Genomic DNA, 57671 nt, shown 5'->3' with positions numbered 1-57671 from the left:
AGCACCATGCCAGCAATAGAGGCCGCATTTTGCAGAGCCGAGCGGGTAACTTTGGCAGGGTCAACGATACCGGCATCAAACATGTTGACATATTCATCTTTAGCGGCATCATAACCCACATCGAAGGGTTTTTCTTTGACCCGTTCAACAATGATGGCACCATTTTGACCCGCGTTTTCCGCAATGCGACGCAGGGGAGCGCTGAGGGCACGCTCAACAATGTTGGCACCAATCAGTTCTTCACCCGTTAGGTGCTCAGCGGCCCAGTTGCTCAACTCAGGAGCCAAGTGAACCAAGGTGGTACCGCCACCGGGAACAATCCCCTCCTCAACAGCGGCTTTGGTGGCGTTAATCGCATCTTCCAGACGGAGTTTGCGATCTTTCATTTCAGTTTCGGTGGCAGCACCGACTTTAATCACCGCCACCCCACCAGCTAGTTTGGCCAACCGCTCCTGCAGTTTTTCTTTGTCGTAGCTGGAGTCGGTTTCTTCGATTTGGCGACGGATTTGCTCGCAGCGAGCCTTGACGGCTTTTTCATTGCCTTCGGCAACAATCGTGGTGTGATCTTTGGTGATTGTGATGCGGCGAGCTTTACCGAGCATATCCAGCTTGGCATTTTCCAGCTTCAGACCCGCATCTTCGGTGATCACTTGACCCGCTGTGAGGACGGCAATATCTTCGAGCATCGCTTTACGGCGATCGCCAAAGCCGGGAGCTTTCACCGCAGCGACATTCAAGACACCGCGCAGACGGTTGACCACGAGGGTGGCCAAGGCTTCTTTCTCGATGTCTTCGGCAATGATGACCAAGGGCTTACCGGCGCGAGCCACCTGTTCGAGGATCGGCACCAGATCTTGCACCAAGGTAATTTTCTTGTCGGTGATCAGCACGAAGGGTTCATCGAACACGGCTTCCATGCGCTCGGTGTCGGTGGCAAAGTAGGGGGAGATGTAGCCCTTGTCAAAGCGCATCCCCTCAGTGACCTCCAGTTCGGTGGTCATGGATTTGCCTTCTTCGAGGGAGATCACGCCTTCTTTGCCCACTTTGTCCATGGCGTCGGCAATCATCTGACCCACTTCTTCATCATTTCCCGCCGAGATGGCCGCCACTTGGGCAATGGCTTTGGAGTCTTCCACTGGACGGGCGTGTTCGGCAATTTTTTCCACCAGGAAGTGGGTGGCTTTGTCAATCCCGCGTTTTAGGGCAATGGGGTTAGCGCCAGCAGCAACGTTGCGCAGCCCCTCTTTCACCATGGCATGGGCGAGAACCGTCGCCGTCGTGGTGCCGTCACCGGCAGCATCATTGGTTTTCGAGGCGGCTTGGCGGATCAGCGCCACACCGGTGTTTTCAATGTGATCTTCAAGTTCAATTTCTTTAGCAATGGTGACACCATCATTGACAATTTGCGGCGCACCAAATTTTTTCTCCAAAACCACGTTCCGCCCTTTCGGACCAAGGGTCACGGCCACGGATTCAGCCAAGATGTCCATCCCTTTTTCAAGGGCCCGACGAGCATTTTCGTTGTAGATAATGCGCTTCGCCATATGTGTTTCCTACCTCAATCGTTCAACAGTGATGAAAAAATCGCACCGAGATGCAAGGAAGTCAGTGACCTAGCCCACAATGGCCAAGATGTCTTTTTCTGAGAGGAGAACGTAGTCTTCGCCCCCTAGTTTCACTTCGGTACCGGCATACTTGGAGTACAGCACCTTGTCACCCACTTTCACATCCATGGGCTGACGCTTGCCGTCTTCAGTGAGTTTGCCGGGACCGACGGCGGTCACTTCGCCCACTTGGGGTTTTTCACGGGCATTGTCGGGCAGGAGAATCCCCCCTGCGGTCCGTTCTTCGCTTTCGGCGACTTTGACAAAAATGCGATCGCCCAAAGGTTTCACAGTTGAAACGCTTAGAGATACGGCTGCCATAGCGTACTGTTCTCCCAATTGTAAGAGTATGGATTGATAGCACTCACTGCACGGCTCATCGCGCAGTCTCTGGGGAGTAAGAGCATCACTGGTAATTGTTTAGCACTCTCACCCTTCGAGTGCTAATGTAGCGAGAGACGGTTGGCGATCGCAACTCCTGTTGCAGTACGGTTTTCCGAACGGTACCTTAGTTCTTTAGCCCCGTGGTGGCAATACCGCGAATCAGTTGCCGCTGACCCAAAATAAACAAAATCATCACCGGTACAGTGGCAATCACCGCCGCTGCCATCATCAACGGCCAATCATTGGTGAACTGCTCCTGAAAATTGGCCAAGGAAAGCTGCACGGTGATCAGTTCTGGCTTGGTGGTAAAAACCAAGGGCTTAAACAGATCATTCCACTCGCCAATAAAGGTAAAGATAAAGAGCGTTACCAAGGCTGGTCGGCTCAGGGGCAAGAGAATATGCCAGAGAACCTGCCAGCGATTTGCCCCATCCAAGCGGGCTGCCTCCTCAAGGGCAACGGGCAATGTGAGAAAAAACTGCCGCATCAAAAAGACACCAAAGCCATTGGCCGCCGTTGGTAAGATCAACGCGCCATAGGTATTGATCAGATGAGCCGCCTTCAGGATGAGAAAAATTGGGATCACCAAAAGCTGAAATGGGATCACTAGGATTGCTAGCATCAGCAGCAGAATCGTCTGTTGCCCCGGAAACGAAAGTCGGGCAAGGGCGTAACCCGCTAGGGCTGAAGTTACCAACTGGAGCGCCGTCACCGCTAAGGCCACAAACGTTGAGTTGGCAAAAGCTAAGATAAAGTGTCCCTGCCGCCATGCCGCCTGATAGCTCTGCCAGGTCCAGCCTTGGGGCGGCAATAATTGGGTGGGTAGGGTTCCGGGTGGCCAGCCGGAGGTACAAAGCACCACTAGCAAGGGACTGAGAACCAACAATGCCCCCAGGATTAATAGGAGCGTTAAGCCTACCCTAGGAGCGACCACTGCCAGACATCCGTTTGAGCAAATCCACAAATCCTTTCACTTCTTCGCGCAAAAGGAAGCCCGCATAGGCCTCCATGCCATGCTCGCCAATGTCCAACCCCTCGATTTCCTCCTCTGGAGAAACGCGAATGCCAATGGTAAGGTTCAGGAGTAGCCACACTGCTGTACTAAAGGCAACGGTAAACCCGCCCACCGCCAGTACCCCCACCAATTGGTGCCCCAACTGGGTAAAGTCACCACTCCAGAGCAATCCCTTGAGAGGCCCCGCCCCAGCTTCGTAAAAGCGCCCCGGTCCATCGGCAAAGAGCCCCACTGCTATGGTCCCCCAGATGCCATTGACCAAGTGTACGGAAATGGCTCCCACTGGATCGTCAATTTTTAGGCGATCGAGCGTCACCACCGAAAAAATAATAATGATCCCGGCAATACTGCCGATTAACGCCGCGCTCTCAATGGTGACAAAGGCACAGGGGGCTGTGATGGCCACTAATCCTGCCAGAATCCCATTAATGATCATCGAAAGGTCGGGCTTCCCAAAGTAGAGCGTGGAAACCACCGTTGCGGTGACACCCCCAAAGGCTGCGGCCATATTTGTGGTCACAACAATGTGGGCGATCGCCTCCGGATCTGCGGTCATCGTTGACCCTGGATTAAAACCAAACCAACCAAGCCAGAGGATCAAACAACCCAAGGTGGCGATCGCAAAATTATGCCCGGGGATGGCTGCCACCGACCCATCCGGCAGAAAGCGCCCCAAACGCGGCCCTAGGAGAGCTGCCCCCATCAATGCTGCCCATCCGCCTACAGAGTGCACCACCGTAGAACCGGCAAAATCCCACATACCTAGCTGTTGCAGCCAACCGCCACCCCAGATCCAGTGACCCGTAATTGGATAGGAAATCCCCACCAGCAGCAAGCTGAAGATAAAGAAGGCATAGAACTTAATCCGCTCCGCCACTGCCCCAGAAACAATTGTGGCGGCCGTTCCCGCAAAGACCACTTGAAAGAAGAACTTAGCAAACAGGGGTACCGCTGCCCAACTGAGGGAACTATAGACCCCCCGGTAGGCTTCGGCAGTGGCCGGACTGTTATCGGCCCCCAGCAAAAAGAAACCACTGCTGCCCACCACCCCATTGCCATCCCCAAACATTAGGGCAAAGCCAATCGCCCAATAGGCGATACTCGAAAGGGCAAAGACAATCAGGTTCTTTGAGAGCAGGTTCACCGCATTCTTGGCCCGGCAAAAGCCCGTTTCCAACATGCAAAAGCCAGCATTCATGAAAAATACCAGCACGCCTGCAAAAATCACCCAGAGCGTGTTGAGCACCACCTGCACCTTTGCCGGAACCGCCGTTGAGGCGGCAGTATCCTGCCCCAGTGCGGCTGTTGCACTCAGCACACCAATCATCACCGCAAAGGTCAATCGCGTGCGGCGAGGGGGCAGATAGAGAATCGGAGTCAGGGGATGCTGAAGACGTAACCGGCGGCGCAAGATAGAACGCAGTTTCATAGGTGCAGATGTCCAATCGACAAAGAAAACCGTTGGAACCTATAAACCCCCAGCTAAAATCCCTAGAAAAATCCTAGGGTTGAGTTGCAAAGTTTGAGACAAATAAACCAATCATCCCTGAATTTACCCCTAAGTATATGTATTCCAAGATACAAAAACTTGGGTCTCTGCCTCAATTCTGCATAGGGAGCAACTTGTACCAGTTAGATATGTTGCAATTGTCCACCCTTGTGGAGTGTCCAGTGATGACCCATTCGCACCACGCCAATGCCGCTGTTGTCCGCCGCTGGGTGCTCAGTTCTTTCCTGATGGGTTTAGGGTGTGCAACCCTACAGTTGGCTCCTGTAACTGCTCAAATTGCCGTCTATGAAGGGCAGCGGGTCACGGGGGATGTCACCCTGACCCTCCCCGATGGCAGCACCTACAAAGGGGAATTGCTAAACGGTCGCTTTAATGGCCAAGGCATCCTCACGATGGCCAATGGCAACCGCTACGAGGGAGAATTTCGCAATGGCCGCTACCACGGTCAGGGGGTGCTCACCTATGCCGATGGCGGACGCTATGAGGGTGGCTTTGCCGATGGTATCTTCAATGGCAAGGGCATTCTACAACTGGCCAATGGCCAGCGCTACGAGGGGACGTTTCTCAATGGTCAATACCATGGGGAGGGGGTACTCACCTTTCCCGACGGCACTCGCTACGAGGGACAGTTTCTAGCGGGCAAGTATCATGGAACTGGAATGCTCTCCTTTGGGAATGGCACAAGCTATGCTGGACAGTTTCGCAATGGCTTATTTGACGGAGAGGGGGTGCTCACCCTGCCAGATGGCTCCCGGATTATTGCCACATGGCGCCATGGTCGTCGCGAGCCCCGCTAATCCTTTTCCATCGAGCTGGCCGTGGGTGATCCACTGACGGCAGCGCTGAGTCCCTACGCCCGCTTTGGGGTGCGCCTTGGCCTTGAACCCATCCAGGCGCTCCTGAGTGCCTTGGGGTCTCCCCAGTTACAGGTGCCCTTGATCCACGTTGCGGGGACAAATGGCAAAGGCTCGGTGTGTGCCTATTTGGATAGTGTTTTGCGGGCAGCGGGCTATCGCACGGGTCGTTATACCTCGCCCCATCTGTTGAGCTGGTGTGAGCGCATTTGTGTCGATGGTGAACCCATTGCCCCGCAGGTCTTTTTGACCCTCATTCAACAAATTGAAGCCGTCTTGCCCCAGGTGGCCTATCCCCCCAGTCAGTTTGAAGTGGTCACGGCGGCGGCATGGCTCTATTTTGCCCAGCAGGGGGTGGAGGTGGCGGTGATGGAGGTGGGCTTAGGGGGGCGCTTGGATGCCACGAATGTGTGTCAGCCCCCTTTGGTGAGTGTGATTACTTCCATTGGTTGGGATCATTGGCAGCGGTTGGGCAATACTTTGGGGGCGATTGCGGGCGAAAAGGCTGGAATTCTTAAGCAGGGTGTACCCGCTGTTGTTGGTCCTGTTCCTCCAGAGGCAAAGACGGTGATTGCCGAGCGTTTAACAGCTTTGGCTTGCCCGACCGTCTGGCCAGAACCGGCGCAGTGGTGTGTTGAGCGGGCTGGATGGGCAACTTGGGGTGGCATTGAGTATCCCTTGCCTTTGGCGGGAGAAATGCAGTTAACCAATTCCGCGATCGCGATCGCCACACTGCAATGTCTGCAAGCTCAAGGCTGGCAAATTTCCCTAACAGCGATTCAACAGGGAATGGCACAAACCCGCTGGCCGGGACGACTGCAATGGTTACACTGGCAAGGGCGAAAACTGCTCATTGATGGTGCCCACAATGCTCCTGCAGCCGCTTATCTACGGCAATATGTAGATCAATTGGGCTGGACAGAGGTGACTTGGGTAGTGGGGATGCTAGCCAATAAGGATCATGGGGGGATTCTCAAACATCTCCTGCGAGCCGGCGATCGCCTGTGGTTGGTGCCCGTCCCGGATCACGCTAGTGCTAACTTAGAGGACTTGAAGGAACTTGCCTACACCTGTTGCCCTCGGTTAGGGGAATGCCGTCTTTTTAACGATGTGGCTGAAGCCCTCGACAGGGGGGGCGATCGCTGCGTGGTCTGTGGCTCCCTTTACTTAATTGCTCGTGTTTTGGGGGCGATCGCCAGCAAAGACTCTCAGGTAACTCAACTGTAGAAAACTAGCGGTGCTCAGCGAGACAACTCATCATCTATACCGGCAAAGATGGTACGGGGTCGCTGAATGCCCAAGCTTGGGCGGCTGTATCACTCAAGGCAAGACAAAAGGAAAATCGCTGACTCATATCAGGCAATTGGAGGGTATATTGCTGTGCTTGAAAAAGATGGCTGACCAGTCCCTGAAAAACGCTTTGAAACTCTAGTGATTGCCGTCTAAAAGAGCCGATATCTATGTGGGACACTCGCTTTCAAGGAGACACCTATTTCTACGGCACAGAGCCAAACGACTTCCTCAAAGCCCATGCCCATGACTTTAGGGCCCAAGGGCAAATTCTCTCCCTCGCCGAAGGGGAAGGACGTAATGCGGTTTATCTTGCTCAACAGGGATATGCCGTCACGGCTGTGGATGCCTCCCAAGTGGGACTGGCAAAAGCACAGCGCCTTGCTCAAGAAAGGGGAGTCTCAATGACCACCTATCACTGCGATCTGCGGGATTTTGACCTGGGTGAAAACGCCTGGGATGGAATTATTGCTATTTTTTGCCATCTGCCACCAGAGCTGCGTACCCTAGTCAACCAGCGCATTGTCAAAGCCCTCAAGCCCCAAGGCCTCTATCTCAGTGAGACCTACAGCAAGAAACAACTGGGGATGGGCACAGGGGGCCCGCCCACACTGGAACTACTGCACGACCTAGAGCAAATGAAGAGAGAACTGACGGGTCTAGAGTGGCTCCACGCCCTTGAAATCCAGCGGCACATCCATGAGGGCCAAGGCCATCGCGGGCGAGGCTGGGTGATCCAACTGATTGGCCGCAAGGTCTGATTGCTCATCTCATTGCAGCCGCAAGGGCAGGGTAAAATCAAGGTAATATTGTTCTATTGCTATGCCGCCGCGACGCACCCGTAGCCAAGCCATTATTCTCGAGGCCCTTAGAGCCAGCGGCCGATCCCTCTCGGCGCAGGAGCTTTTTTTAGAACTGCGGCAACGACATACACCCCTAGGTCTGGCAACGGTTTATCGCACCCTAGATAGTCTGCGCATCAATGGTGAGGTGCAAGCACGCCCCTTGCCCAGTGGTGAACTGGTCTATAGCTTGGTGCAGCAGGATCAGCACTACCTCACTTGTTTACACTGCGGCACATCCATTGGAATTGAGCAGTGTCCTGTACAGCAACTCGAAACGGCGCTACAGGAGTCCTATCACTTCAAGGTTTTTTACCACACCCTGGAGTTTTTTGGCCTCTGCGCAAAGTGCCAAGAAATGGCGCAGCGCTAAAGCGGTATTCTGGATTAGGCAAGTCTTCGGAAAGTGGTGTGATTGAATTTGCCAACTGTGCTTGGACTCGGGCGATCGGCCAAGGCTGGGAGAATCCTTATCGCGTTCGCTATGCCAGCAATTTAGACGATGGCCCTTGGCATGGAATGCCCCTCGGTGGCTTTGGCGCTGGCTGTATTGGCCGTTCCTCCGCCGGGGACTTCAACCTCTGGCACCTTGATGGCGGAGAGCACATCTTTGGCACCCTGCCCGCCTGTCAATTTAGTCTTTTTGAGCAAGGAGAGCGGACACAAGCCTACGCCCTAGGAACTCCCCCGAGCGATGGCCGCCTCAGTACTTGGCAATGGTACCCCACTGGTAAAGGCTTCTACGCTGCCCGCTATCCCCGCAGTTGGTTTGTCTATGAGGGAGTCTTTAGCGCCCAGATCACCTGCGAACAGTTTTCACCGATTCTGCCCCACAACTACCAAGAAACCAGTTACCCTGTGGCGGTGTTTCTGTGGACATTCAGCAATCCCACAGATCAGTCCCTCACCCTGAGCCTAATGTTCTCGTGGCAAAATACCGTCGGTTGGTTTCGCAATACTACCCCTTCCTCCGCCATTGCCATCCGCGATGATGGTAGCCCTGTCTATACCTACACGCCCCGCTGGGGTCAAAGTGACGGCAATTTTAATGAACTGATTCAAACGGCGTCTTTTCAAGGTTGGCGACTGCGGCGTATGCCCCACCCCAACCCACCCCAAGAGGGGGATGGCGAATGGGCAGCATTAATTCCCACAGGCCTTGGCGAGTTTTTTGGCTGTAGTCGCTGGCAGCCAGAGGGAGATGGGGCACAACTATGGCAATCATTTTCCGTGGATGGTTCCCTACCGTTTGTTCATGACCCCACCCCAGCGGCAGTGGGAGAACAGGTGGCCGCCGCTTTTGCCCTGCGCTTTTCCTTGGCACCGGGAGCAAGAAAACAAATTCCTGTGGTCCTAGCGTGGGACTTTCCCGTGACCGAGTTTGGCAAGGGGGTGATCTATTACCGTCGTTACACGGATTTTTGCGATCGCCGAGGGACTAATGCCGTCACCCTTGCCGCCCAAGCCCTCGCCGCCTATGCCACGTGGCAAGAGCAGATTCGCACTTGGCAAGCACCGATCCTCAGCCACCCCGACTGGCCGGACTGGTTCAAGATGGCACTGTGTAATGAGCTATACGTTCTCAGTAGTGGGGGGAGCCTCTGGAGTGCGGCCAGCGATCGCGATCCTGTGGGTCAGTTTGCCGTTTTAGAATGTCTTGACTACCGCTGGTATGAAAGTCTGGATGTGCGTCTTTATGGCTCCTTTGCCCTCCTGCAACTGTGGCCAGAGCTGGAAAAATCCGTGATGCGTGCCTTTGCGCGGGCCATTCCGACAGCGGATCCAACCCTGAGAATCATTGGCTACTTCTATCGTGGTGATCCCGAAACCGCCTACAAAGCGCCTCGTAAACTGGCCAATGCCGTTCCCCACGATCTCGGTGCTCCCAATGAGCACCCTTGGGAAAAGACCAACTACACGGCCTACCAAGACTGTAATCTGTGGAAAGATTTGGCCTCGGATTTTGTGCTGTTGGTCTATCGAGACTTTTTGTTCACGGGGGGGACAGATCTCGATTTCGCCCGTGAGTGCTGGTCGGCGGTGGTGGCAGCCTTAGACTATTTGAAACAATTTGACCAGGATGGCGATGGGCTGCCAGAAAATGGGGGTGCCCCGGATCAAACCTACGATGACTGGAAACTACAGGGAGTCAGTGCCTACTGTGGTGGCTTGTGGTTGGCAGCCCTAGAGGCGGCGATCGCCCTCGGCACGATTCTCCAACAACCGCAGGTGGAAACCTACCGCCAGTGGCTTAGCCAAGCTCGCCCCCGCTACCATCAACTGCTGTGGAATGGCGAGTACTATCGTCTCGATACGGGCAGTGGCTCCGATGTGATCATGGCGGATCAACTGTGTGGCCAGTTTTATGCCCAACTCTTGGGCTTGGTGGATATTGTGCCCCCCGACTGTTGCGATCGCGCCCTGCGGAAAATTTACGACACCTGTTTTCTCAAATTTCACAACGGCCAGTTGGGGGCTGCCAATGGTCTATTGCCCAACGGGCAACCTGAAAACCCCCACGCTACCCATCCCCTTGAAGTATGGACGGGGATTAACTTTGGCTTGGCCGCCTTTTTGTGGCAGCGGGGAATGACCCACGAAGCATGGCGTTTAGCCGAAGTGGTGGTACGGCAAATCTACGAGAATGGCCTGCAATTTCGGACGCCGGAGGCGATTACGGCCAAGGGTACCTTCCGTGCCAGTATGTACCTGCGCCCTATGGCTATCTGGGCACTGGCTCTTGTCAGTGGAGGCTCACAATCCGCCTAAAAATTTCGTAGCCTATTTTACATTGTTTTAATTCCTGAAACCGCGACAATGGCGACCAATAGGCTGCCCGTCTATGATAGGGGGTAGCGCCTCAATAACCCTTTCTCTAGATAATCTATGGATACTCTCAGCCAACGTTACCTACGTCTGTGCCAAGCCTATAGCCAACTGGCAGAACGCTATACCAAACTCGATATTGACCACATGACCCTGCGGGAAAAGCTCGTCCCTTTTCTGATGGCGTTCAAATACTACAAGCAAATGACAGAGCAGCTCATGGCTGAAAAAGAGGCCATGCAGCGGGAACTCCATGACCTGCGCGATCGCTACCAGTTGCTGGTGAGTCAAAACGGCAATGTTCCCATCCATGAAGAACTGCTCAGTGCCCTTGCTGAAGCAGAGGAGCAGATGGGACTCATTGAAGAAACCTTCAAGGAACAGGAGGCTGACCCAGATCCCAACCTGCTTCCCATTGAAAAGCAATTGCTGGAAGAATATACAAAAGGGAGTGGTGACTTTCAAGTCCTGCTCCCGCAAGTGTCGAGTCACTCCGGGGTTACTGCCTAGATGCTCTGGCCAGCCAGTGAAGAATTTGCTGCCCTCTGTCGCACCCAATTAGAACTCGTTGTCAACAGCTTGGGGGCCTCTTCACTGGCGGTCTACCTTAGTGAAACCCTCAACGACTCTCCCTCATGGTCCCCTGTTGCGGTTTATCCAGAGGCGGCACCCCTCCTGAGCGTACCCATTCCCCCGACACTACCACCGCCAACCGCAGCCCCAGAGACTGCTCTAAGCCATTACCCTCAACAGGTTGTCTCGTCCTTAGCCAATCAACTGATCCTGCCCCTGATGTACCAAAATTGGGTCTTGGGGGTACTGGTGGCACAGCGGCAACACCGTCCTTGGCTGGCAGCAGAGCAGGCACAATTGCAACAGGTGGCACAAACCCTGGCCATCGCCTGCCTCTTAGATCAACGGCAACAATGGCTCAGCCACTGCCGCGCCCACCCACTGGATCAACAGCAACAGCGCTTTGACGATCTGCTCCATCAACTGCGCAATCCCGTGGCCGCCATTCGCACGTTTGTCAAGCTCCTGCTCAAACGCTTGGAACCTGATCACAAGGGGCGTCCCCTCGCCGAAGGCATTGCCAAGGAAACAGAGCGGCTCATGGCACTGTTGGAGGACTATCGCCAACAGCGCAACGATATTCCCGTCTTTACGGGCAGACAGCCCCTACCCCTTGCGGGTAAACCCCTCGATCTAGCTGAAACTCTCTTGCCGCTGATCAGTGCCGCCCAAGCTCGCGCTGAAATGGAGGGTAAAACCTTTGTGGTGGAGATACCGCCTCAACTGCCGCCCATCTGGCTCGAGGAACGGGTGCTGCAGGAGGTTGTCGGTAATCTACTGGACAATGCTTTTAAGTACACCCCGCAAGGGGGCACGATTGGTCTGCGCTTGACGCTCTCGCCCACCGCCTTAGAGTTAACCGTTTGGGATACCGGCTGTGGCATTCCTAAGGAGGTGCAGCCGCGTCTTTTTGAACGGGGATATCGGGGGATTCAAGCGGACAGCGAGATTGAGGGGAGTGGTCTGGGCTTGGCGATCGCTCAGGATTTGCTGCGTCCCTATGGTCTAAACCTGCGGGTGACCAGTCCCTACGCAGGCGATCGCGGCACGGCCTTTACCTTGGCGATTCCCTGGCAAATGGAGGTGGAACCATGAGTGCTCTGAAACCGCGTCTTGCCAAGATCAGCAGTCAGGGGCATCAATTCCTTGCGGTGATCTTTGCCCTACCCCTATTGATCTCAGCCACAACGGGAATAGCCCATCGTCTTGGGCGCAGTTGGTTTGGGCTATCTAAAGACTTTGGGCGGGCAATGATGACCCTCCATGAGGGCCGCTATCTGGGGGAATGGGGCGTGCCGCTCTATGTGTTGGTCCTTGGCTTGGGCTTGCTGGGAATCATTGCTACGGGTTTGGGTCTCCTGTGGGGGCGATCGCTCCCTGGCCAGTGGTCAGCGCGGCGGCTACATCACCTCCTAGCTGGCATTGCAGCATTGCCCTTACTCGTGAGTGCCACGACAGGAATTGCCTATCGCCTTGGCCGCAACTGGTTTGGCCTCTCCAAGGAACAGGCGGCAATTTTCCTGAGCCTACATCAGGGAAGCTATTGGGGGGAGGTGGGGCGTCCCTTCTATGTGCTCTTGGTGGGGCTGAGTTTGCTGACACTTCTGGCCACAGGGGTGTCAATGCTGACTATCCTGCGACGGCTGCCCCACTGGCGTTCTAGGGTCACCCCAGAGACCTAGCTGCAAAATGTTACGAACTATGAGGAGGCGTTGCCAAAGGGGAGTACCTATGGAGTAATAAATACAGCACTTGATCGCGACTGTTATTCCATAAAGGAGTTGTTCATGGCGCTGACCGATACCCAAGTTTACGTTGCCCTTGTGATTGCCCTGTTGCCTGCGGTACTGGCATTTCGGCTTTCCACTGAGTTGTACAAGTAGTCAGAACGGTTGTTGCCAACTGGCTGCAGGGCTCTATTTCTCTAAAAATTTAAAAAATTTATTAGGCAGTTCCCCATGGCGTTGCTCAAGCAAAGGAGCTGCCTTTTTTCTTTTTATACTGATAGACAACTTGCCGTTCACGGTTTAGCCATGGCTCACTCTCTTCGAAAAATTCCTGCGATTGCCTGGGAAGCGGGTGCCAAAATTGCAGTGAATCTAGTGCTACTCGCCTTTGCCCTTGGGGCGATCGCCAAGCTGGTGCCCTATCAACTGAGTCAACTGCAAAAACTCCATGCCCTCGAAGCGGAAGTGGCCCAACTGGAGGCGCGAGTTAGGGAATTACAACGGGAACAGGAGCGCGATCGCCAGCCCCAAGCACGGCGGCGCATTGCCCAGGAGGAGGCCAATTTAATTGGCGCCAATCAGCGGCGGATCATCTGGATACAACCTAAAAACCCAAAGCAAGAACCCGATTAAGCCTAAAACCCTAAAACAAGGCCAAAACTAAACCACAGACACCACAGAGAGCGGCACTCAGGGAAGCATAGGTCATTTTTCGTTTTTGCTGTTTGTACTGCTGAATCAGCGGATCCTCAAAGCTCAGGGAAATGATGAATTTTTGTCCCCTGTTTTGCGGCTTTTGGAGGCGGAGAACTCCCCCCTGATCCGAGGCCATGCCCACCACCGAGATGGGTTGCCCCAAGGGCAGCACCCACTCCTGATAGCGATAGCCAAGCGTTGTATTACTACCAAACCGCCAATTCAATGACAGAACCCCTAAAGAGAAGGCAAGGGAATGGGGTTTATCCACTGGCCGCAGTTCATCTAAGACCTGCACAGCTTCAATCTCAGCACCGACAGGGTTCACCTCAATCTCCCCTTGATGATCGCGCAGAAAAAATAGGGTTGACTGCTCATGGCGGCCAATGATTTCCGAGGAGCGATCGCTCCCCTGTTTTTCATACTCGCGGCTGATAATCGTTTTGTAATAGACACAGGGAATGCGCTTCACTTCCGAGAGCAAGGGCTGAGACGCCGTTACTTGACCAACCACCTGCACATACTCGCGCCAACTGCCGCTACCCATCTCCTGAGCCACCTGTTGTTGGAACTTTTGTAACTCACCAATGGTGCTAGGACTGGCCACCTTTATTCCTCTGAGCTTCAGCCGATAATAGCCCTCAAGGGCAAAGAGAAAAGCCGATCCCGTTAAGCAAAGGTGAGCAAAAACCCCCATGGTTGCCGTTGAATCCCTCTGTGCTGATTTTAGCTTTATCGGCGGGAAGTCCCGCATGCTGCCAGAGGTTAACTCTTTTAACTCATCGACATTAGGCCAATGGTAAGGCCAAAGAGACCGTCAACAACGAGTGTACTCAAGACAGCGCCCATAAATCCCCATACGGGCAAGACGGAGCCACGACGAATCTGGGATTCAAAGAGGGGCAGCAGACCAATGAGGAGCAAACTCAGGCTCAAGAGAACCCCCCACACCTGGCCACTAAAGGTCTGGGCCTGAGCGATCGCCTGTGCAAGCATCTCCTGAACTGAAATGACATCCCCTTCGAGATACATAATGGCTCGCCAATGGGGAATCACATCAATCAAGTAAAAGTAGGCATCAGTGATGGCAGTGCCCAGAAAAGAGCCGCAAAAAAAGAACACGCCCACCAGTTGCTGCCGTTGCCGCAGGTGCCAGAGCATCAGCGGAATGGGTAAAGCCTCAATGGGCAAATGCCACAGGGGTTCCCAGCGCAACCATCCCCAGTAGAGCGAACCTGCCCCCCAACACCAGCTAAATCCATAAAGCATCTCACCCCAATAGCGGGAGTGGGGCTGGCGTTGGAGATAGAAACTGAGACCCACCAGCAGCGGCGTCAAAGCCAAACTCAGCCAAGGGAATGTCCGCACGAGAGGCGCCTCAATAAAAACGGGAATGGAGACCAAGCAGGCGGCAAAGCCAAAGAGCAACCAAGCTAGCCGTGAGCCAAGGCGCAGAGAGGAAAGTGTCGAGGGGGAAGTAAGAGCAGTCAAGGGAATATCGGAAATTGTTAACTTTTATTTCTTTCCTTTAAGGTATCACAGGCTGGAACGTCGGGAGCGGGGCGATCGCCGAGGCGCTTGAGAGCGCGCTTTGCGCCGCAGGGTTTCTGATAAATCAATAAAGGCATCCCGCTGCAAAATTGGGTAGGTGCCAATCCAGAGGCGATGGCGGGGTAGGAAAACTTCAGAAATCAATTCAATCTCTGCAAGATCAGGACGACGGGAGAGAACCAGCATTTCCGCTGCATCGCCAGGGCGAATCCCTCGATGTTGACGCAGCAATTTGGCTTGCACTCTGGTTTCAAAGCCCGTTTTATCGCCAATCTCCAGATTCAAGCAGCGTTCACGGTTCTCAATAATGACGAGTTGTCCCTTGTCGTTAACTGTCTCTTCTTTGCCCACCAATTCTTCCGTGACATAAACATCCAAGACACGCCCGCGCCAAAAGCCGCCATAGGGAAACCGCCGATGGCGACGATTGCGAAATGAGGCTAGCACTGCCGGTGCCCAGAGCCAATAGAGACCCGCCACCAGACCCAAAATCAGTTGAGCGCTATCCCCTAAAAAATTCAAACCCAAGGCAATAACGGCCACCGCCACCACGGAGAAGGTTAAGCGTCGTAGAAAGTCCTGAAGCTTGCCCCAAACATAGCGATACTGGGAACCGGTGGCCACCAGCGGCACCAATTGACGGACTTTCTCTTGGGTGAGGGGAATGAGCACAACCAGTTAGGGCGTCGACGTTGTCTCCAGGGTATTCGTAGCGGGACGCGGCGGCTGGCGATCGCGCCACCAGGCAAGGAGAGTACTGGCAATGAAAATACTTGAATAGGCCCCCGTTGTGAAACCAATCAGCAAGGCCAAGGCAAAGTAGCGCAGTGTATCGCCCCCAAAGAGAAGAATCGTGATCAGAGGCAGTAGCGTTGTCAGGGTGGTATTGATGGAGCGGCCAAGGGTTTGCACTACGGCCTGATCCACCACCTCTTGAATTCCAAGCTCTGGGTTGAGGTTCAGTGTTTCCCGCACGCGGTCGTAGATGACCACTGTATCGTTCACAGAAAAACCAATGATCGTGAGCAGCGCCACAATGAAGAGGCTATCAATTTCCACCCCTGCCACAAGTCCTAAAATGGCAAAAATGCCGGTGGTCACCAATACATCGTGGACAAGGGCGACAAGGGCAAAACAGGCATAGTCAAACTGGAAGCGCAGCGTCAGATAAATCGTAATGCCAATAAACGATACCAACAGTGCCAGCAGTCCCGATCGCAGGATTTCATTGCCAAGGGTCGGACCAACGGTCTCAATTTGGGTTTTCTGGGGGTCAAAGTCACCGATTTTTTGCGTGAGGGCGTCACTGAGGCGGCTGCGCTGATCCACAGAGAGGGGCACTGTGCGAATACTCACCCCATACTCACCCACAATTTGCAGGCTGCTGTTGCCCAATCCCTGCTGGTTGAGCACTTGACGCACCACATCAATATCAATGGGCTGAGAACAGTTGTTGGTGGCGCTGCAGGCCAGTTCAAATTGCAACCGCGTCCCGCCAATAAAATCTAAGCCTAACCGCAGGGGAGTGCCCAGGGACACCCAAGAGATGGCCATGGCCACAAGCCCACTGAGAATGACCACCAAAGATAGACCCCACCAGAGCGATCGCTGGCGATTGACACTAAAGCTCATCGAACGCTCTCCAGTTTTGGACAGAACCAATTGGGCCTACGCAGACTGGGAATGCTAATGGCATAGAACAGAAACGTGCGACTACAGGTGAGAGCCGTAAACATACTAATGCCAATGCCAATGGCAAGGGTAACGGCAAAACCGCGGACAAACCCTGTTCCCAAGGCAAAGAGGGCAGCACAGGCAATCAAGGTGGTGACATTGCTATCCAGAATACTGGCAAAGGCGCGATCGAACCCCGATTCAACGGCACGGTAGAGGGTTTTTCCTGCCCGCAGCTCCTCGCGGGTACGCTCAAAAATGAGCACATTGGCATCCACCGCCATACCAATACTGAGAATAAAACCCGCAATCCCCGGCAGTGTCAGCGTCACCCCAAACAGCAGAAAAGCTGCATAGGTAAAGATGGCATATAGAAGCAGGGCAATATCGGCAATGAGTCCCGGCAGGCGGTAGTAGGCGACCATAAAGACTAGCACCAACACCAAGCCCGCCAAGCCGGCATAGAGACTATCGCGAATACTGTCTTGCCCCAGGGAAGCACCCACCGTGCGGTTTTCCACGACCTCTAGCGGCACCGGCAGTGCACCCCCCTGCAACTGAATCGCTAAATCATTCGCAGTTTGGGCAGTAAAACCCCCAGAAATCTCCGCACTCCCGCCAACAATCCCCGTTTCTGCATATTCCACCGCCACAGTTGGCGCACTAATCAGGCGATTGTCAAGAAAAATCCCAAGGCTGCGGCCCGTGCCAGCAATCTCCTTCGTCAGTTGGGCAAACAGTTCAGCCCCTTGGTTGTCAAAGCGGACAATCACACTCCAGTTTGGGGATCCAGGCGCCACTGGACTGGCAAAGGCCTCCCTGAGCATTGCCCCCGTTAAATCGGAGGGTATAAAGAGGCCGGCGATCGCTTGCTGGCTTTTTTCAAGGGAGTCACGGTTTTTTTCTAGCTTCGCCTCAATCTCCTTCAGGGCTTCGGGATCATTGGCCTTCTGAGCCTGCTCCGCCAAGAGTTGAGCCTGTTCCAAGAGCAGTTGCGACTGAAGTTGCCGCTCAATTTGCAGTTGTGTCTCTGTGCCCGACTTCTGCACAGCAAAGAGCAGTTGCGCTGTCCCCTTGAGAATTCGCTCCGCCTGCTGCGGATCCGTCACCCCGGGCAATTGCACCAAAAGCTTGTCGTCCCCGGCGGTTTGTACCACTGCTTCGGCAACACCCAAGCCATCAATCCGCCGTTGCACCACCCCTTGAACTGCCGCCAGCACTTGGGGCGTAATTTGCGGCACCTTGTCTGTTGTTTGCACCTGCAACGTCAGTTGGGCACCCCCCCGCAGATCTAAGCCCAGCCGAGCCGGCGTGCGCACAATGACCCACGTGGCAGCCATCAGCAACACCAAAATGGCAATCAGCCAGCCGCGATACTTTCCCATGGCTAAACCTGTCCCTGCACCAGCTTTTGCACTGCCGCTACAATTTGAGGCGGTTGCACAATCGTCAGATTCTCTAGGGTGCCATTGTAGGGGGTAGGAACATCTTTGGAAGAAAGGCGGATGACCGGTGCATCCAGTTCATCAAAGTAGCGTTCCATGATCGAAGCTGAAAGTTCGGCACCAATTCCCCCTGTCTTCATGCACTCTTCGACAATCACCACGCGATGGGTTTTGCGAATCGAGGCACCAATTGTCTCAAAGTCGAAGGGCTTTAGGGAAATCAGGTCAATCACTTCGGGGTCGTAGCCCTCTTTTTCAAGGGTTTTCACCGCTTGCAGAACATGGTGACGCATCCGCGAGTAGGTCAAGATCGTTACATCTTGACCAGTGCGAACAACTTCGGCTTTATCAAGCGGTAGGAGATATTCTTCCTCTGGGAGATCCTCCTTGAGGTTGTATAGGAGCACATGCTCAAAGAACAGCACCGGATTGGGATCGCGAATCGCTGACTTGAGCAAGCCTTTGGCGTTGTAGGGAGTCGAGCAGGCAACAATTTTTAATCCCGGCACCGCTTGAAAGTAGGCCTCGAGCCGTTGGGAGTGCTCTGCCCCCAGTTGTCGCCCAACCCCACCGGGACCACGGATCACAATTGGAATTTTGAAGTTGCCGCCAGAGGTGTAGCGCAGCATGCCAGCATTGTTGGCAATCTGATTGAAGGCCAACAGCAAAAAGCCCATGTTCATGCCCTCGACAATGGGACGCAAGCCGGTCATGGCTGCCCCAATGGCCATGCCAGTAAAGCTATTTTCGGCAATGGGGGTATCCAATAGGCGCAGTTCACCATACTTTTTGTAGAGGTCTTTGGTGACTTTGTAGGAGCCGCCATAATGTCCCACATCTTCCCCCAGCACAAAAACCGTGGGATCTCGCTCCATTTCTTCATCAATGGCAGCACGAAGGGCATTAAACATGAGGGTCTCAGCCATGGTTGCGCGGCAGACATTCAGTAAGGACTATTTCCTAGAGTAGTTGAAACTGCGCCGCCTGCGATCGCCCCCCCTACGAGTTCTGATGATTAAAAGCCCTGATTGATATCCCGATGCCTTCTAACCCCTAGGGCGTCTATACTGAAAACATATTGGCCCTCAGCGGTTTCGGAGTACCCACAATTGAGGTCTTTGGCGCGATCGCTCCCTGCCCATCCCAGCAGTTTTGCAGCCATTCACCATGAGCTGCAACAGGATCAGGTTTTGCCGTCACATTTAATGAAGTGAATTTAATCAAAGTGAAAAAGAAGATGAAATGGGTATAATCCATTGAGAACTATCGCGACAACGGTAGGGAGGGTTGAACATTTCACAGCATTGCCAGTCTTTACTCATTACCGGTGTCGATACTGGGGTGGGCAAAACAATGATCACACGAGCCCTGTGGTCTTACGCCCATCGCTACCGTCCTCAAGAACGCTGGGGCATTCTCAAGCCCATGCAAAGTGGAACAGCGGTTGAGATTGGCGATGGGGACTACTACTGTCAAACCCTACCTCTGGAACAAACGCCCAGGGAGGTGTGCCCTCTGAGTTTTGGAGCCCCCCTTGCGCCTCCCATTGCAGCCCAATTGGAAAATCGCAGGATTGATTTAGCCCCCATCTGGCAGACTTACCAGCAGCTTCAGGAGCGGTTTGATTATCTTTTAGTTGAAGGGATTGGGGGCCTAGGCTCGCCCATTACTTGGGAGTGGACAGTGGCGGATTTGGCAGCCGCTTGGAAGTTGCCCATTGTCTTAGTGGCAACAGTACGCCTGGGGGCGATCGCCCAAATTGTGGCCAATATTGCCCTTGCCCGGCAGTACCAGTTGGCCATTCGCGGTCTAATTCTCAACTGTGTTACCCCCTGTAGTGATGCCGAGATTGAACAGTGGACCCCCCCAGACTTTCTCAGCCATTTTACCCAAGTGCCGGTGTTGGGGGTGCTGCCCTATGGTCAACCGTCCAATGAGCACTTGGCGGAAGTGGTAGCTGAATGGCCCCTACATCTGCTTTGGCGCTGAGGAGAGTTAGGCAGGAAATGATTTTGAGGTCGATCAAGGATCAATCAAGGATCATAATAAATAAAAGTGACTGAAATTTGATTGACACATTGATCGCTGCAACTGACCTATGCTAAAGCTCTATGGCGGCGCCAAATCCCGCGCCAGTATTGTCCGCTGGTATTTAGAAGAACTGGGCATTCCCTATGAGTTTGTGCTGATAGATCTCCAAGCTGGGGAACAACATCAGCCTGAATTTCTCAAACTCAACCCCATGGGTAAAGTGCCCGTGATTGTGGATGGGGATGTGGTGCTTTGGGAATCAGGGGCGATTTTGCTCTATCTTGCCCAGGTTCACGGTGAATTACCCAAGGATGCGGCCGCCGCTGCCCAAGTTTATCAGTGGGTGCTGTTTGCCAACTCTACCCTGACCCAGGCAATGTTTCCGCCCGAAACGCGCGATCGCCAGCTTCCACAACTGCTCAAGGGCATTGAGACGGCTCTCATGGGGCAATCCTACATTCTCGGCAAGGACTTTTCGGTGGCCGATGTTGCCCTCGGGTCGATGCTGGCCTATCTCCAGATGCTCTTTCAGGTGGACTTGAGTCCCTATCCTGCTGTAGCGGATTATGTAGCCCGCTTGCAACAACGGCCTGCCTTTCAGAAGGGTTTAATGGGAGCTAGGGCATGAATGTCATCTTCCGTGAAGTGAATCCCTTTGATGTATGGATTTGGGTGGAATTTGCGGCACCACCTTCGTCCGTGGAGCAGCAGTATCTGGAGGAAGTCTTTAACTCCTGGTTTTTCCTCGGGAAACTGGGGGGATTCAATGCTGAGAATCTTCAAGTCCAGGAAACAGGTTTAGACCTCAGTCACCTAGAGTACGATCGCGCCCAAGCCGAAAGTTCGCTGATGGCGGTGATGCACAATATGGGCGAGTTTGAGTACAACGATCGCTGGGCTCGCTGCTGGTTTGATTTGGGTACCAGTGACGCCTTGGCCTTGGATGTCTTAATCAATGCCCTCCATCAATTTAGTGAGGACTATGTGCCCTTAAAAACCCTCGTGATTGGTGGTGACAACCCTGAGTGGCCGATCGCCACCAGTGAACAGCGGGAAATGATTGAGCAATCGGCGTGGAACTAAGTGCACGGCGTCTTGCCCTTGATGCCCTAGACCGGGTAGCCAAGGGCGCCTATGCCGATGTGGCACTGCATCAGGTCTTGCAGCGGTATGCCCTCGATGGGAGCGATCGCACCCTAGTGACTGAACTGGTCTATGGAACTATTCGCCAACAGCGCACCTTAGATACCCTGATTCAGGGGTTTTGTCGCCAACTTCCTCCCCTGTCTGTCCAGTTAGTCTTGCGTTTAGGACTCTATCAACTGCGGTACCTGGATCGCATCCCCACCCATGCCGCCGTCCACAGCAGCGTTGAATTGGTCAAGCAGATTGGCTTAGGAGGCTTTGCCAAACTGGTGAATGGGGTCTTGCGCCATTACAGCCGCTGCACCAGCGATCCCCTTGAAGCTTTCATTGCCCACCTCCCCCTGGTGTCTCAACTCGGGTGTCGCTATAGCTTTCCCGATGCACTGATTGCCTCTTGGTTAGAACGTTTGCATCTTCAGGAGTGTACTGCCCTCTGTCAGTGGTTCAATCAGCCGCCCCGCCTCGATCTACGCCTCAACCCACTGCGAGTAACAGCTGATCAGCTAATCGCTGATTTTGAAACAGCAGGCTATGGGTTGCAACCAATTCCCCCCCTGCCCCAAGGACTGGTTCTATCCCACTGTGGGCAATCGATGCAGGAACTCCCCGGCTATGCCGCAGGTTACTGGTCGGTTCAGGATCGGGCAGCACAATGGGTAAGCCATCTGTTAGATCCCCAGCCCGGGGAGGTGGTCATTGATGCCTGTGCCGCCCCCGGAGGAAAAACCACCCACATTGCTGAGTTAATGGGAGATCAAGGCCGTGTCATTGCCTGCGATCGCTCCCCCGCTCGTTTGCGGAAACTGCAGCAAAATCGCGATCGCCTCGGCCTCAAAAGCATTGAAATTCACACCCTAGATAGTGCGACGGCAGAGGATTTTGCAGCAATGGGCGATCGTGTCCTTTTAGACGTACCCTGCTCGGGAACAGGCACGCTGCACCGCCATGCCGATGTCCGCTGGCGACCCCTAAAGACGCGCTTAGCTGAACTCTTGCCCCTGCAAGCCCAACTCTTGGCCACCGTCTCCCAGTGGGTCAAACCCCACGGCTTACTCGTTTATGCCACCTGTAGCTTGGAATCGGCAGAAAATGAGGCCCAGATTCAGCAGTTTCTGGCTCACCATCCCCAGTGGCACATTGAACCACCGCCCCCCAACTTTCCCCTAAAAGCAGCACCGGCAGGTTGGATCACCGTGTGGCCACAACGGGATGACATGGATGGCTTTTTTATGGTGCGGTTGCGACGCGATAGCTAAGCCCCAAAGCCACCAGAATTAAAATACCCACCCCCAGCAGGCCGGCGATCGGGTTACCGTTAATGCCCGTTAGCCACTCTGGTGCCACACCGGTGTAGGTCACCAATTTTCCCACATTGACACCAAAATAAGCCCAGACTAAGCCACCGTGAAGTCCCATGGGAAAGCCTAAACGGCCACCAAAGACCCATTTACTCAAACTGAGAATCCAACCCAACAGTGCTAAGCCAAAAAACTGCGGCCATGTGGCTAAAATCACCTCTAAGGGATGCAGATAGTGCAACGCCGCAAAAATCAGGCCATTGAGCAAGAGAGCAAACCACGGTTGGTACTCTAGCTCTAGTTCCTGCAACAGCCAGCCCCGAAACAACAATTCCTCAGCAAAGCCCACAGCAACACCGGTTAGGACGCCATCCAGCAGCACCAGACCAAAGCGATCCGGCAGCCCCTGCCAGCTCACCCAACCCAAAAGCCCCTCAATGGCAAATAGCAGGCCAACCAAAAACACACCCGCTAGCCACCCCAGCAAAGCATCCCGCCCAAAGTTCCAACCGCCCTTCAGGCCATAAAACACGAGGGGCGATCGCTGGTGGTGTACCCGCTGCCCCCAGACTCGCAGCAAGAGAATAAAAATGAGGTACAACAGCCCCATATTGACAAAGCTAGCTGCTCCCCCTTCTCCCCAAGCAAAATAGAGCCCTAGGCCAAGGGGCAACCACAGCAGCAGCAGCGTCAGGGCAAAACTAAAAACCCGAATCCAAAAGGGGCGGCGGATCATTTGCCGCCAAAACTGGGAAAACAGTGGTTTACTCAGTCGGTTCAATGGTACTCGTTAGCCCTGCCATTTTCAGGCCTTCACAGTAAAATTCAGCGTGCTCAAGGGCACAGGTAATCACTAGGGCAACCCCCGTCAGGTGTGCCTCCATCATAATATCCACGGCCTGGGGTTGGGTGAGGCTTGGCACCGTCTTCAGCAATACCTCCACCACATACTCCATAGAGTTGACGTTGTCATTGTGAAGGAGCACCCGATAACGGGGAGCCAACTTGCGAACGGTTGCGGGCTTTTCAATAGTTTGCACTGACATTGTTGGCTATGCCTCCATTCAGTGGACACTCAGGGTAAGACAGTCAGTAAATACGCTTAAGATTTTAGCAAACCCATCAAACCTGACTACCCACCGATTCAGGACGTAACAGCGGGAAAGCAATCACATCCCGAATACTTGGCGAATCCGTGAGCAGCATTACCAAGCGGTCAATGCCAATTCCTAAACCTCCTGTGGGCGGCATTCCATGTTCTAAGGCGGTGAGAAAATCTTCATCAACACTATGGGCTTCCAAATCCCCAGCCGCCTTGCGCCGTGCTTGTTCCTCCAAGCGTTGCCGTTGGTCCAAGGGATCTGTTAACTCCGAAAAACTATTGGCATGCTCGCGGCCAACGATAAATAATTCAAATCGCTCCACCAGTCCCGGCTGACTGCGGTGGGGCTTGGCCAAGGGAGAAATCTCCACAGGGTAGTCGAGAACAAAGGTGGGCTGAATCAATGTAGGTTCAACGATTTGCTCAAAAACTTCATTGAGCACTCGGCCAATCGTGTCACAGGTGTCTAAGTCTTTTACACCTACCTTTTGAGCAGCTGTTTTAGCCGCTGTCAGATCTTTTAATTGGCGAAAGTCAATCTCAGTGGCTGCCAACACCGCATCGTGCATTGTCACCCGTCGCCATGGCGGCGTCAGATCAATTGTTTCCCCTTGATAGGTGATTTTGAGTGTGCCCAACACCTCCATCGCCGCTGTGGTAATCATCGCCTCCGTCAGCGTCATCATATCGTTATAGTCGGCGTAGGCCTGATAGACCTCAATGGATGTAAATTCAGGGTTGTGCTTGGTTGAGATACCCTCATTGCGAAAGATGCGCCCCAGTTCATACACCTTCTCAAACCCACCAACAATCAGGCGCTTCAGGTGGAGTTCGGTGGCAATCCGCAAATAAAGCTGCATCTCCAAGGTGTTGTGGTAGGTAATAAAAGGACGTGCCTCGGCACCCCCAGCTTCTGCCTGGAGAACAGGTGTTTCAATTTCAATAAAACCCTGCTCATTGAGGTAGCGACGAATGGCGGCAGTGATGAGTGCTCGCTTGCGGAATGTGTCACGAACTTGGGGGTTGACGATGAGATCTACATAGCGCTGACGATAGCGCTTTTCCACATCCGTGAGACCGTGCCATTTGTCCGGTAGGGGCAACAATGATTTTGTCAGCATGGTGTAGGATTCCACCACAACCGAGAGTTCGCCCTTCTCGGTGCGCTTGAGGGTACCGACAGCGCCAAGGATATCGCCGACATCGGTCAGGTGTTTTAAATCAGCAAAGGCGCCTTCCCCCATGCCTTGGCTAATGGTTTGCTTATCGAGGTAAAGCTGAATCGTGCCGCTGTCATCCTGAAGCGTAAAAAAGGCCAGCTTGCCAAAGACGCGCCGCGCCATAATGCGACCAGCCACCCTCACGCGATCGCCCACCGCTTCGCCAGCAGCCAAATGGGCATATTTTTCTTGCAGCACTGCTGCAGTATGGGTGCGCTCCCAGCGATAGGCATAGGGGCTCATTCCCTTTGCTTGCAATGTTTTTGCTTTCTCAATCCGTGTTGCCCGAATTTCGGCTCCCGTTGCCCCCACGTCGGCCATATTGGTAGAAAGTCTCCCGATTAGCAAACCTTAACCTTCTTATTGTACGCTCTGGAATCGGTGGCAACGCTGCAAAAGGGGAATCGAGTACAGTGGAAGCTAGTGTGACCAATGAACAAGAACAAACGGCTATGCCCTCTGCGAAGTCCCCTCGCCGTAAAGCACCCGAAGCCATTGATCTGCAGGATCCGCAATACTACTTCAATCGCTCTTTAAGCTGGCTGGAATTTAATAAGCGGGTACTCCACGAAGCCTATGACCCTCGCACACCGCTACTAGAGCGGCTCAAATTTATGGCCATTTTCAGTGCCAACTTGGATGAATTTTTCATGGTGCGCGTGGCCGGTTTGAAGCAGCAAGTGGAAAGTGGCATTCTCCAAGGCGGAGCCGATGGCATGCCTCCAGCGGAGCAATTGCAGGCAGTGCGGCAATATCTCTTACCGATTGTTACGGAGCAACACCGCTATTTCGACCAAGAACTGCGTGCCCTCTTGGCCAAGGAATCTATTTTCCTGACTCGCTTTAATGAGTTGACGCCCGAGCAGCAGGCCTACCTTAACGACTACTTCCAAGCCCAAGTGTTCCCCGTGCTCACCCCCTTAGCCGTTGATCCAGCGCACCCTTTCCCCTATATTTCTAGCCTCAGCCTTAACCTTGCTGTCCTAATTCGTGATCCAGAATCTGGCCAAGAACGACTGGCACGGGTGAAGGTACCCAATCAGTTTCCACGCTTTGTTGCCCTTCCCCAGCACTTGCACTCGCCCCAAGGTATTCATTGGCTGGGCGTTCCCCTCGAAGAAATTATTGCCCACAACCTCAGTGCTCTCTTTCCGGGGATGGAGATTCAGGCCTACTTTGCCTTTCGCATTACCCGCAGTGCCGACCTCGAACTAGAAACGGACAAGGCCGATGATTTACTGATTGCCATTGAACAGGAAATTCGTAAACGGCGCTTTGGCTCTGTGGTGCGTCTGGAGGTGCAGCGGGGCATTCCACCGCTTCTGAGGCAAACCCTAATGGAAGAGATGGATCTCGAGGAGATCGATGTCTATGAACTCGATGGTCTGTTGTGCTTGAATGATTTGTTTGCCTTTATGGGATTGCCCTTGCCCCAGTTAAAGGATCCCGAGTGGCAACCCCAAGTTCCCCCCAGTTGGCAGCGGGTAGAGGAACGGGAATCCATGTTTGACACAAGCAGTGAAATTACCACTCTTGGCACCGACTATTGGGAAGCTGTTGCCAACGAACTCTTTAGTCTCATTCGCGAAGGGGATATTATCGTTCATCACCCCTACCATTCCTTTGCGGCAACGGTACAGCGCTTTATCACTTTGGCGGCCCATGATCCCCAAGTGCTGGCCATTAAGATGACCCTCTATCGCACCTCCGGTGACTCGCCGATTGTCAGTGCCCTGATTAAAGCGGCAGAGAATGGCAAACAGGTGGCGGTTTTGGTGGAACTGAAGGCGCGCTTTGATGAGGAAAATAATATCCTCTGGGCACGGAAGCTGGAGAAAGTGGGTGTCCATGTGGTCTATGGTGTACCGGGTCTGAAGACTCACACCAAAACAGTTCTGGTTGTGCGCCAAGAGGCGGGGCAAATTCGCCGCTATGTCCACATTGGCACTGGCAATTACAATCCCAAAACTGCTGGTCTGTATGAGGACTTGGGGCTATTTTCCTGCCGCGCGGAATTGGGAGCAGATCTCTCGGAACTCTTTAATGTGCTCACGGGCTATGCCCGCCAGCGGGATTATCGCAAGCTTCTTGTTGCCCCGGTCACGATGCGCGATCGCACCCTGCAGTTGATTTACCGCGAAATTGAACACGCACGCAATGGTCAGCCGGGGCGGATCATTGCCAAGATGAATGCAATTACAGATACGCAGGTGATTCGCACCCTCTATGAGGCCTCCCAAGCAGGGGTGGAAATTGATTTGATTATTCGCGGTATGTGCTGTCTGCGCCCCGGAGTACCGGGCGTGAGCGATCGCATTCGGGTGATTAGTATCATTGGCCGCTTTTTAGAGCACTCCCGGATTTTCTACTTTGGCAACAATGGGCAGCCAGAGTATTACATTGGCAGTGCCGACTGGCGATCGCGCAACCTAGACCGCCGCGTTGAAGCCATTACCCCCATTGAAGATCCAACCATTCAACTGGAACTCAAAGAACTACTTGAAATTATGTTGGCAGACAATCGCCAAGCGTGGGAACTGCAACCCGATGGCACCTACCAGCAACGACAGCCAGCACCTGGAGAAGCGGAGCGGGGTACCCATCGTGTTTTAATGGCACGCACCCTCAAAGAAGTACAAGCAAGCCACTAGGGTACTCCTGCATACCCCTGAGCAATGGCTCGAAAGTCTGGACTTGTTTGCAGAAGTTCTTGGTAGCTCCCTACAGCGACCACTTGGCCATTGGCCATTAGGTACAGGCGATCGCACCCCATAACAGTACTCAGGCGGTGGGCAATCATAATGATAGTCTTTTCGTTACTGAGAGCTTGAATTGCATCCATGAGCCCGGCTTCCGTTTGGTTATCAAGGGCAGCCGTGGCTTCATCCATCACCAAGACGGAAGGGTTGTGATAGAGGGCCCGGGCAATGCCAATCCGTTGCCGCTGTCCGCCAGAAAGACGAATTCCCCGTTCCCCGACCACTGTATCCAGACCCTGCGGCAGTGAATCAACAAAGGCAGCGAGCTGCGCGGCCTTGACCGCTGCCCATAACGCCTCCTCATCAATCGCTTCATCCGGTAGGCCAAAGGCAATGTTGTGACGCAGGGTATCATCCGATAGATAAATTGCTTGGGGAATATAGCCAATTTGCCCTTGCCATTGGCCAAGGTTGCCATAAATGCTGATGCCATCGACGCGAATATCGCCCTGGGAAGGGGTGAGCAACCCCAAAATCAAGTCAACAATAGTCGTCTTTCCTGCGCCCGATGCCCCCACAAACCCTACCATTTCCCCCCGCTGAATCCTGAGGGACACCCCTTGAATCGCAGGTTGAGCGGCATTCGGGTAGGTATAGTGCACATCAATGAGTTCTAAGCAATCTTGAAAAATAGGCTTTCTTGGGCAGCCCAGAGGCTCAGAGCGCTGAAGTGTTCGCGCTTCCAAAACATCGTCATAAACCAGGTCCACACTAGCAGAATAGTAGGTTATGGAATTGAGGTTACCTATCAAGCGCGTCGCCGAAGGCAACAGGCGAAATGCAGCAGCGGCAAACAGGGAGATCAAGGGTAACACCTGGGCCACACTACCTCGCTGCAGTAGCGTTAGGATAATAATCAGAACAATAGTGAGCACCGCCACGCTTTCGAAGTAGAGACGGGGCACCTGCTGAGCAAATAGAATGAATAGGTTAGCCTGGCGCTCCTCAGTCATGTTTTTAGCATAGGTCTTGAGGAAGTGAGCCTCTCGACCAAGTAACTTGAGTTCCTTGATCCCACCCAAAGCTTCATTAATGCTTTGGATCACTTTTTGGGCATAACCAACACGGCGCTGACCCACAGTCTGAAGTTGGCGCCGAAACACTTGAAAGAAAATGAAAGAAAGTATTGAAATTAAAGCGATAACCAGAATTGAGATGAAGGGATTGACCAAAATAATAACTGAAAATATAGCGAAAACAATCAAGGATTCCGCAAAAACATTTAATAAGGGTAGTAGGTAAAAGTTGAAAACACTATTTATTTCACTGTTTACATTCTGGATCAATGTGGCGGTATTATTTTGCAGATGAAAGGTGTAGGGCTTATGGATATAGCTCTGCAGTAGTAAGGTTGCAAACTTGCGGTTTTTACTGTTCAAGAACCGCAACTGCAGATAACTGCTCAAGGCAAGAAACAAATTCTTGCATAGATACAGAAGGCCAAAAACTGCACTCAGTATCAGGAGCCACTGAGCTTGTTCTGTATTTGTGAGGGGAGTTTGACGCCAAAAGAGAAGGCTATTCAATCGCTCAGGTTTTTCCACAACCGCTATAAAGGGCAGCACTAACCCTACCCCCACCGCTTCCCAAAGACTCGAAAGCAGCATCAGCAAGCCAATACCGAACAATTGCCAGCGATCGCGCCCATCCAGTAGTTGCCAAATTTTACTAAGGGAGCGGAACGCAGGATGCTTTAGCATTTCATTTGTTGAGGCCTAACAACGAATCTATCTTAGACCAGTTATGCCCAAGTGGTGCTTCCTAGATCTGGTGGAATGTCTTGCCAGCGACCTTGACCAACCGCACGAACGGCTTCTCGTAAATCCACCGCTTTGGTATAGAGCGCCTTGCCAACGATCGCTCCCACTAAACCATGGGGTGTCAGAGCAAAAAGACTGAGAATATCCCTGAGGGAACTCACACCGCCAGAGGCAATCACGGGGCGATTAGTTACTGCCAACAACTGCTGCAGTGCTGGAATATTCGGTCCTTGGAGGGTGCCATCCCTCTGAATATCGGTGTAAACAAACCCCGCCACCCCCATTGCTGCCATGTTTTGGGCAAGATCGGTTGCCAAAATTTTTGAAGTTTCCAACCAACCCCGCGTTGCCACATAGCCATTGCGAGCATCTAGCCCTACCCAAATCCGTCCGGGGTATTCTGCAGCCAAACTGGCAACTAGCTCTGGATTCTCAAGAGCCACGGTCCCCAAAATAGCACGATTGACGCCTTGGAGAAGGAGATCAGCAACTGCTTGGCGCGATCGCAAGCCGCCACCAACCTGTACTGGAATTTCCAGGGATGCGACAATTTTGCCAATCAGGTCGTAGTTGCGCGGCTCTCCTGTTTTGGCAGCATCTAGGTCAACCAAATGCAAGCGGGGGGCGCCCAAGCGTTGCCAATAAAGGGCGACTTTTAGAGGATCGTCATGAAAGACATTGACCTTGTCATAGTTCCCCTGCACTAGACGCACACATTTGCCGTCAAGTAAATCAATGGCGGGAATCACATCCATTGGCGTCAGAAATCCTTATTGAAAAATTAAAAATTTAAGCACAACTCCCATCCTAGCAGTCACAAGGGGTAAAGCGTATGAGTGGATTAATAAAGGAGGCTGGCGGTGAGTGAACCTGTCATCTGTTCTGAGTTGGGCTAAGTGTTGAATGCCCCTGAAGGGAGGCAGGCCAGCCTGCAGGCTATAGACAAAAAGCTGGATATTTGCCACCAGTAACATGCCGTTTCAAAGACTGGAGGACAAAATTGATTCGGTAGAGGCAAGCTGGAGCAATATATCGGTGGGGGCAAGCAGGGCCAGGGGATTAGACGGTAGCAGCCCCATTAGAGGATATTTCTCAGCGGCAGATTAGAACGGATGGAAGAGTATAGGGGCTCTTCGCTGCGCTTTTGGCGGCTACCCTTGGGTTACTGACAAAACTCCTCTTCCCCATAGTGATGTTTTGAGAGCGGACGATGGGACTCGAACCCACGACGTTCAGCTTGGGAAGCTGACATTCTACCACTGAATTACGTCCGCAGTCTTGCAATGTATCATCTTAGCACGAACTGACCGCCTGGCGATGGTGTTCGACCGTAATGACGGTATGTACATTTCCACGGGGGGCAAAGTCGCCTTTGATTTTCATGTAGAGGGGGTCACAGGCGGCCACGAGATCATCGAGGACTTGATTTACGGCTTCTTCGTGGGAAATGTAGCGATCGCGATAACTGTTGATGTACAGCTTAATGGCCTTCAGTTCCACCACCTTTTCATGGGGAATATAGCTGACATAGAGGGTCGCAAAGTCAGGATAGCCTGAAAATGGACACTTACAGGTAAACTCCGGCAGGGTAATCTCAATAGTGTATTGCCGACCGGGACGGGGGTTGGGAAATGTCATCAGTTGACCTTCTTGAATGGCGCGTTCGCCGTACTTCATTTCTGATACTTGCATTGTTTACTTCCAACCGGTTGAGAATGAATAGGAGATTCTCTGTGAACCATGACTAAAGTTTATCAAGATTTAAGTTGTTAGCCCCTCGACACCAACATTTCAGGGTGACAATAGGATAGAGAGGTTGTGGAGACGAGAGTCCGATGGAACGGTATCAGCCAAATGGAATCCCTCTCTCAAAGGCGGATAAGGCGGAACTAGCCAAACTAAAGAAACTACTAGAGCGAGCGATCGCTGACGGGGTACTGACTGCTGACGAAATGGGGCAGATCAAGCAACAAATTCGTGCCGACGGCAAAGTTACCTATGAAGAGCTAGAGCTTTACCGCCAGTTTGTGGAGGAGAAAATCCGCCAAGGGCTGTTGGTGCGGGAAATCTGCTAACACCTCAGACTTTGTAGGGAATGTTGGTGTCCTGAAAGGAGTGGGCTGGATCCAATCCCATCAGGATGACGGTGTCAATGACATGGATAATACCGTTCTCCGCTTCTATGTCGGCAGCAAGAACCGTGGCGTTTTTCACCTCAAGGGGATTCTCACCATGAATAGGAATGGTGGAACCCTCGAGGGAAGTGACGATGCCCATCTTTTTCAGGTCTGCTGCTTTGTAGGCACCAGCAACCACATGGTACTTGAGAATCCGCCCTAACTGGGCAGGATTTTGCACAAGGGAGGTAATGGTGCCATCGGGCAACTTGGCAAAGGCGTCATCATTGGGGGCAAACACTGTAAAAGGTCCCGGCGACTGTAGGGCTTCCACCAGATTGGCCACTTTTACAGCAGTGACTAGTGTGGAAAAGCCGGGAGTATTCACTGCAATATCAACGATGGTTGCCATAAAAGCGGGCCCCAAAACTGCGATGAGAATAGACAACAATGGTTTGCGATCGCCCCATTGATCAAGATTGATCAATGAAGATGGGAACTATCACAAACGCTAGAATTAGCATACTGAACCCATGTCCTAGGCGCTAGCGATCGCTGGCGCTAGCCAGATAGGGAAATTTAATTATGGCAATCGTGTCCGTTAATCCCACAACCGCTGAGGTCTTAAAAACCTTTTCTGCCTTCGGGGCTGAGGAAGTAGAGAGAGCCATTGCCCAAGCGGCGACGACCTTTGAGACCTATCGCCTGACCTCCTTTGAACAGCGTGCCCAGTGGCTAGCAAACACAGCAAATCTCCTGCAACAGCAGCGGGAGGCGCTTGCTCGCCTTATGACCCTTGAGATGGGCAAACCGATTACAGAGGCGCGGGCTGAAATTGACAAATGTGCGTGGGTTTGCCGTTACTATGCCGAGCAGGGGGCAACTTTCCTGCAGCCTGAAGTGATTCCCACCGAGGCCAGCTACAGCGCAATTCATTACCAGCCCCTTGGCATTATTTTGGCGGTGATGCCATGGAATTTTCCCTTTTGGCAGGTATTTCGTTTTGCGGCACCGGCTTTAATGGCGGGGAATGTGGCTCTCCTCAAGCACGCTTCTAATGTGCCTCAGTGCGCACTGGCGATCGCTCATCTATTGACTGAAGCGGGCTTTCCTGAGGGGGTCTTTCAAACCCTGCTGATCCCTGGCAGTGCGGTTGCTGATCTGGTGGCGGATCCACGGATTAAGGCGGCTACCCTCACGGGCAGCGAAGCAGCGGGCAAAAGTCTAGCCCAAGCAGCGGGTCAGCACCTCAAGAAAACGGTTCTAGAACTGGGGGGGAGTGATCCTTTTATTGTTATGCCCAGCGCGAATATCTCCCAAGCGATCGCCACCGCTGTCCAAGCGCGCATGATTAACAATGGCCAATCCTGCATTGCCGCCAAACGCTTTATTGTCCATGAGGCTGTCTATGACACCTTTGCCGAGGGCATGAAAGCCGCCTTCGAGGCATGGGTGATTGGCGATCCCTTGGAACCCACCACCCAACTCGGCCCCCTAGCCACCGCCGCCATCCGCGATGAACTCCACGCTCAAGTTGAACTTGCCCTGAGTCATGGTGCCAAGGCATTTTACCGCCGCTCTCTGGATCTACCGACCCAGCAGGGATATTTCTTTGCGCCGACAATTTTGACAGAGGTCACTCCCGATAACCCCGTATTTACCCAAGAGCTATTTGGGCCTGTGGCAATGCTCTTTCGGGTATCGTCCCTGACTGCGGCCATTGAACTGGCCAATGCCACACCCTTTGGTTTAGGCGCCAGTGCTTGGACACAGGAGAGCGATGAAGCAGAGATCCTAGGGCGGGATCTGGAAGCGGGGGCTGTCTTTATTAACGCCATGGTCAAGTCTGATCCGCGTTTACCCTTTGGGGGGATCAAGGCATCTGGTTATGGCCGCGAACTGGGACGGGCAGGACTCCTGGAGTTTGTCAATATCAAAACAGTGTGCCGAGCGAATACTCCCCGTTGAATGAGGTTATTTTAGATAAAAGCTGGTCAGTAGTTGTCTGATTCAAACTGGTTCTATTAAGAAAGTCTAAAAATGCAAATCCAGTCATGGCTTACTCTCTTCTTTCCCTCAATTGGTGATGATTTTGAGATGCTTCCGCTTGTAATAAGCACCAAGAATTTCTTTAATGATTTCTTGAGACCATCTCCAACAATCACAAAGCATATCTTCCCAATATTTATATTTAATAACTTAATAACTATAATAACTCTTTTATAGGATTTTCTAAATATTCCAAATTTCAAATTTTCTATAGAAAAAGCAGTAGTAAAACAGCGACCCAAGGGAAAAACATATATTCATATATTCATTCTAAAATCTTTACTAGGTAAAAACTAATTGCACAAAACTTCATGTTACAGCTTGCTCTAGGCTAGGTTGCCACCACCCGTTTCACGACTATTAAAAGCAAAAGAATGTCTTCCCTTATTGCTCTACCTTTGAGAAAAAGATTGTGATACTACCTGCCTTCCAGGGAAATCTATTTCTTTGTCTCGATCACTTCTCTTCCATAGGGCGCCACTTTTATTGTGGCGGCTATTGTGGCGGTCGCCAGCGCTAGGGGATGTTGCGTACAGGGTAAAATTTCCACTCACGATCGCCCTTTAGTTCTAAAACATAGGTGTGGTACTGCATCAGGCTCTCGCGGTGGCCAACACTAATGTAGTTGCGGCTGAGGCGCTGAATATGCTCATAGACCCGTTTTTCATTGGCTAAGTCAAGGGCACTGGTGGCTTCATCCAAAATGGCGTAGGGGCGCTGATTCAGCAGCAAGCGGGCGATCGCCAGTCGTTGCTGCTCCCCAAGGGACAGCACATCATCCCACGCCAATTCCACGTCGAGTCCGCCCACGCGATCGGGCAAATGGGCCAAGTTTACTTCATCAAGGGCCTGCAAAAGGACGTCATCAGGGGTCTGGCGATCGCCACTGGGATAGAGGAGTTGGGTGCGCAGCGTACCCAGCACCATGTAGGGGCGTTGGGGCAAAAAGAGCACTTCATCCACCGGTGGACGCATAATGCGACCATTGCCACTTTGCCAGAGTCCGGCGATCGCCCGCAGCAGCGAACTTTTACCTACACCGCTGGGTCCCATGATCACGACACTTTCGCCCGCTTCAAGGGCAAATGTGACATCTTCCACCAGTCGCCGTGCCAAATTCGGTGTATCCACACTCACGTGTTCTAGGGCAATGTAGGGCTTCTCCACCAATTCAATTTGCGATTGAGGCGGTACGGAGGGACTCGTCAGCACCTCATCAAACTCTGCCAAACGCTCAATGCCCGCAATAAAGCCCGTGAGGTTCGTAAACTGGTTCACAATGATTGAGAGTGCCCCCAGTACCTGGGAAAAGGCAAAACTAGCTTGGCTAATGGAACCAAAATCAATCTCACCGGCAAAGTAGCGGGGAGCAACCACCGCCGCCGGCACAATAATCACAAAGTAGTTATAGGCTGTCGTGAAAAAATCAAGATTTCGCTGCCAGCCAATCAAGAGGTTAAAGTTCCGCAGCACTTCAAGAAAGCGTTGACGCACTTGCACTGACTCTTGGCCTTCACCGCGATAAAAGGCAATAGACTCGGCATTATCGCGCACATGGACAAGGCCATAACGAAAGTCCGCTTCCCGCCGCAGTTGGTTAAAATTCAGCCAAATCAGGCGTTGCCCAATTAAAACAGTGACGATAGTGCCGACAATGGCATAGCCAATCAATGTCAGTGTTAGGGTTTGTGAGATAGTCCAGAGAATGCCACTAAAGGCAATGAGGTCAATAATTTCGCCAAGAATGATCAGCAAAAACTGGAGCGAGGTTTGGGTAAATGAGCGGACATCCTCACTGATCCGTTGATCAGGGTTATCAATCTCCCCTTGGTTTTCAATGGTGTAGTAAGCCCGATTCTGGAAATAGCGATCCAAAAAATGACGGGTGAGCCAATCCCGCCAGCGCAACCCTAGATATTCCCGCACATAGCGATAAATGACGACAATCGGCGTCCCCACCACAAAAACACCAGCATACACGAAGAGGAATCGCCAGTAGGTTTCGGCATTTTTCTCCGCCAGTGCCGTCTGGAAGAAGCGACCCACAAAGCTAATAATCACGTTGAGGCCACTCACGGACAGGGAAAGCATCAGCAGTAACCCCAAGAGAGCCCATGCTTGCCACCGAAGCAGGAGGGGTTGCCGCAGCAGTGCAAAGACGCCCAGGGGGACAATCACTGTCCCTAGCAGGAGACTGCGGCTAAGGGGCTGTGCCCACAGGGATTGAATCATCTCCATGAGGCCCCCGGCAATTGGTCCCATCAGTTCAGGGGCAAGGGCATTCAGGCCAAAGGTGATAGCTGCCGTGAGGCCAAAGAGGAAGCCAAACATGAGGGCAATGACCAAAAAAAGCAGCAGGATAAAGATCACACTGCTGCCCCAGCGATCGCGGGGGAAAAAATAGGGTTGGGCAATCCGCAGAAACTGCCCCCAGACACGGGCATCAAAGCGATGGGTCGGCTGCGACATTGGCTGGTTCCTCGACAGCGGCAAGGGGCTACAGGCTTACTATTGTAGTAGCGGCGGCTACGGAGGAGAACGGATGCGCCATCAGAAAATGGCACCCACCACATCTCACATCTTGCCGTGGCTTTATTGGGGATTGTGGCCCATTCATCGCCTATTTTTGCCCCTCTACTTTTCGCAAATCACAATTGTGGGTCGCGAGCATTTACCCAGGGATGGTCGGTTTGTCCTTGCTCCCAAGCACTGTAGTCGTTGGGATCCCGTCATTTTGCCCTTGGTGTGCCCCTATCCCCTGCGCTTTATGACAAATGCCATTGAGTTTGGCGGTGTGCAGGGTTGGTTTATTCGCCGCCTGGGTGCCTTTGCGATCAATCTGGATCGTCCTCAACCCAGTAGTTTGCGCCATGCTCTAGACATTCTCAAGGCCGGTCAGCCCTTGGTGATCTTTCCTGAGGGTGGAATTGTCCGGGATCAAGTGATTCGCCCTCTGAGACCTGGTCTTGCCCGCCTTGTTTTGCAGCTCGATCGCCCGCTACCGATTTTTCCCGTCGGTATTGCCTATCATCCGCAGCCACAGTTCCGTGCTCGGGTGGCGCTGTGGATTGGATCACCTCTGTGGACAACCCCTGGGCAAGAAGGCAACCGCAAGCAACAGGCTCAAGACTTCACCCAGCAACTGCAAGCAGCCTTGCAGGCAGCCGTGCTTGAAGCTCGCAAATGTGCCCAATCCTAGGGCTAATTGGTAACCGATTGCACAATTGGCCTAGGTCAAGGGAATTTTGTAGAATAAAGGCAAGATTGAATTCAATTATCCCAAGCCGCAATCGTCATATCTTCCAACCTTTGAGGGAGCGATCGCCCGCTAGTATTATCAACTTAAAAATTCTTCATTAAGTTAGGAAAGTTAGAAAAAGTTGCAAAACAACCACCAATCCTAAAAGTTAATTAAGACGGCGCCCAAATTATTCTTCTGCCTTTATGCTGAAATTACCGTTTTACCAAAGTTCAGCCCTTTACCACTTTTTGCCCAAGGATGGAAGACACTCAAAAGCCTGTAGAGCAGGCGCGCTCCTAGGCCGTAGGCCAGACTTTGCGAGCCATTCAACACTGAGTTTTTGTTAACTGGGATACTTTCTTAAGAGCGATCAAAATTTTAACGAATCTTTTGGCCGGTCCTCGCCAACTCCCTAAAAGCTAGCAAAAGTTATCTGTTGTCACCGAGGTTCTAACGATGGTTTCGACACTCCCTGAAAAACAACCCAAAAAACAAAAGGTGACAGGCTATATTCATTCAGTTGAAACCTGTGGCACGGTTGATGGTCCCGGTATCCGCTATGTCATTTTCACCCAAGGTTGTCCGCTGCGCTGTCTGTACTGCCACAATCCTGACTGCCGTGAACCCCATCAGGGGAAGCTCGTCACCGTGGATGAACTGATTGCCGACATTCAGCACTATCAGTCCTATTTGCGCCAAGGGGGCGTGACGGCCAGTGGCGGGGAACCCTTGATGCAACCGGAGTTTGTCCGCGAAATTTTTGAGCGTTGCCACGAGTTGGGATTGCACACTGCCCTAGATACCTCAGGTTACGTCGTTCTCGAGGCGGCGAAGCCAGTTGTGGCGGTCACTGATTTAGTCTTGCTGGACATCAAATCCTTTCTGCCGGAGACCTATCGGCGGGTCACCAGTGTCACGATTACCCCCACCTTAGAGTTGGCCAAGTACCTTGATGAGATTCATAAACCGACCTGGATCCGCTTTGTTTTGGTACCGGGGCTGACGGATGATCCCGAAAATATGCGGGGGTTGGCGCAATTTGTGGCTAGTCTCAGCAATGTTGAGAAGGTGGAGGTGTTGCCGTTTCACAAGATGGGGGAATACAAATGGCGGCAGTTAGGGTTGCCCTATGAACTCTTTGATACCCCAGCCGCTAGTCCAGAGGAGGTGCAGCGGGCGATCGCCCTCTTTCGAGAATATGACCTCAACGTTCAATAACTTGCCAATTTGAGAAATTGCTTTTCTAAGGAGTTGGCCATGAATGCCCCAACCTTGAACAGTTACCCACCCGTTCAAAGCCTTGCCGATCTGGAAGGGCTGATTGAGCGCGTCCAACGGGCGCAGAGTCAGTACGCCCAATTTACCCAAGAGCAAGTGGATCACATTTTCCACCAAGCAGCCATGGCGGCCAACCAAGCACGGATTCCCCTGGCCAAACAAGCCGTAGCCGAAACTGGCATGGGGGTTGTCGAAGATAAAGTCATTAAAAATCACTTTGCTTCGGAATACATCTACAACAAGTACAAAAATGAGAAAACCTGCGGCGTCATTGAGGATGATCCCATTTTCGGTATCCAAAAAATTGCCGAACCGGTGGGGATCATTGCTGGTGTGGTGCCGGTCACGAACCCCACTTCAACGACCATCTTTAAGGCACTGATTGCCCTGAAAACTCGCAATGGCATTATCTTTTCGCCCCACCCCCGCGCAAAGGGCTGTACGGTTGCAGCAGCCAAGGTCGTCTTGGATGCAGCGGTCGCCGCCGGCGCGCCCCCCGATATTATTGGCTGGATTGATGAGCCGACGATTGAACTCTCTCAAGCCCTGATGCAGCACCCGCAGATCAAGCTGATTTTGGCCACGGGGGGGTCGGGCATGGTCAAGGCAGCCTATTCCTCTGGCCATCCGGCGATCGGGGTCGGGGCGGGGAATACCCCCGTGCTCATTGATGCCACAGCCGATATTCCCACGGCGGTGAGTTCGATTCTCCTCAGTAAGGCCTTTGACAATGGCATGATCTGTGCCTCGGAGCAGGCAGTGATTGTTGTTGATGAGATTTATGACGCGGTCAAAGCTGAGTTTCAACGGCGAGGTGCCTACATTCTCTCCCCTGAGGAACGGCAGCAGGTGGCCCAACTACTCCTGAAGGATGGTCGCCTCAATGCCGCCATTGTTGGTCAATCGGCAGCCACCATTGCAGCAATGGCCAATATCCAAGTGCCGCCACAGACGCGGGTACTCATCGGCGAAGTGAGTGAAGTGGGGCCGCAGGAGCCGTTTTCCTATGAGAAACTCTGTCCGGTATTGGCCTTATATCGGGCACCCCAGTTCCATAAAGGGGTGGAGATTGCGGCCCAGTTGGTGAATTTTGGGGGCAAGGGGCATACCTCTGTGCTCTATACCGATCCCCGCAATCAAGATGATATTGCCTATTTCAAATATCGCCTGCAAACGGCGCGGGTTCTAATTAACACCCCTTCTTCCCAGGGGGCAATTGGAGATCTCTACAACTTCAAGTTAGATCCGTCGCTGACCCTTGGTTGTGGCACCTGGGGCGGCAACGTCACATCGGAAAATGTTGGTCCCCGTCACTTGCTGAATATTAAAACGGTGAGCGATCGCCGGGAAAATATGCTTTGGTTCCGGGTGCCACCCAAAATCTACTTCAAACCCGGCTGTTTGCCCATTGCCCTGCGTGAGCTGGCAGGGAAAAAACGCGCCTTCCTGGTGACTGATCAACCCCTCTTTGACTTGGGCATCACTGAACCGATTGTGCACACCCTCGCAGAACTGGACATCAAGTACGACATCTTCCATGAGGTGGAGCCCGATCCAACCCTCAGTACCGTCAAGCGCGGCCTAGAGTTGCTGCGGCAATATCAACCCGATGTAATTATTGCCGTGGGGGGTGGCTCACCTATGGATGCGGCCAAGGTGATGTGGCTGTTGTACGAACACCCAACGGTGGAGTTTGACGGCCTGGCCATGCGCTTCATGGATATTCGCAAGCGGGTGTATCAATTGCCTCCCTTGGGCCAAAAGGCAATCCTGGTGGCAATTCCCACCACCTCGGGAACGGGTTCAGAAGTGACGCCCTTTGCCGTGGTTACCGACGATCGCGTGGGGATTAAATACCCCTTGGCGGACTATGCCCTTACCCCAACGATGGCAATTGTGGATCCCGACTTGGTGCTGCACATGCCCAAGAAACTGACGGCCTATGGTGGCATTGATGCGCTGACCCATGCCTTGGAGGCCTATGTGTCGGTGCTCTCGACGGAGTTTACGGAGGGACTGGCTCTAGAGGCCATCAAACTGCTCTTTACCTACCTACCCCGTGCCTATCGCTGGGGCGCTGCCGATCCAGAGGCGCGGGAAAAAGTCCACTACGCTGCTACGATCGCCGGCATGGCCTTTGCTAATGCCTTCTTGGGGGTTTGCCACTCGATGGCCCACAAACTGGGCTCCACCTTCCATGTGCCCCACGGCCTGGCGAATGCACTCATGATTTCCCATGTGATTCGCTACAATGCCACCGATGCTCCCCTGAAACAAGCTATCTTCCCGCAGTACAAGTATCCCCAAGCCAAGGAGCGCTATGCCCAAATTGCCGACTTCCTTGAATTGGGCGGCACGACTCCAGAGGAAAAAGTGGAGCGCCTCATTGCGGCAATTGAGAATTTGAAGGCCCAGTTAGAGATTCCCGCCACGATTAAGGAGGCTCTCAACAGTGAGGATCAAGCTTTCTATGAGCGGGTGGAGAGCATGGCCGAACTGGCCTTTGACGATCAGTGCACGGGAGCCAATCCCCGCTATCCGCTGATCCAAGACCTCAAGGAGTTGTATATCCTTGCCTATATGGGGTGTCGGCGGGATGCGGCAGCCTACCATCCGGAGGAAGCACCTGCGAGTTGATGTGGCGTTATATTCCCCCTTTTGCAGCGCCGGGGAAGGTACAAATGGCGGTGGATTGCTGGCTCTGGCAGGGGAGCGATCGCCCCTGTCTGCGGTTTTACACCTGGTCACCGCCAGCCATTTCCCTTGGCTACCGTCAACGGCAAATTCCGCAGCAGTGGCAACACCAGCACTGGCAAGGGCAACCTGTAGAGCTGGTGCGGCGACCCACCGGCGGGCGAGCTGTTTTACATCAAGGGGACCTCACCTACAGTTTGGTGGTGTGGGGGTTAGGGCAACGGCGGCAGCAGGTCTATGCCGATTTGTGTCAATTTCTGAAGGTGGGATTTGAGCGCCTAGGGTGGCCACTGCAGTTGGGACAGGAACGCTATCGCGCCAACGCTCCCATCAATTGCTTTGCACGGGCAACTGTGGCCGATTTAGTTTTACCGACTGGCGAGAAGGTCATTGGCAGTGCCCAAGCCTGGCGGGGCGATCGCGTCCTTCAGCACGGTTCGATTGTCCTTACCCCTGACCCCAATCTATGGCAGCAGGTCTTTGGCAGTGTTCCCCATCGGCAGTCCCTTCCCCCTTTGCCGGTGGTGCAAAGGGCTCTCTTGGACGCCTTTGAGGCGCAGTGGCAGGTGAGCCTGACCCCAGAACCCTTGAGCGATCGCGAGTGGCAAGACATTAACAGAATTTTGAACTCAGCCTGGGGCTGCCCCGCCTAGGCTATGATTGGCTTATTGTCTTGAGTATTGCCATGGTTCGCTGGCTGAGTGCACTTGTTTTAGCCTTTACGCTTTTGATCACGGGTTGTGCCTCCACCTCCCCCTCGCCCTACGAGCAGGTGCAACAGCAGAGCACCCAGCGCAATGCCCCAGCGGCAGTAAGTCGCCAAGCCACCCAAGGCAGCGAATTTAATCGCTTCTTTCCGCCGGAAGGGAATGGCTTTGAGCGCATCTTTGTCCAAGAGAAAAAGGGCTTTGCCGAGGCTAAGCTGAAAAAAGATGGCAAAGAGTTGGCGATGCTGGCCATCGCCGATACCATTAGCACCCCTGAGGCGGCAGCCAAGTTCCAAAACACCACGATGCAGATTGCCGGCTATCCAGCCGTAGAGGTGGGGACAACGCAAACGGCAATTCTGGTGGCTAACCGCTATCAGGTGAAGGTGCTCTCCCGCGATCCCAGTTTTACCGCCAGCGATCGCAAGGAATGGATTGAAAAATTTGATCTGGCTGGTTTAGCCCAACTTGCCCCCTAAGGAGACAACCGTGAGCGAACCTATCTACAAAATCGTTGATCAACTCCCCACCGGGGGTCTTACTGTTATGGCTCTCAAGTCCTTGGATTTCATCATCCCGGGGCAGTGGCAAAATATCGTTGGTTTTGATAACACGATCCGCCATGTGACGGGGGAAACGGATCCTGCCCTGATCCGCCAAATTGGCGATCGCGCCGTGCAGCTCTTTAATGACAAATCCCAAGGCTATCAGCGGGCACTGTGGCTCTATCAAACCGTGGACAATACCGATGCCCTCCTAGGGGCGGCTGCCCTTGCCAACAAAGTGGGTGAGAAAATTTCATTCTTCGGTTTCCTAGACAAAATCACCCCCAAGCCAGAGCGGGCGCAGTCCCTTGACCTCAGCCTTAAGCTGATTGTAGAAATTCTCGCCTTTTGTCAAATCAATGGCATTCCCGGTGATAGCCTCGGTGACTTCCTGCGGGCCCTTGCCGACTACAGTGGTGAATCCCTCATGCGGATGGCCGCCCTCATCTGCTTTGATGGTCTGATTCCCCTAGGGCCTGACTTTCTCCTCAAATGCTTGGGCACACTGCAAAGCTTGCAACCCAACGACTTGCAGGAAAACCCCACCTTCAAAGCCATTAGTGCTGTGGTGCCGGGGGGCAATCCCAGCGGTCAATTGGGCTTTATTATTCAGAGCTTTAATGCTGTGCAGGGGTGGATGAGCCAATTTGTGAGCAGCCACGAGTTAACGCCGCAAAAGGTGATCAATCGTCTGCAAAGCTTTATTGAACTCTCGAAAGATAACCTCGACTACTTGGGTGCTTTTTTAGACATGAGCACCAACTACTACTACCACACTGGGGTGCAAACCTTGGCGCGGCGCCTGATTGAGCGAGCAGTTGCCGAGATCTAACCTTAGGACATTTCCAGCATGCGTTGGATGGGCTTGAGGGCAGCAAGGCGCACGTCCTCGGGCAGCTGAATTTGGGGCTGGCGATCGCGCATACACAAATAGAGCTTTTCTAGGGTATTCAGACGCATAAAGGGGCACTCGTTACAATTGCAGGTCTGATCCTGAGGCGGTGCAGGAATAAAGGTTTTCTGAGGGTTGCGCCGCTGCATCTGGTGGAGAATCCCCGGCTCGGTGACAACAATAAACGTGTCGCAAGCTTCTGTTTGGGTGTAGTTAAGCAGGGCGGTTGTTGAACCAATGAAATTGGCATGGCGGAGCACCGCCTCTTCGCATTCGGGGTGGGCAATGACCTGAGCGGTGGGGTAGGCAGCCTTGAGTTCGAGGATACGTCGCTCTGAGAAGGTTTCATGGACAATACAACTGCCCTCCCAAAGCACCATTTGCCGACCCGTTTGCGCCATCACGTAGCGGCCAAGGTTGCGATCGGGGGCAAAAATCAAGGGTTGATCCGCCGGCAACTGCTGGACAATTTTCACTGCGTTGGAACTGGTGCAGATGATGTCACTGAGGGCCTTAATTTCGGCAGAGCAGTTGATGTAGGAAATCACCAAATGGTCAGGATACTGCGCCTTAAAAGCAGCAAAGGCGTCTGCAGGGCAACTGTCTGCTAAAGAACAGCCCGCCGCCAAATCGGGCAGCAGCACCAACTTATCGGGGTTGAGGATCTTGGCGGTTTCGGCCATGAAATGCACCCCCGCAAAGACAATGACATCGGCATTGGTACTGGCCGCCTGCCGTGACAGCCCCAAGGAATCACCAATATAATCGGCCACATCTTGAATGGCCGGGTCTTGGTAGTAGTGCGCCAGAATGACTGCATTCAGTTCCCGCTTCCGGTCTTGGATAGCGGCAACCAGATCAAGGGGGAGGGGGGGGTGGGGGGCAGCAAGGGTGGCAAACACAGCGTGTCCGTTTCCTCATCAATTGATTGGCCTCGGTGTTCCTCTATTATAGTGATTTTTACCAAAATTGGTATCACTGGCAACCACCTGTTGGACGAGGGCACGGGCACCGTAGCTGACGCCGGCAGTGCCTTCCCCTGGATGTACAGAATCTCCCACTAACCACAGGTGGGGAATTGGGGTGCGGCTTGCCAAGCCAAAGGGGCCAAAGGTGCTCAGGCGTTGACTAATGCCACCGACAATGCCATCTATCCGTGCCGTGTAGCGCCAGAAGGTGCGGGGAGTGGCTGCTTCGCAGTGGACAATGTGCTCGGGCCGCAGATCAAAGAATTCCCCGAGGCGTTCCAGAGCCGTTTGGGTATATTGTGCCTTGGTGGCGGCGTAGTCTAAGTGGGGCTGCCGCCAGAAATTCGGTTCGGTAAAACTAGAAGCAATCAGGGTGCGATAGCCGTCGGGAGCACGGCCATCCTGGGGCTGACTCACAGAAACAAAGAGGGAGTTGTTTTCGCCAATTGGCCCCTGAGGATCGTAGAGAAATTGCAGGTGCGGTGGACACGCTTCCGGAATGGCGGACTCCTTCACTCCCAGATAGAGGACGAAGGCACCGGCGGCCGGCGGCAGCCTTTTTAAGCGGCGGGCATAGCCAGGGGGAAGGGCATCGCCAAGGAGCTGGGGCAGGTTTTGGGCAGGGACATTGGCCACAATGTGATCGGCGGCAACGCGCTCCAAGGTTTTTGTTTTTAGGTTTTCCACCTGTACGGCGACGGCACGCCCTCCCTCGACTTCAATGTAATGCACCCGATGACGGGTGTAGATTTGGCCGCGATCTCGCCGCAGGGCATTGGCTAGCAAATCACTGAGCACCTGCATACTGCCGTGGAGATGGTAAAGACCGTGGGGCTCCTGGGCAAGGCAGAGAGCGGTGGCACCATAGAGCAATGCCGTTTCACTGGCATCCACTTGGGAGTAGAGCTTGAGCTGGAGATCTAGAAATTGCCGCAGCCGGCGATCGCTCCCCAGACCACAGAGATTCAGCCAATCGGTTACCGTCATCAGACTAAAGGGCACCGTGAGGAGGGTGTCGGGACGCAGGGCTTGCACCAGTTTCCACAGATCAAAGCCATTGCGGGGGGGCAAAATTGGCTGCCGCTGCTGAAATCGCCAACTAATGGCAAATAGTTGTTCAAGGCCTTGCCAAAATCGCTCACTGCCCAGAAAGTGGCGTTGACGTTCTAGTCGCCAGCGATCGCGATCGCGCCAAACATTAATGGGCGTTGTTTCCTGCGGCAGATACACCGCACAGGCGGGGTCACAGGGGGTTGCTGCTGGCAGAGGCATCTCTAATTCAGCCAAAATCTGGGCATGGATCCCCCCCGGCTCTAGACCCGCCACTTGGGTGGCACCCACATCAAAGGTAAAGCCGCGTCGCTGAAAGGTTGAAGCACAGCCCCCTAATTGGGCGGCCTGTTCAAATAGTTGGACGCGGTAGCCCCGTCGTGCCAACAAGGCTGCTGTCGTCAGACCACCAATGCCGCCGCCAATGACGACCACGTGCTTTGCCATTGTTATTCCTAAGTCAGTGAGCAGTACTTAGCACTTTAGCCACGGGCAGCCAGGGCTGACAAGGCAAAAGGCGATCACCTAGCGCCGCCGCAACTGCAGCTGCTCATAGACCTGCCGCAAAGACACCCGATGATAGGCCAAGGCAACAAGGGTGTGGTAAAACAAGTCTGCTACCTCGCTGGCGATCGCCTCTGGATCATCGTCTTTGCAGGCCATGACCACTTCTGCGGTTTCTTCCCCCAGCTTCTTGAGAATTTTGTTATCCCCGGCAGTGAATAGGCTAGACGTGTAGGACTGCAACTGCGGGAAATCCCGCCGCTGGCAAACAATGCTATATACCTGTGAGAGGGTATCGGCGGGAGGGGGCTCAATGTATTCTCCCTTGGCTCCATGGCGGTGAAAACAACTACGCTCGCCTGTGTGGCAGGCAATGTGCCCCACCTGTTCTACAGTGAGCAATAGAGCATCACTATCGCAGTCATAGCGGATACTTTTTACCCACTGCACATGGCCAGAGGTTTCCCCCTTTGGCCACAATTCTTGGCGCGATCGACTCCAAAACCACGTGCGACCCGTCTCAAGGGTTTTCTGTAGCGATTCCCGATTCATCCATGCCAGCATCAAGACGGTTCCGTCCAAATAGTCTTGGACAATAGCTGGCACTAAGCCCCGTTCATCGTAGCGAATCTCGTCCAGGGGGAGGCTAAGGGCAGTGGCGGGCATCAATCGTTGGCAGTTCTCCAGAGGGTGACCCGGAGATCACGCCTATCGCAAGCATCCCGTATTGCTGCTTCCTTCCGGACCTGACAAGGTTTAGGCGTTGCGATCGCATGATTCCGAGCCAACTTGTATCATAGCATACGTCATCCAACCCCATAAATTGCCCTATTAGGAATTTTTATCCCTAGTTTCTTAAAGAAAGTTTATATTAAAAAGGTAACAGCGTAAGATTTGGTAATGCCTATGACCCTTGCTGCACTCATGGTGACGCAGGCTGAGACTCTCCGTGGTCTCTTTCGGACGTTGACGGCAACCAGTTGTCCCTATCGCTATAACTTTCATCTCCACACCATCTGCTCCGATGGACAACTGACACCGCAGCAAGTGGCGCAACAGGCAATGATCCACGGTCTCAAGGGCTTTGCCATTACCGATCACCATGCTTTAGAGGGCTATTTTCAGGCTCGGACATACGTCGAAGCCTATCCAGGGACGGATCGTCCCAAAGTTTACACCGGTATTGAAATTACCGCCCAACTGCTTGACACGGAAGTGCACATCCTGGGCTATGGCTTTGACCCCCATGCCCCAATCCTGCATCGCTATGCCATGGGCAGCGCCCCCGAAGGAGAATGGGCCCAGGCGGAACGGGTGATTGCGGTTCTCCATGAGGCGGGTGGCTTGGCGATTTTGGCGCACCCGGCACGCTATCGGCTGCCTGCGGAACAACTGATTCCTGCTGCGGTGACACGGGGAATTGATGGTGTGGAGACCTACTATTGCTACAGCAACCCCGATCCCTGGGAATCCACGCCAGAAACAACGGCCTTGGTGCATGCCTTGGCGGCAGAGCATCAACTCCTAGAGACCTGTGGCACCGATACCCATGGCCAAAGCATTCTGGTGCGGCGATGACAGGAACTGAACTTCTGATCACCGTGGGGGCGATCGTCATCAGCTGGTTTGTGCTCCGCTGGCTCATCACTGTGCTCAAGGTCACTCTCGGTACGGCGATTAAAATTGCCCTGGTTGTCTTCCTATTGCAAATCTTTTTTGGTATCGGTCCCGATCGCCTAGGGGAGCAGCTACAGCTTCTATGGTCACAAGTTACTCGTTATCTGCCCAGACCTGCTTTGCCATCCTCCCAATAGGAATGACCTGCAGCTGCTGATTCTGGGGGGCGATCGCGAGCCTTTTTGTGATTGCAGTCAGAATCCAGCCGTCCCTATGAAAGTGATCCTTCAATTACCAAGAAGAGAAATCTTGGCATTCTAGGCAGCCAGCCACGCCTCCCACATCAACACATTCCACAAATGGTATGCCCAGTTCCGCCGACCCAAAAGATGCTCCTGCCACTTTTGCCGCACTAGCTCTGGATTGAGAAAAGCTTTGCGCTTGAGGCGCGCTTCCGACAGCAGATCCTCCGCCCACTCCCGCAGCGGGCCGCGCAGCCATTGATCCAGCGGCACGCCGAACCCCATCTTAGGTCGCTCGATCAATTCCTTGGGCACGTATTGGTAGAGCACCTGGCGCAGCAGCCACTTGGACTGCCCCTCCCTAATCTTGAAGTGATAGGGCAGCCGCCAAGTAAATTCCACCACGCGGTGATCCAGGAGCGGCACGCGGGTTTCCAGGCTCACCCCCATCGCCGCGCGATCCACCTTGACCAGAATGTCATCCGGCAGATAGCTGAGCTGATCGAGGAACATCATCACTTCCTCGAAGGGCCGCTGGCCCTGGGCCAGGCTCGCCGGCCACGCATCGCGGCGGGAAAGAATCGTCTCGGGCTCCGTGCAACCGATGACCAACTCCTCCGCCGGATGCTGCCAGTGGGAGACCAGATAGCAATACACCGCCTCCAGGGAATCGAGCGCCAGCAACTCGGCGAGCTTGTGCATCTTGTCGCCGGCGAGCTTTACCCTAAGCCGGCGCGGCAGCAGCGGGCCCAGCAACCGAAACACGCGATTCCACGCGGCGGGTGAGGGCCCGGTCAAAGCTGCCGCCAACGCCCGGCGCAGCGGCATGGGTACCACACCCAGCCGCTTCCACAGCGCGCGCGTCCAGAAATAGCGGGTGTACCCCCCAAAGAGTTCGTCGCCGCCATCGCCCGAGAGGCTCACCGTCACCTGCCGGCGCGCGAGCCCAGCTACCAGAAAGGTAGGAATCTGGGACGAATCGGCGAAGGGCTCGTCGTAGAGCGCGGGCAGCCGGGGAATGACCGCCATCGCGTCGTCCGGTGTCACATAGAGATCGGTATGCGCCGTGCCCAGATGCCGCGCCACGGCCTTGGCGTGCTCGGCCTCATTGTAGTCGCCCTCGTGAAAACCGATGGTGAAGGTCTGCACCGGCCGCGCAGATTGCGCCTGCATCAGCGCCACCACGGTGGAAGAATCCACCCCGCCCGACAAAAACGCCCCCAGGGGCACATCGGCCACCATTTGCCCAGCGATGGCTTGCCTGAGCAGGCGTTCGAGTTCCCGGGCGGCCTCCGCTTCCGTACACGCAAGCGGCTCTCTGAACCCCGCCTCTGCCACCTCGCGCACCGACCAATAGGCTTTGATCTCCCCTTTCCCGGCAGGAGAGGCGCCGGGGCTGAGGGACTGCTCCCCAAACTGCACAAAGCAACCCGGGGGCAGCTTCCAAATGTTTTCGTAGATGCTCCACGGTGCGGGTATGTAGTCGTACCGCATGAAAAGCGCTAGCGCCTGGCGCTCGATAGCATTGTCAAACCCTGGATATGCCCGCAATGCCTTGAGCTCGGAGCCAAATACTAGTGTGCCGTGCACCCAGCCATAGTAGAGCGGTTTTTCACCCATGCGATCGCGCGCCAGTGTGAGCATACGCCTTTTCCGATCCCAGAGGGCGATGGCGAACATCCCCACGACGCGCTCGAGGGTCTTTTCAATACCCCAAGCTTCAAATGCCGCGAGCAATGTCTCCGTATCGGAATGGCCGCGCCATGGGGGAACCATCCCGGTAGGGTTGACTTTGGTAAGCTTTTCGCGCAACTCGAGATAGTTGTAGATCTCGCCGTTGAAGACGATCACGTACCGTCCAGAGGCCGACACCATGGGCTGGTGGCCAGCAGGAGATAGATCGAGGATAGCGAGCCGACGGTGACCCAGTGCAATGCCCACTTCTGCATCTACCCATACTCCCGCATCATCCGGCCCGCGGTGGATGAGAGTATCGGCCATGCGTTGCACAGTGGCGCGAGCATCATCACCAGGGCAACCGCCAAACTGCCAGAAACCAGTTAAACCGCACATAGCTCAGCTCTGCACCAATTGTTTATAGAGTCTATAGACGTAGTCATTGCATCCCGAACCGACAATATCCGAAAACCTTCCCTAGCGTGCGAAAATCGGAACTGGTGTAAAGTTAGCCCGATCATTCGGGCAGACACTTCATCGGGCCTGATGGACTCATAGGGCCAGCCACCCAGTCAATCATGGACGTCGTGGTAGTAATTCATTGCGCGATTACCACGATAGGGGGTCACATAGTCTGCAAACCGCCGGCCAGTTAACCGAAGGCCAAGGCGCAAAAGGGTCACATACACCCATCGCATCTGAGCCTGAGCCGCAGGAGAAGCCTGCGCGTACCAGTACAATTGTTTTCCCAACTGTTTTCCCAACGCCAGAACAGCTCCATCCAGATGCGCCGATAAAGTGCCAACACAAGGAGACCCTCGGGTGTCACCATCCGCGCGGCACAAGCCAAAGCGCGGTCGAGCTCGCCGGTGTGGTGCAGTCCCCCAGGAATAAACCACATCGAAAGTTCCCCATTTGGTGGGTGCGAGCTTGAAGATACTTTCTTGCTTGATGCGGTAAGCGCCGCCGGACACAAAATGAGAAAGCACAGCATGGGTGGTTGCCACCGAATCGGCGTTGCTGTTCACCGCCACCACCTCCCGCGCCCCAAGTCGAAGGGCCGCGAGATTGTGCAGATCTGAACCACCTCCGATATTGAGAAAGCGCTTGCCATCAAGCCCCTCTCCACCCAGAAGCTACAAAAGCCCCGCTTCCGTCTCACGCACTTCAACCTCTGTGATCTTCCAGCCAGTTGCGCCCGAAGGCAAGGTGAGCCTCCGCTTGGGTTAGTTTTTTGGGGGTCATTAGTCTCATTTCCTGTAAAGAGTTCCCTCAATAAGTTGTTCCGCGAGCAAATGCTCGCGGTCAGTCAGTTGTGCTCATTATAGCTATTCCAATAAATAATGAGACATTACGCAGCACAATAATTGCGAATTGCCTCATCAATAGAACCGTTGCAGCCTGCATCCATCCGCGCTCGCTGCAGCGCAGGTCAAGACCCGGGACATGACCTACCTTTGAAACAACAACTCTGGTCGCTCCATTGGCCATGTTCAGAGTTTCTCGATGGGTGTCATGTGGTCCCAAGCGCGTTGGGGAATTCGGTGATTGTGCGTCCAAAGGTAGCCTGTGAGCGTCTCTTGCAGATCAGCGGCGGAGACAAACGCTCAGCGCCCAGAATCTCGGCAATGCGACCGTTGAGGCGCTCGACGATGCCATTGGTTGGCGGGTGGCGAGGTTGGATGAGCCGATACTCAATTCTCTTGTTCGCACAGAGCTGATCGAACAGATGGCGTCCGGTGGGTTGGCGATCGCCCGTGGTGCAGAAGCGATCGGTGAACTCCTTGCCGGTATCTGTAAGAAGAGTATGTACCACAAAGGGGGTGTTGGCAAGCACGTGCGCAAAAAAGTGCGTGGCAGATTCAGCGTTCTTATCCTCGTGGATTGCCAGATAGAGCCAACGCGTTGCCCAGTCAATTGCGACGCAGAGGTCAGGGCGCCTCTCCTCTTCAGACATTGCGGCAGGTACTTGAGTCGATGTGAATGAACCCTGGCTCGTCGTCTTTGAACTGCCGCGTGGTCGTTTTGTCCCCCCTTCTGCGCTTGCCGGCTTCTTTTGCAGTGCGCGCAGGTTCGAGACCCTGTGGCAGCGCAGACAGGGATCTAGGGGATCTAGCGCCGAGCAGCTAAGGTTGGAGTTGAGGAAGGTTCAGGCAAGAACCAGCAGGTCATCAAGGGGCAGCCAAAGGAACTTACGCACCTCAACGATCACGAGCTCTTGCGCTGCAGTAAGCATAGTGTTCAAGCGATGAGGGCGGGTGCGCTTGTCTGCGACACTCCCGCGCTTTCGTCATTTCGCGACCGTATGGCGGTGGATACCGTAGCGTCTGGCAAGCTCGCGGTGACTTACCGAAGCTGGCGCTTGTTGGGCCTCACGGCGAATCCGAGGTGTGGTTCGGGCATTAGCGTGAATCCGAGGCATGGCTACGCTCCTTCCTTGGATGCTTTCTGGCCTGGTAACAAGCGTTCGAAGAGCCGGTATGCTTCGAGGGGTTGAGCACGACTTCTGGGAATCTTCTGGGAATATAATATGCGGGGCCGAAAACTAGACCCTCAGAGGCCTTAAAACTCCAGCTCCTCCTCTTCAGAGGCTTCAGCAATTGGGGTGTCTGGACTTTCGCCCTCATCGGGTAGGCGAATAACCACACCGTTAAAGAATCGTGCCAGTTTTTCGGCAGATTCACGCACAGGATCGGCAGCAGTGGTGAGAGGTGGTGGGGGTGGAATAGGGGTTGGTTCTTCAGGGGGGGGTGGAGCTTCTCTTGGCTGCAGGGGGATGACGACAGAGGATTGCGGCGGCTCCTTAGCTTTTGGTGCAGGTGTGGTTTTGTGGGGCAGCGGCGCAACCTCAAGGACGACTTTGGTGCGGCGGCCTAAAACTTGGGAAAAGGCAGCTTCAATTTTGGCTTGGTTATTTTTCGTCAGATTTAACAGGGTTTGGTTGACAATACCAATCTGTACCTCGCGATCGTCCAAGTGCCGTAGGTGGCCATGTTGTGAAAGCAGCGCATAGGTACTCATTTGCATCTGCTGCAAGACCTGTAGTGCCTGTTGCCACACCTGTTCGGGATTGGCTACGGGTTCAGGAGATGCCGCTGGTTCAGGTGCCGCAGCAGCGGTTTCTTTAATTTGCAGGTGTTTAACTGACAATTCCGAGTTCTGAGGGAGGGGTTCTGCGGGCTTGGCGGCAACAGCAACTTCGGGTTTAATCCTAGGGGGTGCCCCAGTGGTTGGTTGTGGACTGGCAGCAGGCATTACCGCAGCTGGGGGCGGTTGGGGAACCCTCTCCGTCATCAGTCCTAAAATGCTAATTTCCAGCCAGAGGCGGGGTTGATTGCTCTGTTTGATTTGGCTTTCACAGGTGCGCAGGTGTTGTTGGGCGTGTAGAATCTCCTCAACTGACCATGCCTCAGCAAGGGCAATCAAGGCCTGCCAAGTTTCTGCGGTGAGGGCTACCAAGTCCTGCCGTTGAGGGACAGTTTTTGCCAAGAGCAAATCACGATAGAGGCTGGCCAGATTTTGCAGAATTGTCAGCGGATCGCGACCCCGCTCCAGTAATTGGCGGGTCTGCTCGAGAACTGCCACTGCATCCCGACGGGCGATCGCCCCCAACAATTGCCGCAGATCTTGTTCTGGCACCGCTCCGACCAGTTGCCATACGTGTTCTACCGTGATCCGTTCAGGATATAAGCTCAACTGATCCAGCAAGCTTTCAGCATCCCGCAGTCCCCCTTGGGCTAATTGGGCCACAAGGGTCAAGGCTTCAGGCGCAATCTCAATTTGCTCTTTATCAGCAATGTCCTGAAGGTGGGCAACCATCTCCCCTAGGGGAATCCGCCGAAAATCAAAGCGCTGGCAGCGGGAAATAATGGTGGGCAGCACTCGCTGTGGATCCGTTGTCGCTAGGATGAAGACCACATGGGGCGGCGGCTCCTCTAGGGTTTTGAGGAGGGCATTGAAGGCCGACACACTCAGCATGTGACATTCGTCAATCACATAAACCTTGTAGCGACACTGCACTGGGGCAAATTGTGCCTTCTCAATCAGTTCGCGGATATTGTCCACCCCAGTGTGGCTGGCTGCATCAATTTCAATGACATCCAAACTGGTGCCATTAGCGACCTGCCGACAGACTTCGCACTGGCCACAGGGGTCAGGAGTTGGTTTCCGACTCTTCAGGCAGTTGAGGGACTTTGCCAAAATACGGGCACTAGAGGTTTTGCCTGTGCCACGGGGACCGCAAAAGAGATAGGCGGGTGCAATGCGCTCCTTGAGCAAAGCCTGGGTGAGGGTGGTGGCGATCGCCCCCTGACCCACCAGATCTGCAAAGCGTTGGGGGCGGTATTTGTGATGCAGGGGTTCGTAGGTCACCGCTGGGCTGCAATGGATAGGCCAAAGAAATCCTGTGGTTAACTTCCTGAACTTAAAGCTTTAAACTTGAGTGTGCGCCTGTTATTCTAGCAGGCCAGCAATTGCCGCCATCTCCCCGGATGGAATAAATCCTAGACCTTAGAACCAGCCCTTTTTGGCAGCGATGTAGGTATTGTAAAACTCCTGGTCACTTTTGCTGAGGTACATAATTCCCTCAATTAAGCCAATAATACCCATGACAGGGGCGGCCAAGCCGCAGGTCAACAAGCTCACCAGCAACATGATCAAGCCCTCGGTATTGTAACCAAGGACAAATTTGTGAATGCCAAGGGTACCCAAGAGGATACCACAGATGCCAGCGGCAAGTTTTTTCCCTGAGATGTCGGAATTTGAAGTCATCGTCCCTTTCCCAATGGTTATTTCTGATACAGGGAGACTAAGCCCCTCTGGCCTATATCCTTCAGGGTTGAAGGAAGACTGTCAAGGGGCAAGTAGGCAGTTTGTGGATTGACGCAGAAGTGTTAGACCCTAGGCAGCAGCAACCCAATCCGCAAGGGGTTCCCAGCGCACAACGCGATCGCCCCCCACTTCCACTACCACTTTGAACTTCGGTAGGGTTTGGGTCAACTGTGCCAAGTAGGCAAATTCTTGCCTTGAGAGCCGCTTACCATCAATCAGCCAGAGCACCAGTCCCTTAGCATTGGGGGGTAGGTTTTGCAAATGGTACGTCACTAAGGGCGGCTGAAAATAAACGCGAATGTCTTCTTTGCCCGTGTGAGCCGGACGAATTCCGTGCTCTTGGGTCAGGTAGGCTGCTAAATCCCCCAAGCCCGGTGCGCTCATGGGCAAAGTGGTATAGCCCTTGGAACGCAGTCGCCGTTGATAGCGACCCTCAAAACCGCCCTCTGGGGGAACAAAGAGTGCCAATGCCCCAGCGGATTCTAAATCTTTGACAAATTGATAGCCAGCCAGCAGACCCATAGATTTTTTCTCAGAGGTTTTAGCACTTCATCCAGCACTTTATCATGGTTATTCTTACTGCGGGTATGCCTAAGTCAATAGCAGTGCAAATAACCCACATAAGGCAATGCCATCAAAGACACCCGCACCACCAATACTGAGCACCCCCGCCGACATGCGCTCAATTTCCCGCAGGTGTAGTAAATCGGCACCAATGAGCGTTCCCAGCACGCCCCCGGCAAAGGCAATAGGTGCCGCCGCTATGCCCCCAGAAATCAAAATGGCCGTCATTGCTGCTGTTAGGGGGGCAACCAAGGCATTCATTTGAATCCCAATACCAGGTACCACTTGGGCAGAATAGTAGCTCACCACAGCCACGATCAAGGTCACCAAAAGAATCGCTAAGGGACTCACACGGGTAAATTGATAGAGTGCCAGCAGTGTGGGGATTAGGCCACCGCCCACATTCAGCGCCACAATAGTTTTTTGCTGAATTTTGCGCAGGGGAATTCCCCAAAACCGACTTAACCAGAGTTCTTCAAAATCGGGAACAATCGCCACCGTAGAGACCCGCTCGTAGAGGGGAATGTTAATTGTACTGCCGAGAATCACCATCAGCAGTAAGACCGAGGCGGCAGTCGGTGAAAAGCCCAACTTGGCAACGGCCACCTGTACGGCATCGAAGGCGATCGCCAGCCACAGAAACGGCAGCGACAGGATCAGCAGCACAAAAAGTAGGGCAGTAACAGGCAGGTAAATCATAGAAACCTACAACTCGTTCAAACTGGAGCATCAAACTTTGGACCATTCTTGGGAGAGTTCTGCCAGGGTCCGCCTAAGCGCTTTGGCCAAAGCAATAGCAGAAGGATAGCGCTCAGATATCAAAGGTGCGGTGGCGCGGTGGATCACCTCCTTCAAAGGATCGGGAATTTCTGGGCGATCCGATACATCAAGCCGATGGTAGCCCTGACAGTGATGATAGAAGCGAATTGGATTATCTCCCAAAAGTAGAAAAGCTAAGGTTGCGCCCACTGCAAACAGATCGGACTGAATGGTGGGTTTGCCCATCATCTGTTCCGGGGCGCTGTAGCCCTCCACAGCAACGCGGCTGGGGGAATGCCCCAGTTCTTTGACCGCCCCAAAGTCAATCAAAACAATTTGGTTATCCCGCGATCGCACCAACAGGTTACTAGGTTTCAAGTCACGGTGAATCACTGGTGGATCCTGATTGTGCAAGTAGTCTAAGACACCACAGGTTTGAATCATCCACTGCACCGCCTGAGGAATCAGCACCGGGCCATTGCGCAGTACCCAGCGCTCTAGGTCAATGCCATGAATGAGTTCCATGACCAAATAGCTTTTCCCATCTTCCACAAAAAAATCATAGAAGCGGGGAATCCCTGCATGGTCAAGGAGTTGCAGGATACGAGCTTCCCGCTCAAAAAGTTCCTGTGCCTTCTCATTATCCGCCATCTCAGACCGCAGTTCCTTGAGAACCCGCACCTCTGGAACCTTGCCAGTCCATTCCCCAGGGGGGTGAGCTTCACAGGCCAAGTAGGTCCTGCCAATCCCGCCTTGGCCTAAAAGGCGCAGGATGTGATAGTTGCGTACGGTGTGCTGCACATTGAGGGGTTGACCGCAGTGAATGCAAAACAGATTCCCGGGCATATTACCGGCATGGGTACACTCACCAAGGGTGGGGGCACTGCGGCGAAAGGTTTGCTCATGGAATTCCAGAATTGGGCCTGTGGGTCCTAGCTGGATGAGGCTGCCACTGGCAAGTTTGCTCTCATCAACAAGGCGACCATCGACAAACGTACCGATCGCCCCCAAACTTTTGAGAAACCAACGATCGAGATTCTCTGGATCCCGGTAGCAAGAGAGTTCCGCGTGATAGCGGCTAACGAGAATATCGTTGAGAATCACATCATTGTCTGCAGCGCGACCAATGCGGATGGTTGTTTTTATGGGAAAACGCCAGGTTCTAACCGGAGTGCGTTTCCAAGCGTCCAACAGGTGCAGGATAATCACGGTGGTGCAACTGCCACAGCAAGCTAATCAAAACTTAGATCATTTTCTAGGCGTTGCCGATGGCTGCTGGGGTTTGCAATGAATCATTAACAACTCAAGCCCGATTGCTGCGATCTTCAACTTGGCATCCCCTTAGCAGGCCGCCTTGGCCTTGAATCTTTTCGGCGCTGGGACTGCGCAATGCCCAAAAAAGATTGATAGGTAAGGTTCCCCACTGTTGCTAAGACGTTGCTAAGACGTAGTATGCTAGAAATAGTGCTGGTGTAGCTCAGTTGGTAGAGCAACTGACTTGTAATCAGTAGGTCGTCGGTTCGAGTCCGACCATCAGCTTGTCAAGAGGTTACTATTCCTAAAAAGTCTTGCCCTGTGCAAGGGTGGCAGATATTCTGGGGGCAGTATTATAGAGGAAACCTTGCATCAGCAGGTCCATGTTGGCTTATTGTACTCGTCCCCATTGCCCGCGTCCGCAAAATGCTCTTCCCGAATTGGATCAACCTAACCAGAGCTACAGTCGCATTCGTGACCGATTTTGCATCACCTGTGGCATGCCCCTCATTTTGCGGGGTCGGTATGTGGCAGAGCGGGTTTTGGGGCGGGGGGGCTTTGGGGCTGCCTACTTAGCACGGGACTTGGATACGCCAGGGTGGCGATACTGTGTTATTAAACAATTTTTGCCCAACGTCTCAGACCCCCACAGCTTGCAAAAGGCTCAAGAACTCTTTGAGCGGGAGGCAAAAGTTCTCGAAGAACTGGGTCAACATGCTCAAATTCCTGATTTACTGGCGTTTTTTCGCGAGGAAGTCCCCAGCTTTAACGGCTCCGGTGAAGAAAGCTACTTTTACTTGGTTCAGGAGTTTATTGATGGTGAAACCCTAGAAGACGAGTTGGCGCAGCAGGGCTGCTTTAGCGAAGAGCAGGTACGACAAGTGCTGCGGGAGCTGCTGCCTGTCCTGCAATATGTCCATGAGCGCGGCTCTATTCACCGCGATATCAAGCTCTCGAATATCATGCGCCAGCACCCCAGTAAAACCAAGTTTCCCGGTCAAGGGCGGCTCTACTTGCTGGATTTTGGGGCGGTGAAACAAGTTTCCCAAACGTCTATCCAAAGCCGCAGTACCGGTATTTATACAGCTCACTATGCGCCTCCAGAACAGATACGGGGTGAACGGGTCTTTCCTAACTCAGACCTGTATGCTTTGGCGGTCACTTGTATTGTGCTGCTAACGGGCAAAGACCCCGAAGAGCTATTTGATGCCTATAACAACCGCTGGAATTGGCACTCCTATGTTCCCTCTGTCAGTCAGCAGCTCCAGCACATTCTAGACCGCATGTTGCAGCCGGCGCCGAGCGATCGCTACCAATCGGCGGCAGAGGTCTTAGCAGACTTAAATGCTTCGCCTACCCCCGCCCCAGCACCCCCC

General features: G+C 53.6%; 54 protein-coding genes, 2 tRNA genes, 1 other RNA gene and 1 pseudogene (1 of these 58 running past the window's edge). 27 read left to right on the top strand and 31 right to left on the bottom strand.

What is annotated here, in order from left to right:
• From groL to IGQ16_RS06605, 4 genes are all read right to left on the bottom strand, one after another.
• A protein-coding gene (groL, locus tag IGQ16_RS06620) for a chaperonin GroEL (protein ID WP_024124017.1) crosses the window boundary here: on the bottom strand, positions 1 to 1544 show its 5' portion. It extends 94 nt beyond the left edge of the window; 1544 of the gene's 1638 nt are visible here — the first part of the coding sequence; its start codon is at positions 1542 to 1544; its stop codon lies beyond the left edge, outside the window.
• A 69-nt stretch (positions 1545 to 1613) separates the two neighbouring features.
• Positions 1614 to 1925 (bottom strand): co-chaperone GroES, encoded by a 312-nt coding sequence (groES, locus tag IGQ16_RS06615; protein ID WP_024124016.1) that lies wholly within the window; start codon positions 1923 to 1925, stop codon positions 1614 to 1616.
• A 187-nt stretch (positions 1926 to 2112) separates the two neighbouring features.
• Positions 2113 to 2922 (bottom strand): carbohydrate ABC transporter permease, encoded by an 810-nt coding sequence (locus IGQ16_RS06610; RefSeq protein ID WP_024124015.1) that lies wholly within the window; start codon positions 2920 to 2922, stop codon positions 2113 to 2115.
• Positions 2909 to 4432: an ammonium transporter gene (locus IGQ16_RS06605; protein ID WP_297041218.1), complete on the bottom strand. Its 1524-nt coding sequence runs from the start codon at positions 4430 to 4432 to the stop codon at positions 2909 to 2911. Before IGQ16_RS06605 ends, IGQ16_RS06610 begins: the two co-directional genes overlap by 14 nt.
• A 209-nt stretch (positions 4433 to 4641) precedes the next feature.
• On the opposite strand from IGQ16_RS06605, the gene IGQ16_RS06600 reads away from it, so the two are divergent.
• The 10 genes from IGQ16_RS06600 (at position 4642) to IGQ16_RS06555 (ending at position 13258) form a co-directional block, all read left to right on the top strand.
• On the top strand, positions 4642 to 5310 hold the full coding sequence (locus IGQ16_RS06600; RefSeq protein WP_225871767.1) for an MORN repeat-containing protein: 669 nt from the start codon (positions 4642 to 4644) through the stop codon (positions 5308 to 5310).
• A 21-nt stretch (positions 5311 to 5331) separates the two neighbouring features.
• Entirely contained in the window at positions 5332 to 6594 is a 1263-nt protein-coding gene (locus tag IGQ16_RS06595; protein ID WP_297060694.1) for a folylpolyglutamate synthase/dihydrofolate synthase family protein, read from the top strand.
• Positions 6595 to 6827: 233 nt separating this feature from the next.
• Positions 6828 to 7418: a bifunctional 2-polyprenyl-6-hydroxyphenol methylase/3-demethylubiquinol 3-O-methyltransferase UbiG gene (locus IGQ16_RS06590; RefSeq protein WP_297060693.1), complete on the top strand. Its 591-nt coding sequence runs from the start codon at positions 6828 to 6830 to the stop codon at positions 7416 to 7418.
• Positions 7419 to 7479: 61 nt separating this feature from the next.
• Entirely contained in the window at positions 7480 to 7872 is a 393-nt protein-coding gene (locus IGQ16_RS06585) for a Fur family transcriptional regulator (protein ID WP_297060691.1), read from the top strand.
• Positions 7873 to 7910: 38 nt separating this feature from the next.
• Positions 7911 to 10268, top strand: a complete 2358-nt coding sequence (locus IGQ16_RS06580; protein ID WP_297060689.1) for a GH116 family glycosyl hydrolase — start codon at positions 7911 to 7913, stop codon at positions 10266 to 10268.
• A 117-nt stretch (positions 10269 to 10385) separates the two neighbouring features.
• Positions 10386 to 10835, top strand: a complete 450-nt coding sequence (locus IGQ16_RS06575; protein ID WP_024124008.1) for a hypothetical protein — start codon at positions 10386 to 10388, stop codon at positions 10833 to 10835.
• Positions 10836 to 11993, top strand: coding sequence for a HAMP domain-containing sensor histidine kinase (locus IGQ16_RS06570; RefSeq protein ID WP_024124007.1), 1158 nt, complete (start codon positions 10836 to 10838; stop codon positions 11991 to 11993).
• Positions 11990 to 12580 carry a PepSY domain-containing protein gene (locus tag IGQ16_RS06565; RefSeq protein ID WP_297060688.1) on the top strand — a complete coding sequence of 197 codons (591 nt, stop codon included), beginning with the start codon at positions 11990 to 11992 and terminating at the stop codon, positions 12578 to 12580. The genes IGQ16_RS06570 and IGQ16_RS06565 overlap by 4 nt, the downstream gene beginning before the upstream one ends.
• A 105-nt stretch (positions 12581 to 12685) precedes the next feature.
• Complete coding sequence (psaM, locus tag IGQ16_RS06560) at positions 12686 to 12781, top strand: photosystem I reaction center subunit XII (protein ID WP_011056052.1); 96 nt, start codon at positions 12686 to 12688, stop codon at positions 12779 to 12781.
• Between the two features lie 150 nt (positions 12782 to 12931).
• Positions 12932 to 13258, top strand: a complete 327-nt coding sequence (locus tag IGQ16_RS06555; protein ID WP_024124005.1) for a hypothetical protein — start codon at positions 12932 to 12934, stop codon at positions 13256 to 13258.
• A gap of 10 nt (positions 13259 to 13268) precedes the next feature.
• Here IGQ16_RS06555 and IGQ16_RS06550 read toward each other — a convergent pair whose 3' ends face one another.
• From IGQ16_RS06550 to IGQ16_RS06525, 6 genes are all read right to left on the bottom strand, one after another.
• Positions 13269 to 14018: an E3 ubiquitin ligase family protein gene (locus IGQ16_RS06550; protein WP_297060686.1), complete on the bottom strand. Its 750-nt coding sequence runs from the start codon at positions 14016 to 14018 to the stop codon at positions 13269 to 13271.
• Between the two features lie 77 nt (positions 14019 to 14095).
• Positions 14096 to 14812 carry a DUF3120 domain-containing protein gene (locus tag IGQ16_RS06545; protein ID WP_297060684.1) on the bottom strand — a complete coding sequence of 239 codons (717 nt, stop codon included), beginning with the start codon at positions 14810 to 14812 and terminating at the stop codon, positions 14096 to 14098.
• Between the two features lie 45 nt (positions 14813 to 14857).
• Positions 14858 to 15544, bottom strand: a complete 687-nt coding sequence (locus IGQ16_RS06540) for a hypothetical protein (protein ID WP_024124003.1) — start codon at positions 15542 to 15544, stop codon at positions 14858 to 14860.
• Positions 15545 to 15550: 6 nt separating this feature from the next.
• On the bottom strand, positions 15551 to 16504 hold the full coding sequence (gene secF, locus IGQ16_RS06535) for a protein translocase subunit SecF (protein ID WP_024124002.1): 954 nt from the start codon (positions 16502 to 16504) through the stop codon (positions 15551 to 15553).
• Positions 16501 to 17931: a protein translocase subunit SecD gene (gene secD, locus IGQ16_RS06530; protein ID WP_297060681.1), complete on the bottom strand. Its 1431-nt coding sequence runs from the start codon at positions 17929 to 17931 to the stop codon at positions 16501 to 16503. Before secD ends, secF begins: the two co-directional genes overlap by 4 nt.
• Positions 17932 to 17933: 2 nt before the next feature.
• The gene (locus IGQ16_RS06525) at positions 17934 to 18917 is read right to left on the bottom strand and encodes an alpha-ketoacid dehydrogenase subunit beta (protein ID WP_297060679.1); all 984 of its coding nucleotides are present in this window, start codon (positions 18915 to 18917) and stop codon (positions 17934 to 17936) included.
• Between the two features lie 361 nt (positions 18918 to 19278).
• Here IGQ16_RS06525 and bioD point away from each other — a divergent pair, with 361 nt between their 5' ends.
• From bioD to IGQ16_RS06505, 4 genes are all read left to right on the top strand, one after another.
• On the top strand, positions 19279 to 19980 hold the full coding sequence (gene bioD / locus IGQ16_RS06520; RefSeq protein ID WP_297060677.1) for a dethiobiotin synthase: 702 nt from the start codon (positions 19279 to 19281) through the stop codon (positions 19978 to 19980).
• Between the two features lie 109 nt (positions 19981 to 20089).
• Positions 20090 to 20650, top strand: coding sequence for a glutathione S-transferase family protein (locus IGQ16_RS06515; RefSeq protein WP_024123999.1), 561 nt, complete (start codon positions 20090 to 20092; stop codon positions 20648 to 20650).
• Positions 20647 to 21105: a DUF3531 family protein gene (locus IGQ16_RS06510; RefSeq protein WP_011056063.1), complete on the top strand. Its 459-nt coding sequence runs from the start codon at positions 20647 to 20649 to the stop codon at positions 21103 to 21105. The genes IGQ16_RS06515 and IGQ16_RS06510 overlap by 4 nt, the downstream gene beginning before the upstream one ends.
• A complete protein-coding gene (locus IGQ16_RS06505) occupies positions 21096 to 22424 on the top strand; it encodes a 16S rRNA (cytosine(967)-C(5))-methyltransferase (RefSeq protein ID WP_297060675.1) in 1329 nt (442 codons plus the stop codon). Before IGQ16_RS06510 ends, IGQ16_RS06505 begins: the two co-directional genes overlap by 10 nt.
• Here the strand turns inward: IGQ16_RS06505 and IGQ16_RS06500 are convergent.
• From IGQ16_RS06500 to lysS, 3 genes are all read right to left on the bottom strand, one after another.
• Positions 22396 to 23247 (bottom strand): CPBP family intramembrane glutamic endopeptidase, encoded by an 852-nt coding sequence (locus IGQ16_RS06500; RefSeq protein WP_225871765.1) that lies wholly within the window; start codon positions 23245 to 23247, stop codon positions 22396 to 22398. The two genes, IGQ16_RS06505 and IGQ16_RS06500, sit on opposite strands and share 29 nt — an antisense overlap.
• Positions 23231 to 23512 carry an ATP-dependent Clp protease adapter ClpS gene (gene clpS / locus IGQ16_RS06495; protein ID WP_024123996.1) on the bottom strand — a complete coding sequence of 94 codons (282 nt, stop codon included), beginning with the start codon at positions 23510 to 23512 and terminating at the stop codon, positions 23231 to 23233. The genes IGQ16_RS06500 and clpS overlap by 17 nt, the downstream gene beginning before the upstream one ends.
• A gap of 76 nt (positions 23513 to 23588) precedes the next feature.
• A complete protein-coding gene (gene lysS / locus IGQ16_RS06490; RefSeq protein ID WP_297060672.1) occupies positions 23589 to 25109 on the bottom strand; it encodes a lysine--tRNA ligase in 1521 nt (506 codons plus the stop codon).
• 131 nt (positions 25110 to 25240) lie between these two features.
• Here lysS and ppk1 point away from each other — a divergent pair, with 131 nt between their 5' ends.
• A complete protein-coding gene (ppk1, locus tag IGQ16_RS06485) occupies positions 25241 to 27439 on the top strand; it encodes a polyphosphate kinase 1 (RefSeq protein WP_041429370.1) in 2199 nt (732 codons plus the stop codon).
• Here ppk1 and IGQ16_RS06480 read toward each other — a convergent pair.
• From IGQ16_RS06480 to queF, 4 genes are all read right to left on the bottom strand, one after another.
• Complete coding sequence (locus tag IGQ16_RS06480; RefSeq protein ID WP_297060670.1) at positions 27436 to 29247, bottom strand: ABC transporter ATP-binding protein; 1812 nt, start codon at positions 29245 to 29247, stop codon at positions 27436 to 27438. The genes ppk1 and IGQ16_RS06480 overlap by 4 nt on opposite strands.
• Before the next feature lie 41 nt (positions 29248 to 29288).
• Complete coding sequence (gene hisA / locus IGQ16_RS06475; RefSeq protein WP_297060668.1) at positions 29289 to 30062, bottom strand: 1-(5-phosphoribosyl)-5-[(5-phosphoribosylamino)methylideneamino]imidazole-4-carboxamide isomerase; 774 nt, start codon at positions 30060 to 30062, stop codon at positions 29289 to 29291.
• Positions 30063 to 30509: 447 nt separating this feature from the next.
• Positions 30510 to 30581: transfer RNA gene (locus tag IGQ16_RS06470), tRNA-Gly, on the bottom strand.
• Between the two features lie 19 nt (positions 30582 to 30600).
• Complete coding sequence (gene queF / locus IGQ16_RS06465; protein WP_024123991.1) at positions 30601 to 30999, bottom strand: preQ(1) synthase; 399 nt, start codon at positions 30997 to 30999, stop codon at positions 30601 to 30603.
• A 143-nt stretch (positions 31000 to 31142) separates the two neighbouring features.
• Here queF and IGQ16_RS06460 point away from each other — a divergent pair, with 143 nt between their 5' ends.
• Positions 31143 to 31382 (top strand): hypothetical protein, encoded by a 240-nt coding sequence (locus IGQ16_RS06460; RefSeq protein ID WP_024123990.1) that lies wholly within the window; start codon positions 31143 to 31145, stop codon positions 31380 to 31382.
• Positions 31383 to 31386: 4 nt separating this feature from the next.
• On the opposite strand, the gene IGQ16_RS06455 is transcribed toward IGQ16_RS06460, so the two are convergent.
• Positions 31387 to 31836: a fasciclin domain-containing protein gene (locus IGQ16_RS06455; RefSeq protein WP_024123989.1), complete on the bottom strand. Its 450-nt coding sequence runs from the start codon at positions 31834 to 31836 to the stop codon at positions 31387 to 31389.
• 173 nt (positions 31837 to 32009) lie between these two features.
• Here IGQ16_RS06455 and IGQ16_RS06450 point away from each other — a divergent pair, with 173 nt between their 5' ends.
• Positions 32010 to 33392, top strand: a complete 1383-nt coding sequence (locus IGQ16_RS06450) for an NAD-dependent succinate-semialdehyde dehydrogenase (protein ID WP_024123988.1) — start codon at positions 32010 to 32012, stop codon at positions 33390 to 33392.
• A 597-nt stretch (positions 33393 to 33989) separates the two neighbouring features.
• Here IGQ16_RS06450 and IGQ16_RS06445 read toward each other — a convergent pair.
• A complete protein-coding gene (locus IGQ16_RS06445; protein ID WP_024123987.1) occupies positions 33990 to 35942 on the bottom strand; it encodes an ABC transporter ATP-binding protein/permease in 1953 nt (650 codons plus the stop codon).
• A 73-nt stretch (positions 35943 to 36015) separates the two neighbouring features.
• Between IGQ16_RS06445 and IGQ16_RS06440 the strand changes: the two genes are divergently transcribed.
• From IGQ16_RS06440 to IGQ16_RS06415, 6 genes are all read left to right on the top strand, one after another.
• Entirely contained in the window at positions 36016 to 36672 is a 657-nt protein-coding gene (locus IGQ16_RS06440; protein ID WP_024123986.1) for a 1-acyl-sn-glycerol-3-phosphate acyltransferase, read from the top strand.
• A gap of 498 nt (positions 36673 to 37170) precedes the next feature.
• Complete coding sequence (gene pflA / locus IGQ16_RS06435) at positions 37171 to 37932, top strand: pyruvate formate-lyase-activating protein (RefSeq protein WP_297041338.1); 762 nt, start codon at positions 37171 to 37173, stop codon at positions 37930 to 37932.
• Between the two features lie 39 nt (positions 37933 to 37971).
• Positions 37972 to 40629, top strand: coding sequence for a bifunctional acetaldehyde-CoA/alcohol dehydrogenase (gene adhE / locus IGQ16_RS06430; protein WP_024123985.1), 2658 nt, complete (start codon positions 37972 to 37974; stop codon positions 40627 to 40629).
• A complete protein-coding gene (locus tag IGQ16_RS06425; RefSeq protein ID WP_024123984.1) occupies positions 40629 to 41339 on the top strand; it encodes a lipoate--protein ligase family protein in 711 nt (236 codons plus the stop codon). Before adhE ends, IGQ16_RS06425 begins: the two co-directional genes overlap by 1 nt.
• Before the next feature lie 32 nt (positions 41340 to 41371).
• A complete protein-coding gene (locus tag IGQ16_RS06420; protein ID WP_200865506.1) occupies positions 41372 to 41872 on the top strand; it encodes a hypothetical protein in 501 nt (166 codons plus the stop codon).
• 10 nt (positions 41873 to 41882) lie between these two features.
• Positions 41883 to 42770, top strand: coding sequence for a hypothetical protein (locus tag IGQ16_RS06415; protein ID WP_024123982.1), 888 nt, complete (start codon positions 41883 to 41885; stop codon positions 42768 to 42770).
• 2 nt (positions 42771 to 42772) lie between these two features.
• On the opposite strand, the gene nadA is transcribed toward IGQ16_RS06415, so the two are convergent.
• The 4 genes from nadA to ffs all read right to left on the bottom strand — a co-directional run bounded on the left by nadA (position 42773) and on the right by ffs (position 46138).
• The gene (gene nadA / locus IGQ16_RS06410; protein WP_297041334.1) at positions 42773 to 43732 is read right to left on the bottom strand and encodes a quinolinate synthase NadA; all 960 of its coding nucleotides are present in this window, start codon (positions 43730 to 43732) and stop codon (positions 42773 to 42775) included.
• Between the two features lie 18 nt (positions 43733 to 43750).
• Positions 43751 to 45295 carry a C-3',4' desaturase CrtD gene (gene crtD, locus IGQ16_RS06405; protein ID WP_297041332.1) on the bottom strand — a complete coding sequence of 515 codons (1545 nt, stop codon included), beginning with the start codon at positions 45293 to 45295 and terminating at the stop codon, positions 43751 to 43753.
• A gap of 78 nt (positions 45296 to 45373) precedes the next feature.
• Positions 45374 to 46018 (bottom strand): bifunctional phosphoribosyl-AMP cyclohydrolase/phosphoribosyl-ATP diphosphatase HisIE, encoded by a 645-nt coding sequence (gene hisIE / locus IGQ16_RS06400; RefSeq protein WP_024123980.1) that lies wholly within the window; start codon positions 46016 to 46018, stop codon positions 45374 to 45376.
• A gap of 23 nt (positions 46019 to 46041) precedes the next feature.
• An RNA gene (gene ffs / locus IGQ16_RS06395) (signal recognition particle sRNA small type) lies at positions 46042 to 46138 on the bottom strand.
• A gap of 120 nt (positions 46139 to 46258) precedes the next feature.
• On the opposite strand from ffs, the gene IGQ16_RS06390 reads away from it, so the two are divergent.
• Complete coding sequence (locus IGQ16_RS06390; RefSeq protein ID WP_024123979.1) at positions 46259 to 46930, top strand: PHP domain-containing protein; 672 nt, start codon at positions 46259 to 46261, stop codon at positions 46928 to 46930.
• Positions 46927 to 47166 carry a hypothetical protein gene (locus IGQ16_RS06385; protein WP_024123978.1) on the top strand — a complete coding sequence of 80 codons (240 nt, stop codon included), beginning with the start codon at positions 46927 to 46929 and terminating at the stop codon, positions 47164 to 47166. The genes IGQ16_RS06390 and IGQ16_RS06385 overlap by 4 nt, the downstream gene beginning before the upstream one ends.
• 120 nt (positions 47167 to 47286) lie before the next feature.
• Here the strand turns inward: IGQ16_RS06385 and asnB are convergent, their stop codons facing one another.
• The 8 genes and pseudogenes from asnB to IGQ16_RS06345 form a co-directional block, all read right to left on the bottom strand.
• The gene (gene asnB, locus IGQ16_RS06380; protein ID WP_297060665.1) at positions 47287 to 49284 is read right to left on the bottom strand and encodes an asparagine synthase (glutamine-hydrolyzing); all 1998 of its coding nucleotides are present in this window, start codon (positions 49282 to 49284) and stop codon (positions 47287 to 47289) included.
• Positions 49285 to 49460: 176 nt separating this feature from the next.
• Positions 49461 to 49925, bottom strand: a complete 465-nt coding sequence (locus tag IGQ16_RS06375) for a hypothetical protein (protein WP_297060663.1) — start codon at positions 49923 to 49925, stop codon at positions 49461 to 49463.
• Positions 49926 to 50193: 268 nt separating this feature from the next.
• A pseudogene (locus tag IGQ16_RS06370) lies at positions 50194 to 51310 on the bottom strand (integrase core domain-containing protein).
• 140 nt (positions 51311 to 51450) lie between these two features.
• Positions 51451 to 53259 (bottom strand): DNA polymerase III subunit gamma/tau, encoded by a 1809-nt coding sequence (locus tag IGQ16_RS06365; protein WP_297060662.1) that lies wholly within the window; start codon positions 53257 to 53259, stop codon positions 51451 to 51453.
• 138 nt (positions 53260 to 53397) lie between these two features.
• Positions 53398 to 53658 (bottom strand): TM2 domain-containing protein, encoded by a 261-nt coding sequence (locus tag IGQ16_RS06360; protein WP_024123975.1) that lies wholly within the window; start codon positions 53656 to 53658, stop codon positions 53398 to 53400.
• 129 nt (positions 53659 to 53787) lie between these two features.
• Positions 53788 to 54240: a photosynthetic/respiratory NAD(P)H-quinone oxidoreductase subunit N gene (gene ndhN / locus IGQ16_RS06355; protein ID WP_024123974.1), complete on the bottom strand. Its 453-nt coding sequence runs from the start codon at positions 54238 to 54240 to the stop codon at positions 53788 to 53790.
• 69 nt (positions 54241 to 54309) lie between these two features.
• Entirely contained in the window at positions 54310 to 54981 is a 672-nt protein-coding gene (locus IGQ16_RS06350; protein WP_024123973.1) for a DUF1614 domain-containing protein, read from the bottom strand.
• A 30-nt stretch (positions 54982 to 55011) separates the two neighbouring features.
• Entirely contained in the window at positions 55012 to 56250 is a 1239-nt protein-coding gene (locus IGQ16_RS06345; RefSeq protein ID WP_024123972.1) for a protein kinase, read from the bottom strand.
• A gap of 257 nt (positions 56251 to 56507) precedes the next feature.
• On the opposite strand from IGQ16_RS06345, the gene IGQ16_RS06340 reads away from it, so the two are divergent.
• Both IGQ16_RS06340 and IGQ16_RS06335 read left to right on the top strand, forming a co-directional pair.
• Positions 56508 to 56580: transfer RNA gene (locus IGQ16_RS06340), tRNA-Thr, on the top strand.
• A 98-nt stretch (positions 56581 to 56678) separates the two neighbouring features.
• Positions 56679 to 57671 (top strand): serine/threonine-protein kinase (locus IGQ16_RS06335; protein ID WP_297060659.1); only part of this gene is annotated, 993 nt, incomplete at its 3' end.

The sequence above is a fragment of the Thermosynechococcus sp. M3746_W2019_013 genome (genome assembly GCF_015296045.1).
Classification (GTDB): Bacteria; Cyanobacteriota; Cyanobacteriia; order Thermosynechococcales; family Thermosynechococcaceae; genus Thermosynechococcus.
The sequence above is the reverse complement of the archived record's forward strand: the minus strand, read 5'-3'. Positions and strand labels throughout refer to the sequence as shown.

Excerpts from the sequence above, each read along its gene's own strand:
- pflA (WP_297041338.1), top strand. The coding sequence starts at position 37,171 with ATGGTTTCGACACTCCCTGAAAAACAACCCAAAAAACAAAAGGTGACA.
- IGQ16_RS06570 (WP_024124007.1), top strand. The coding sequence starts at position 10,836 with ATGCTCTGGCCAGCCAGTGAAGAATTTGCTGCCCTCTGTCGCACCCAA.
- IGQ16_RS06385 (WP_024123978.1), top strand. The coding sequence starts at position 46,927 with ATGACAGGAACTGAACTTCTGATCACCGTGGGGGCGATCGTCATCAGC.
- IGQ16_RS06440 (WP_024123986.1), top strand. The coding sequence starts at position 36,016 with ATGCGCCATCAGAAAATGGCACCCACCACATCTCACATCTTGCCGTGG.
- secD (WP_297060681.1), bottom strand. The coding sequence starts at position 17,931 with ATGGGAAAGTATCGCGGCTGGCTGATTGCCATTTTGGTGTTGCTGATG.
- IGQ16_RS06600 (WP_225871767.1), top strand. The coding sequence starts at position 4,642 with ATGTTGCAATTGTCCACCCTTGTGGAGTGTCCAGTGATGACCCATTCG.
- IGQ16_RS06510 (WP_011056063.1), top strand. The coding sequence starts at position 20,647 with ATGAATGTCATCTTCCGTGAAGTGAATCCCTTTGATGTATGGATTTGG.
- groES (WP_024124016.1), bottom strand. The coding sequence starts at position 1,925 with ATGGCAGCCGTATCTCTAAGCGTTTCAACTGTGAAACCTTTGGGCGAT.
- IGQ16_RS06590 (WP_297060693.1), top strand. The coding sequence starts at position 6,828 with ATGTGGGACACTCGCTTTCAAGGAGACACCTATTTCTACGGCACAGAG.
- IGQ16_RS06455 (WP_024123989.1), bottom strand. The coding sequence starts at position 31,836 with ATGGCAACCATCGTTGATATTGCAGTGAATACTCCCGGCTTTTCCACA.
- IGQ16_RS06350 (WP_024123973.1), bottom strand. The coding sequence starts at position 54,981 with ATGATTTACCTGCCTGTTACTGCCCTACTTTTTGTGCTGCTGATCCTG.
- IGQ16_RS06565 (WP_297060688.1), top strand. The coding sequence starts at position 11,990 with ATGAGTGCTCTGAAACCGCGTCTTGCCAAGATCAGCAGTCAGGGGCAT.
- IGQ16_RS06550 (WP_297060686.1), bottom strand. The coding sequence starts at position 14,018 with ATGGGGGTTTTTGCTCACCTTTGCTTAACGGGATCGGCTTTTCTCTTT.
- clpS (WP_024123996.1), bottom strand. The coding sequence starts at position 23,512 with ATGTCAGTGCAAACTATTGAAAAGCCCGCAACCGTTCGCAAGTTGGCT.
- IGQ16_RS06575 (WP_024124008.1), top strand. The coding sequence starts at position 10,386 with ATGGATACTCTCAGCCAACGTTACCTACGTCTGTGCCAAGCCTATAGC.
- IGQ16_RS06450 (WP_024123988.1), top strand. The coding sequence starts at position 32,010 with ATGGCAATCGTGTCCGTTAATCCCACAACCGCTGAGGTCTTAAAAACC.
- queF (WP_024123991.1), bottom strand. The coding sequence starts at position 30,999 with ATGCAAGTATCAGAAATGAAGTACGGCGAACGCGCCATTCAAGAAGGT.
- IGQ16_RS06605 (WP_297041218.1), bottom strand. The coding sequence starts at position 4,432 with ATGAAACTGCGTTCTATCTTGCGCCGCCGGTTACGTCTTCAGCATCCC.
- hisIE (WP_024123980.1), bottom strand. The coding sequence starts at position 46,018 with ATGCCCGCCACTGCCCTTAGCCTCCCCCTGGACGAGATTCGCTACGAT.
- IGQ16_RS06480 (WP_297060670.1), bottom strand. The coding sequence starts at position 29,247 with ATGCTAAAGCATCCTGCGTTCCGCTCCCTTAGTAAAATTTGGCAACTA.
- IGQ16_RS06460 (WP_024123990.1), top strand. The coding sequence starts at position 31,143 with ATGGAACGGTATCAGCCAAATGGAATCCCTCTCTCAAAGGCGGATAAG.
- ndhN (WP_024123974.1), bottom strand. The coding sequence starts at position 54,240 with ATGGGTCTGCTGGCTGGCTATCAATTTGTCAAAGATTTAGAATCCGCT.
- adhE (WP_024123985.1), top strand. The coding sequence starts at position 37,972 with ATGAATGCCCCAACCTTGAACAGTTACCCACCCGTTCAAAGCCTTGCC.
- IGQ16_RS06525 (WP_297060679.1), bottom strand. The coding sequence starts at position 18,917 with ATGGCTGAGACCCTCATGTTTAATGCCCTTCGTGCTGCCATTGATGAA.
- lysS (WP_297060672.1), bottom strand. The coding sequence starts at position 25,109 with ATGGCCGACGTGGGGGCAACGGGAGCCGAAATTCGGGCAACACGGATT.
- IGQ16_RS06445 (WP_024123987.1), bottom strand. The coding sequence starts at position 35,942 with ATGTCGCAGCCGACCCATCGCTTTGATGCCCGTGTCTGGGGGCAGTTT.
- hisA (WP_297060668.1), bottom strand. The coding sequence starts at position 30,062 with ATGGATGTGATTCCCGCCATTGATTTACTTGACGGCAAATGTGTGCGT.
- IGQ16_RS06555 (WP_024124005.1), top strand. The coding sequence starts at position 12,932 with ATGGCTCACTCTCTTCGAAAAATTCCTGCGATTGCCTGGGAAGCGGGT.
- IGQ16_RS06585 (WP_297060691.1), top strand. The coding sequence starts at position 7,480 with ATGCCGCCGCGACGCACCCGTAGCCAAGCCATTATTCTCGAGGCCCTT.
- psaM (WP_011056052.1), top strand. The coding sequence starts at position 12,686 with ATGGCGCTGACCGATACCCAAGTTTACGTTGCCCTTGTGATTGCCCTG.
- asnB (WP_297060665.1), bottom strand. The coding sequence starts at position 49,284 with ATGTGCGGTTTAACTGGTTTCTGGCAGTTTGGCGGTTGCCCTGGTGAT.
- IGQ16_RS06360 (WP_024123975.1), bottom strand. The coding sequence starts at position 53,658 with ATGACTTCAAATTCCGACATCTCAGGGAAAAAACTTGCCGCTGGCATC.
- IGQ16_RS06515 (WP_024123999.1), top strand. The coding sequence starts at position 20,090 with ATGCTAAAGCTCTATGGCGGCGCCAAATCCCGCGCCAGTATTGTCCGC.
- IGQ16_RS06390 (WP_024123979.1), top strand. The coding sequence starts at position 46,259 with ATGACCCTTGCTGCACTCATGGTGACGCAGGCTGAGACTCTCCGTGGT.
- secF (WP_024124002.1), bottom strand. The coding sequence starts at position 16,504 with ATGAGCTTTAGTGTCAATCGCCAGCGATCGCTCTGGTGGGGTCTATCT.
- IGQ16_RS06425 (WP_024123984.1), top strand. The coding sequence starts at position 40,629 with ATGTGGCGTTATATTCCCCCTTTTGCAGCGCCGGGGAAGGTACAAATG.
- crtD (WP_297041332.1), bottom strand. The coding sequence starts at position 45,295 with ATGGCAAAGCACGTGGTCGTCATTGGCGGCGGCATTGGTGGTCTGACG.
- IGQ16_RS06420 (WP_200865506.1), top strand. The coding sequence starts at position 41,372 with ATGGTTCGCTGGCTGAGTGCACTTGTTTTAGCCTTTACGCTTTTGATC.
- ppk1 (WP_041429370.1), top strand. The coding sequence starts at position 25,241 with ATGCCCTCTGCGAAGTCCCCTCGCCGTAAAGCACCCGAAGCCATTGAT.